Source organism: Streptomyces fulvoviolaceus, assembly GCF_000718165.1.
Lineage (GTDB): Bacteria > Actinomycetota > Actinomycetes > Streptomycetales > Streptomycetaceae > Streptomyces > Streptomyces fulvoviolaceus.
In genome coordinates this window covers 1-55464 of record NZ_JOEY01000049.1, presented here as the reverse complement: position 1 = coordinate 55464, position 55464 = coordinate 1, and the positions used below count along the sequence as shown (strand labels likewise).

The following is a 55464-nucleotide window of genomic DNA, read 5'->3' as shown; positions in this document are numbered from 1 at the left end:
GTTGCGGGTGTGGACGCCGAAGACGGAGGCGATGTTGACGATCGCGCCGCCGGACGGCTGGGTCCGCATCTGGCGGATCTCGGCCTGGAGGGCCAGGAACACTCCGGTGACGTTGATGCCGAGCTGGGTCTGCCAGTCCTCCTCGGAGAGGTCGGCCAGGGGGCCGCCGCCGCGGAAGACACCGGCGTTGTTGACCGCCACGTCGAGCGAGCCGAAGCGTTCGACGGCGGCGTCCACGACGGCCTGGATGTCGGCGGCGCGTGTGACGTCGGCGGTGACGGCCAGTGCCTTGCCGCCCGCCCGCTCGATCAGGGCCACCGTCTCGTCGAGCGGCTCCTGTCGCCGTCCGGCCACGACGACCTGGGCCCCCTCGGCGGCGAGCGCGAGGGCGACCGCCCGGCCTATGCCCGAGCCCGCGCCGGTGACGAGAGCGGTCCTGTCGGTGAAGCGAGTGCTGGTCATGATCTCCCCTGTAACTCTTGACCGATGCAGTTCTTGACCGATCGGTTCAGTATGGCGGCAAATAAAAAGAGCCGAGTGTCCTGCGCTCAGTCGAGCAACACCAGCGACTGTTCCGCCGCGTCCCGCACCCGCGCCGGGTCCGGCGATGCCTTGCCGACGACCCTGAGGCCCTGCAGCAGTACCAGCAGCATGCGGGCGAGGGTGAGCGGATCGCGGTCGGTGGACAGCTCGCCCTGGGCCTGTGCCCGCACCAGCGCCGAGTGCAGCACGGTCTCCAGGTGGTCCCAGTTCCGCTCGACCTGCCGCGCGGCGGCGGGGTCGTGCGGGGCGAGCTCGGTCGCCGTGTTGGTGATGAAACAGCCGTGCAGGCGCAGGGTTTCGGCGGTGGCCTCGTCCGCGTACCGGCGCACGAGTGCCCGTACGGCGGGCAGTACCGGTCCTGGCTGGGAGAGTTCCCCCAGAAGGTCCGGGAGTCGTTCCTGGTAGCGCTCCAGCGCCTTCAGGTAGAGCTCGTGCTTGTTGCCGAACGTCGCGTAGATGCTCGCGCGGCCGATGCCGAGGTGCTCGACGAGGTCGGACATCGACGTCGCCTCGTAGCCGCGCCGCCAGAACAGCTCCAGGGCTGCCTGCAGCGCGGCCTCCGGATCGAACTCCTTGCTCCTGGCCACGTACCGCAGCCTAGATTCAATGAGAACGATCAGTCAAGAAATCCGGACACAGGCCTACGAGGCCCGCACCTCGTACGTCGCGATGCTCACCGTCTCGTCGTCCAGGCACTGCCCGGACTCCAGGTCGAAGCGCTGCTTCAGCAGGGGCGAGGCGACGAACGGCCGGCCCTGCTGGGAGCCGATCAGGCCGCGGGAGAGGACCGCCGCACCGCCGAACGGGTCGCGGTTGTCGACGGCGTACAGCTTGCCGGCGCGGTCGCGGAACAGGGCGACCTGGCTTCCGTCGGGCAGCAGGGCCGCCACGCCCCGGCCGGGGAGCAGCCGGCTCAGGTCGCAGACCGTGAACCAGCCGTCGGCCAGCTGGAGTTGGACCTTCAGGTCGGTGGTCTCGGGTGCCAGGGTCATCGCTGGGCGCTTCCTTCCAGGACGTCTTCAGCGGGGCGCATGCCGATGGACAGCAGCGGCAGGTCGGGCTTGATCTGGTCGCGCTCGGGGACGAAGCCGACGACCGGGTCGGGGGTGTCCGGCGCGTTCACGAAGGACACGAACCGGGCGAGCTTCTCGGGGTCGTTGATGGTGGTCGCCCACTCGTCGGCGTAGTGCGCGACGTGGTCCGTCATCAGGGACTCCAGCTCCTCGCAGATGCCGAGGGAGTCCTCCACGACCACGTCACGGACGTGGTCCAGGCCGCCGGGGATCCGCTCCAGCCAGGTGGAGGTGCGCTCCAGGCGGTCGGCGGTGCGGATGTAGAACATCAGGAACCGGTCGATCAGCTTGATCAGTTCGGTGTCCGTGAGGTCCTGGGCCAGCAGGTCCGCGTGGCGCGGGGTGGCGCCGCCGTTGCCGCCGACGTAGAGGTTCCAGCCGGCCGCGGTGGCGATGATGCCGAAGTCCTTCGACTGGGCCTCCGCGCACTCGCGGGCGCAGCCCGACACCGCCGACTTGAGCTTGTGGGGCGACCGCAGGCCCCGGTAGCGCAGCTCCAGGTCGATCGCCATGCGGACCGAGTCCTGGACGCCGTAGCGGCACCAGGTCTGGCCGACGCAGGACTTCACCGTGCGCAGGGACTTGCCGTAGGCGTGGCCGGACTCGAAGCCCGCGTCCACCAACCGGGTCCAGATGAGGGGCAGTTGCTCGACGCGGGCGCCGAACATGTCGATCCGCTGGCCACCGGTGATCTTCGTGTAGAGGCCGAAGTCGCGGGCGATCTCGCCGATCACGATGAGGCCCTCGGGGGTGATCTCACCGCCGGGGATGCGCGGGACGACCGAGTACGAGCCGTTCTTCTGCAGGTTGGCCAGGAAGTGGTCGTTGGTGTCCTGCAGCGTGGCCTGCTCGCCGTCCAGGACGTAGCCGTCGGCGCCGATCGTCGGAGCGAGGGAGGCGATGATCGAGCCGACCGCCGGCTTGCAGATCTCGCAGCCGTCGCCGCCCCGGGCGCCGTCGCGGCCGTAGCGGTCCAGGAGGTCCTGGTAGGTGTTGATGCGCAGGGCGAGGACGATCTCGTAGAGCTCCTCGCGGGTCTGCGAGAAGCAGCCGCACAGGCCCTTGTCGACCTCGACGCCGGACGCCTCCAGTTCGGCGGTGACCAGCTGGCCGAGCACCTTGACGCAACTGCCGCACGTCGTACCGGCCTTGGTGCACTTCTTCACCTCGGGCACGGTGGTGCAGTTGTGCTCGGTGACCGCGCCGCGGATCGTGCCCTTGCGGACGTTGTTGCAGGAACAGATGATCGCGTCGTCCGGCAGCGCGGTCGGGCCGAGCTGGACGGACTCGCCGGCGCCGGCGGGCAGCACCAGCGACTCGGGCGAGACCGGCGGGACCGAACCGGTGAAGGCCTTCAGCGTGCCGTACGCCTCCGCGTCGCCGACCAGGATGCCGCCGAGCAGCGTGCCGTCGCGGCCGATGACCAGCTTCTTGTACAGGCCCGAGCGGGAGTCGGAGTAGACGACGTCGAGGCAGTCCTCGGCGGTGCCGTGCGCGTCGCCGAAGGACGCCACGTCCACGCCGAGGAGCTTGAGCTTGGTGGAGAGGTCGGCGCCGGTGAACGACAACTGCTCGGTCTCGTCGGCGGCGATCGTCGCGGCGGCCGTCTCGGCCTGCTCGTAACCGGGGGCCACCAGGCCGTACACCCGGCCGTCGGAGGCCAGCGCGCACTCGCCGATGGCGAAGACGTGCGGGTCGGCGACGGTACGGCACTGGTCGTCGACCGTGATGCCGCCGCGCTCGCCGACCGTCAGGCCGCAGTCGCGGGCCAGCTGGTCGCGGGGGCGGACACCGGCGCTGAACACCACCAGGTCGGTGGCGAGTTCGGAGCCGTCGGAGAGCTTCATGCCGGTTACGGCACCCTCGGAGTCGACCACGATCTCCTGCGTGCCCACACCGGTGTGCACGGACAGGCCCATCTCCTCGATGGTGCGCAGCAGCGCCGCGCCGCCGCCCTCGTCGACCTGCACCGGCATCAGGCGCGGCGCGAACTCGACGATGTGGCTGGTGAGTCCGAGGCCCTTCAGCGCGCCCGCGGCCTCGAGGCCCAGCAGACCGCCGCCGACCACTGCACCGGTCGTGCGGGTCTTCGCGTACTCCTCGATGGCGAGGAGGTCCTCGATCGTGCGGTAGACGAAGCAGCCCTCGGCGTCCTTGTTGGGGACCGGCGGGACGAAGGGGTACGAGCCGGTGGCGAGGACGAGAGTGTCGTACTCGAAGACCTGACCGGACCGGGCCGTGACCCTCTTCGCCTCGCGGTCGACCGTCTCGGCCGGGTCACCGACGTACAGCTCGATGCCGTGCTCCTCGATGAACGCCATGTCGGTCATCGAGAGGTCCTCGGGCGTCTTGCCCGAGAAGTACGAGGTGAGCGCTACCCGGTCGTACGCGGGACGCGGCTCCTCGCACAGCACCACCACACGGTGCGTGGCGGTCATGCCGCGCTCGGCGAGCGCTTCGAGGAAGCGCTGGCCGACCATGCCATGGCCGACGAGCACGATCGTGGGGGTGGCCCCCAGGGTGGCGGTCATGAGGAGCCTCCATCGTTGGTGAGCAGGTGGAGCAGGGGGCCGCCGTCAGTGGGGAGCGGCTCTGCTCCCTCCCAGGCGCGGGCGAGTGCGCCGACGGTGCCGAGTTCGCCGACGAGGACCCCGCCGACCAGGCGGTCGTCGCGGACGACGACCTTGCGGTAGGTGCCGCGGGTGGCGTCGGCGAGCTGCACGACGTCGTCCCCGGGGCGCGGCTCCGTCTCGCCGAAGGCGGCGAGGTCGAAGGCGCTCTGACCGGGCAGGGTGAGCCGGGTCAGTGAACGGGTGCCGGTGTAGCGGGCGTTCGCCCGACCGGCCAGCAACTCGGCGAGCACATCGGCCTGTTCGAGGGCCGGAGTGGCCAGCCCGTAGATGTTTCCGTCGTGCTGGGCGCAGTCGCCGATGGCGTGGATGTGCGGGTCGGACGTACGGAGTTCGTCGTCGACGATGATCCCCTTGCGTACGTCGAGGCCCGCGATCTGGGCGAGGCCCACACGCGGGTGGACCCCGCAGGCGAGGACCACGATGTCGGCGTCGAGGGCGTATCCGTCGGCCATCTCGACCGAGCGGACCTTGCCGTTGACGACGCGCACGTCACGGACGCGGCACTCGGTGTGGACCTCGACGCCGAGGTCCTTCAGGTGGCGCTTCACCAGCTTCGAGGCGCTCGGGTCGAGCTGGCGCTCCATGAGCCGCTCGGACTGCTGGGCGAGCACGACCTGGGCGCCGCGCTGGGCGAGCGCGCGGGCCGCGGAGACCCCGAGGAGCCCGCCGCCGATCACGACCGCCTTGGCCCCCGGCCGGACCGCCTCGGACAGGCCCAGGCAGTCGTCCATCGTGCGGAAGGCGTGGATGCCCTCGGGCAGCTCGTGGTCGGGGGTGAACAGGCCGCGCAGGGGCGGCAGCACCGGGTTGGAGCCGGTGGCCAGGACCAGCGTGTCGTATGCGATCTTCGAACCGTCCGCGCACTCGACGGTGCGTGCGCCGCGGTCGATGCCGGTGACCCGGGTGCGGGTCAGCTCGGCGGGCGTGGGCAGCGCGATCACGTCGGGCGTGTACCGTCCGGCCAGCACCTCGGCGAGCAGCACCCGGTTGTACGGGCGGTGCTCCTCCTCGCCGATCAGCGTCACGGACGTGCCGAGCTCGCCGAGTCGCCGGGCGAGACGGACGCCCGCGAGTCCGGCGCCGATCACCACCACACGCGTATTCGAGGTCATGTCTAGGAGCGTGCGGTGCCGGTGTTACCCGGCCGCATCACGTCTGTTTCTCGCGAGGAACGCTGCCCTCAGCGGCGGCCGGACATGGGTGTGAGGGTTCGGGGTGTGCGCAGGGGACGGACTGTGAGGTGATGCGGGTCGTGAAGCGGGGAAGGGGCCCCGGCCTCCCGTTTCGGCGCTGACGAAGGCCGACAGGTGCAGACTGCATCGTCTACGAGCGACGCACGTCACACCCCGCCCGCACGATCGATGGCTGGGGCAGGTATCCCGTCCCTTAGGGTCGCGATCATGCCCGACATATCGCTGACCATGATCGTCGTCCTGTGCCTCGCGGCCCTCGCGGCCGGCTGGATCGACGCCGTGGTCGGCGGCGGGGGTCTGCTCCTGCTCCCGGTGCTGCTGCTCGGCCTGCCCTCCAGTACCCCGGCCGCGTACGCGCTGGGCACCAACAAGGCGGTCGCCATCGTCGGCACCTCGGGCGCCGCGGTGACTTACGCCCGCAAGGCGACCGTCGACGTGCGGATGGCCGTACGCATCGGTCTCGCGGCCCTCGCGGGCTCCTCCGCCGGGGCCTTCTTCGCGGCCGGTATGAGTACGGACGTGCTGAAGCCCGTGATCATGGTGGTGCTCCTGGCCGTGGCCGCCTTCGTGATCCTGCGCCCCGCCTTCGGCACCGCCCCCGCGACCGGCCCGGTCACCCGCCGCCAGATCCTCGCCGCGATCGGCCTCGCGGGCCTCGGCATCGGCTTCTACGACGGTTTGATCGGCCCCGGCACCGGCACGTTCCTCGTCCTCGCCCTCACCGCCGTCCTCCACCTCGACCTGGTGACCGCCTCCGCCACCGCCAAGATCGTCAACTGCTGCACCAACGCGGGCGCGCTCGCCACCTTCGCCTGGCAGGGCACGGTGCTGTGGCAGCTGGCGGGGCTGATGGCGGTGTTCAACCTGGCGGGCGGCACGCTGGGCGCGCACACGGCACTGAAGAAGGGCAGCGAGTTCGTCCGGGTCGTGCTGCTGACGGTGGTGTTCGCGCTGGTGGCGAACCTGGCGTACGAGCAGTGGCTCGCGTGAAAACGAGTGGAGGGCCGCCAGGCGGCCTCTTAGTGTGACCCGCGTGACGACTCAGGTGATCGTGCTCAACGGCGGCTCCAGCTCCGGCAAGTCCGGGATCGTGCGGTGTCTGCAGGCGGTGTTGCCGGATCCGTGGCTGGCCTTCGGGGTCGATTCGCTGATCGAGGCGATGCCGGGGTCGGGCACGGGCATCGAGTTCGCCCCGGACGGCGGGGTGAACGTCGGCCCGGAGTTCATGGCCCTGGAGGCGGCGTGGGCGGCGGGGATCGCCGCGATGGTGCACGCCGGTGCCCGGGTGATCATCGACGACGTCTTCCTCGGCGGAGCGGCGACCCAGGAGCGCTGGCGCAAGGTCCTCGACGGACTGGACGTGCTCTGGGTCGGCGTCCGCTGCGAGGCCGCGGTGGCCGCCGGCCGCGAGATCGCCCGCGGCGACCGGGTGCGGGGGATGGCGGAGCAGCAGGCGGAGCCGGTCCACCAGGGTGTGGTCTACGACGTGGAGGTCGACACAGCGCGGGCGGAGTCGCTGGGGTGCGCGCGAACGATCGCCCAGAGGGTTGTCAGCGGCTCCCCGTGAGGTGCGCGAACACGACCACGTTCCCCTTGTAACCGGTCGACCGTGAGTAGCCCCCACCACACGTGATCACCCGCAGCTCGGGCCTTTTCGCGGCTCCGTACACCTTCTCGTCGGGGAAGCCCTTCGCGTCGTACACCTCGATCGCGTCGACGGTGAACACCGCGACGCTTCCGTCGCGCCGGTCCACCTCGATGGCCGCGCCCTTCTTCAGGGCGCCGAGGCCGTAGAAGACGGCGGGTCCGTCGGCGTTGTCGACATGGCCGGCGACGATCGCGGTGCCCGTCTCGCCGGGGGTGGTGCCGGCCTCGTACCAGCCGGCGAGGTTCGTCCGCTCGGCGGGCGGGACGTCGAGGCTGCCGGTGGGGGTGAGGCCGAGGCCCATCAGGGGGGCGTTCACGCGGATCGCCGGGATGCGGATGCGGTCGGGCGGGGAGGGCGGCAGCGCGGGCGCGGACCGCGGGTCGGTGTGGCCGTCGCCGTGGCCCGAGCGGGCCTGGGCCGCGGACGGCTGCGGCGGCGCGTGCGTCGCGGCGCCACTGCGCAGCAGCCAGGCGCCGCAGCACAGGGCGACCACGGTGACGGCCGCTATCGCGACGTTGCTGAACCTGCGCACTCGAGCCTCCTCGTCAACAGCCCTGGTCCCCCTCCGGGCCGCGAGGGGCGTCGGACCCGGAGGGGGAGGGGACATGCGGTACCGGCGGACGGACAGCGGAGGGTGTCCGTCAGATCCCGTCGCCTCTCGCCCGGCGATGCAGGAGCCAGGTACCGCCCGCGGCGGCGACGGCGAGAGCCGCCACGCCGGCCGCGGTCTGTACGGGGTCGGGGCCCAGTGCGCCGCCGACCCCCGTCTTCACACTTCCTCGGGGATACACCTGCTCACGGGCGGAGGCCAGCGTGACCACCAGGTCGCCCGTCACCCGCCGCCCGCCCTCCGTGCACGCCGCGGCGATCTCGTACGTCCCCTGCTGCGCGCTCGGCGGCACCCGGAACTGCCCGATCGCGTCGCCCTCGTGCGTGCTGGGCGCCAGCGTGAAGGCTCCGGCGCCGACCGCGCTGGCGTCGCCCGCCGCCGTACCGTCATCCCCGCACGCCGCCGTGTTCACGGTGACCTGCCCTCCCGGCACCACGGAGGACGGGTAGACCTCCAGGCCGCCCGCGGTCTCGACACCGGCTGTAGCGCCCCGGAGGTGATCCGCCAAATAAGAGGCGCCGCCGCCGTACGCCGGTGCCGTGGCGAGGCCCGCGGCGGCGACGGCGAGCGCGGTACCGGTCAGCAGACGGGCGGTACGTCGCATCGGTGCTCCTTCGAGCTTCGGTGGGGCTGCCCTTCCGAGGTAAGTGGCAGTGGCGCGAGAGCGCTTCCTGAGGGTGTGTCAGAAATGGGGTGAATGGGTGTCAGGTCGGCCCGCGAAGGGCCTGCCCGCCCGGCGTTTCAGCAGGTCATGGCCGTACGGCGGGCAGGTCGCGGAAGAGAACCCGAAGGGCGCAGGGTGCGCGTGTGAACGGGTGACCCGATGGCCGCGGTCGAGGCTTGACCTCAAGGAAGCTTGAGGTACGAGGCTGTGCCGCATGCAGATCTCAGTTGCCCCTCTTTCGGTTGCCCCTCTCCAGGTGACCCTCGTCGTCGGCAGCAACCGGCACGGCCGCTTCGGCCCCGTCGTCGCCGACTGGCTCCTCGACCGCCTGCGCGACCGCGACGACGTCGTCCCCGAGGTGGTGGACGTGGCCGACGCGGACCTGCCTACGACCTTCGCGCCGACCCCCGAGGCGACCGCCGCCCTCGCCTCGGTCACCCCGAAGCTCGCCACGGCCGACGCCTTCGTCGTCCTCACCCCCGAGTACAACCACTCCTTCCCGGCCGGCCTCAAGAACCTCATCGACTGGCACTTCACCGAATGGCAGGCCAAGCCGGTCGCCCTCGTCTCCTACGGCGGCCTCGCGGGCGGTCTGCGTGCCGCGGAGCACCTCCGGCAGGTCTTTGCCGAACTCCACGCGGTCACGGTCCGGGACACCGTCTCCTTCCACAACGCGGGCGGCTCCTTCGACGACGAGGGCCGCCTGAAGGACTCCGCCGGCCCGGACGCGGCGGCGAAGACGATGCTGGACCAGTTGGTGTGGTGGGGGAGGGCGCTGCGGGAGGCGAAGGAGCGGCGGCCGTACGGCGGTTGAGATCCTGTGGGTGTGTTCGGCGTGTTCGGCGTACCCTCCGTGGCCCTTCGTTGAGCCCGGAACGTGTCCGGACCGGATCGAGGTGTTCGACCTCAAGGGCGAGTCCACGCGGGCCCGCACGCCCGGCGCCCTCGAGTCACCTCCCGCGCCGTACGTGGAGACCTGTCTCCGGCGCGCCGGACTGGACGCAGCGTGTGCGGGAGGGCCGCGCCTTCCTGGTGAGCCGGGGCTGAACCGACGGCGTGTGACCGGCCCGAGTGCCGCCCCGCTCGGCGGTGCCGACAATTCGGCCAAGTCGGATCGCCGTGAGCCCGTTGTCCAAAAGTGCTGTCGAAATCGTTGACGATATTTTCAACTTCAGCCACGCTACCGGCACACTGAAAGGGGTGCCCCATGCGTTGGTCTCTTGTGGTGGTGGCGGTGATCGCGGCGGTCCTGGCGCCGACACCGGCACCGGCCGCCGGTGCGGGTTCGGCGTCGGCGCGTCCGGCGGTCACGGCGGAGGGGCTGGCGGACCTGCCCGCCGTGCGGCCCGTGATGGACTGCGCGGACGTGACGGGCCTCGACCTCGAGGGCGTGACCGACGCGCCGGTCACGATCAGTTCCGCGACGGTCGTGACGACGGGGGTCGCTCCGTACTGCGAGGTGCGCGGGACCATCGCCCCGGCCGACACCATCGTCATGCGCCTGCCGGTCGACGGCTGGACCCAGCGCTACGTCCAGACCGGCTGCGGCGGCCTGTGCGGCAGCGCCAACATCAACTACGGCCAGGCGTCGACCTGTCCGGTGGTCCAGGACGGCACGGTCGCGAGTGCCACGACGGACATGGGGCACCAGGGGCTCAACGACGGCTCGTGGGCGCTGAACAACCCGCAGGCGCAGATCGACTTCGCGTATCGGGGCGTGCACGTCACGTCCCAGGTCGCGAAGGCGGTCATCGGCAGGTTCTACGGCAAGAGCCCCGCCTACTCCTACTTCACCGGCTGCTCGGACGGCGGCCGTGAGGCGTTGATGGAGGCGCAGCGCTATCCGAACGACTTCGACGGCATCGCCGCCGGCGCGCCCGCCAACAACATGGTCGTCCAGAACACCTTCCACCACGCGTGGAACGTACTGACGAACAAGGACGCGGACGGCAACTACGTCCTCCTCGCGGACAAGTTGCCGCTCATCCATCAGGCCGTGCTGGACGCGTGTGACGCGTTGGACGGCCTGGAGGACGGTCTGCTCGACGATCCCCGCCAGTGCGACTTCGACCCGAAGACGCTGGTGTGCAAGCCGGATCAGTCCGGGCAGGACGCGTCGGCGTGTCTGACGGAGGCTCAGGCGGGTGTGGTCCAGCGGCTGCACGACGGTGCGACGGACGCGAAGGGCCGCAAGCTGGAGCTCGCGATCTCCCACGAGTGGGGCTCGGAGCTGGAGTGGACGCTCTTCGTCCCGAAGACACAGGGCCAGACGGTGTCCAGCGAGAACTTCGTGACGTCCTTCGCGCGCTATCTCGCCTACACGAACGCGCCGAACCCGGACTTCCAGCTCTCCGACCTGAAGTTCACGCTGGAGTCCTTCTGGAAGACGGTCCAGTCCTCCGGTTACCTCGCGGCGCTGGACCCCGACCTCAGTGCCTTCTCCGCGAGTGGCGGCAAGCTCCTGCTGTGGCACGGCTGGAACGACCAACACATCTCGCCGCAGGGGACGTTGGCGTACTACGACGCGCTGCGGAAGACGGTGGGCGCGAAGAAGGCCGACAGCTTCGCCAAGCTGTACCTCTTCCCGGGGGTGGCGCACTGCGGTGGCGGCGACGGCCCGAACACCTTCGACGTCCTGACGCCGGTGATGGCGTGGGCGGAGAGCGCGAGGAAGCCGGCCGAGATCGTCGCGGCCAATGCCGCCGCCGACGGCACGGTGACGCGTACGCGGCCGGTGTACCCGTACCCTCAGGTCGCCCGCTACGACGGCACGGGCAGCGTCGACGACGCGTCGAACTTCGTGGCGGTCACGCCGACGACCCGTCCGGACGCGGACGCCTACGACTGGGTCGGCAAGCGGCTGTTCTCCTCCGACTACCAGACCTGGTGCCGGGCCGTGGACGGCGAGCTGGTGTGCCGCCCGACGCGGACATGGCTGACCGCGCGGCGGAGCGCGGCGTAGACGCCCTGGTCAGGAGGGCGAGGAAGGCCGGCGTCGCACAGGAGCGCGCCGGCCTTCCGCAGTACGGAGCTGTCCGTGGGACGGTGTTTCCATGGCACGGTGTTTCCCATGGGCATGGAACAGCGCGTCACTCTGATCACGCTGGGCGTCTCCGATCCCGCGCGCGCCAAGGCCTTCTACGAGGCGTTGGGCTGGCGCGGACAGGAAGTCGCGGTGACGGTCTTCTTCCAGGCAGGCGGCCTGGGACTGGTCCTGTGGAGCCGGGACGAACTCGCGGCGGACTGCGGCCTGGAGCCGCCGGGCCCACCCGCACCAGGCGGCTTCGGCGGGATCGCCCTGGCACACAACGTCCGCTCCGAGGCGGAGGCCGACGCCCTCCTCGCCACGGTGGAGCGAGCCGGCGGCACGATCACCAAACCCGCCGCCGTCAATGCCGTCGGCTTCTACCAGGTTCATCGGCAGTGCTCCGCCGTTCACGGCGGAGGTGAAGCCGATCCGGTCGTAGTGGCGCGGAGCGCCGCAGTGTCTGGTCGTGGCAGCAGTCGGCACGGAGTACCGGGGCGACTTCCCAGCGGAGCCCGGGAACGCTTACGCGCCCGGGGGTGACAGACAACGCGCGCTCTCTGATCGAAGTCGAGCGGTACGTGGGCGTGAAGTGGTTGCTTATCGTGCCGGAATGACCTGTTTTCCGTAGTCGGATCATCGTATGCTACGGTCCCCGGCCATGGAGCAGCAGGGGCCCGAAGAAGGCCTGGTCAAGCGGCAGTTCGGGCATCGCGCCCGGCTGGCACTCGACCCTGCCCAGGCGGCCGTCCTGGACGCCCAGGCGCATGCGGCCCGTACCACCTGGAACCTGCTCCACGACTGGTGGCTGATGCTGCCGAAGGTGAAGCGGACCCTGGCGGCGGCCGATGCGGTGATCCGGCAGGGGCGGGCCGAGCTTGACTGGCTCGGGGTGCTGCCCGCGCAGGCCGCGCAGGCGGTCCTGAAGACCTATTTCCAGGCCTGGCGGAACTGCTGGGAAGGACGGGCGGGGCGCCGGAGTTCAAGGCCCGTTTCCGCACCCGGATGAGCATCGACATCCCCCAGGGCCGGGACCTGCACGTGGTGCGGGTCCACCGACGGTGGGGCATGGTCAACATCCCCAAACTCGGGAAGGTCCGGTTCCGCTGGACCCGGGCCCTCCCCGTCGGCAAGCACGCGGACAAGCACCACAGGATCACCGGGGCCAGGCTGGTCAAAGACGCCCTGGGCTGGCACATCGCCTTCCGTGTCACCACCGTGGCCCCGGCTCCTGCCGCGCATCCCGGCCTGGAGGTCGGCATCGACGCCGGGATCACAGTCCCGCTGGCCCTGTCCGACGGCGAGAGCGCCGACCACGGGCCCTGGCTCAGCAAGAGGGAAGAGGCCCGTCTGCTCCACTTCGAGCAGTGTGCCGCCCGCCGCAAGAGCCACCGGAAGAAGGGTGAGCGCACCAGCCGCCGCCTGCACAGGACGTACGACCAGATCGCTCGTATCCGCGCGACAGCCAAGCGCCGACGCGACGACTGGCAGCACAAAACCACCACCGCCCTCGCCGACACGTACGGCACGGTGGTGGTCGAAGCGCTGCAGATCACGAACATGGCCAAATCCGCGAAGGGCACCGTCGAGCAGCCGGGCAGGCAGGTCGCGCAGAAGGCCGGCCTGAACCGCTCCATCCTGGGCGAAGCCTGGGGACGCACCGTGGAGCTCCTGAGCTACAAACTCGCCCAGCGGGGCGGCGCCCTGGCCGAGGTGCCCGCCCCGGGCACGTCCCAGGAGTGCTCACGGTGTCACACGGTGACGCCGGGCAGCCGGAGGAACCAGGCCGAGTTCGTGTGCAACAACCCCGCGTGCGGCTGGGAAGGCAACGCCGATCTCAACGCCGCCCGCACCGTGCTTCACCGATACCGGACGGGCCATGCGCTCGTCCCGGCTGCCGGGAGGGCAGTCGTCAGGCGCGCTGGTCACGGTGTCAAACCCGCCACCGCAAGGTAGGCAGGAATCTCCCCCGTTCACGAGGGAGAGAGCTTCAATCCAGCGCGTTCACGGATCCGGACGGGCATGCGTGGGAGGTCGCGTACAGCCCCGGTTTCCCGCTGGCGGAGGACAGGACGGTCACGCTGCCCGATTTCGGCGTCTAGTACTCCGCTACTCCGTGAGCACTGTGGAAACCGCCCGTCGCCCCACCGCGTCGAGCACCGGATTCTTCCCGCCCCGGTAGTAGTGCACCGCGCTCACCCCGAAGCGCAGGGCCCATGCGCGCCCCCTGGCCCACGTGGCGACGTCGACCTCGGCGGCCTCGCGGAACAGCTCGCGGGTCCCGGCGCCGAACAAGCGTCCACGCGGGCAGCATGTCCGCCGCCGGATCCCCGACGCCGAGCCCGCCGAAGTCGATGACGGCGGTGAGACGGCCGTCCTCGGTCAGCAGGTTGCCGGGGAGGAGATCGGCGTGCAGCCAGACGGGTTCGCGGTCCCACTGGGGGAGTTGGAGGGCGTCCTGCCAGGCGGCTGTCGCCCGGTCCGCGTCCAGCGTGCCGTCGGCGCCCAGATCGAGGATCGCGGCGCGGATGTACGCGTCGTCACTGCCGACGTGCCCACCACGGAAGGAGGCGGGCCCGCCGGTGGCGTCGACGCGCCGCAGTGCGGCGACGAAGCGCCCCAACTCGACTGCGGCAGCCGCGAGTTCGGAGATCGGAGCGTCATAGGCGTTGTCACCGTCCAGCCACCGGTACACGCCCCACGGCAGGGCGTACCCCCGCCCGGGCTCCCCCTTGGCGACCGGTTCCGGTACGGCCAGTGGAAGATGCGGTGCCAGTCGAGGCAACCACCGCTGTTCGAAGCCCACTTGATGCGCACCACCGGGCAACCGAGGCAGCCGTACGACCATGTCCTCGCCCAGCCGGTACATCGCGTTGTCGGTCCCGGCGGAGTCGACCTTGCGGATCGGGAGGCCGGTCCACCGGGGGAACTGGTCCGAGATCAGCCCGCGGACGAGCGTCGCGTCGATGTCGAGCTCGTCGGCGTGCATCTTCGCGGTGGATGACATGGGGCTCCGTGAGTGAGGTGTGTCGGGAGGGGTGGTGGAGCGTATCGGGGCCCGCGTTGATGCTGCCACCGCTTTTCTGAGAAGGGTGGTCCGCAAGAATGCGTTTTCGTTCGACATGTCGAAGCGATCACGCTCATCCGTGTGCCATTATCAACCTCCGCTGATTGGCGGGGAGGTGGGTTATGGCGGGCTGGACCCAAGATCACAAGATCGCGATCTCGGTCGCGTTGATTGGTGCTGTTGCTGTGATTATTGGGGCGATCATCGCGGGGTTAATGCAGTTGGACAGCGGGCCCAAAGTCGAGCAGGAGATCGACGGGGGGAACGGCACTGTCTGCATCAACTCCAAGTGCTGAGCGACTGGGGCAAGGCCAATGCGTGCGTGGAAAAGAACGATGTGCGGTACCGCTCTCGCGTTTCTACCGGTACTGGTGACTTCTGGCTGCGGTGACACCAACATCAACCAGCACTCCAAGGGCCCAGCCAACGTGTGCATCGAAGCCGATTGTTCCGGCCCCGATGACGAAGGGGGCGAGGCGACCGAGCCTCCTCCGAGCCAGCCGGAGCCGAGTCCCCCTGTTTCGAGTGATGGTGGGGCGGATGGAGGGACGAGCGGGGACTCGAGCGGTGGTTCGGGCAGCGGGGGCAGAGACGGTTCCGTGGGAGGTGAAGCCGTCCCGACCAAGGTGACGCTTTCCGGTGGCAGCCTCCCGTACGGCATGAAGACTCGTGCTGACGGTTGTTGGGCTGAAAACTGCGCGTACTGGAGTAAAGACGACGTAATTGTTGGCGGCGAGACATTCAGTACAGGGTTCCTGGCCAAATGTGCAATAGATTGCGGGAATGATGAATCCGCTTACTTCGAGGTGAAGCTGGCTGGCAAGTATTCCCGTCTGGATGCGACCTTCGGGATCTCTGGTGAATCGACCAGTGATGACAAGACCGAGGCCCTGACGGTCCGGATCGTCAATCAGAGCGCGGGGAAGCAGTTGTACTCGCAAGTCCTTGAATACGGCAGGAGGTATCCCAAGAACCTCGACGTATCGGGGGTCGGGCTGCTGCACATCATATTCGAGGGCCCACTCCTCGGCACTCACGGAGCAGTCGGTACCCCTGTCGTCTACAAGTAGAGGACTACGGAAGGCCATGTCGGTGGTCGCTGACAGGATGCCCCGCATGACCTCACCCACCGCGGCCGACTACGGCTGGATACGTTCCCCGTCCTCGCTGTTCGCCTACGCCCTGGAGGTCGGCTACACCCTGACCCTGGTCCGGGGTGTCTCCCCGGCGCAACTGCTCAGGCTGGTGGCGGCCGAGCCGATGGGCGAGTGCCAGGGGCTGGGCGAACTCATCGGGGAACACGGGGAGTTCGCGGAAGCGTACGACGACTCCTTTCTCGCCGGAGCCTGCACCGTCCCGGGCGAAGGAGGCGACTGGACCCTCGCCCTGGACTTCGGAGGCGACCTGGGGATCCGGCCGCGCCTCATGGAGGCCCTCTCCGCCGGCACCCGTGCGGTCTCGCATTCGAGCAACGCCGGCAGGCCGATGCACTTCTTCCACCGGTACGAGAACGGGGAGTTGAGGACCACTTTCGAGTGGCCCGCATCCAGGACCGGCAGCACGCCGGACGAGCTGGACGCCGTGATGAGTGAGCTCGGCCTCGATGGAATGGCGGGGCATCACCATCGACCTCAGGGACGCGCACGGTGAGGGGATGTACGTCCAGGTCGGCAGGGATCAGTTCTGAGGCGGGACAGCAGAACGCGGACGGCCGCCCCGGCCCGAAAGCCGAGGCGGCCGTATCGAGCAGACCCGAAGGTCAGTTCACGTTGACCGCACTCCAGGCGGCCCCCACCGCGTTGTACTCCGTGCTCCCCGCGCCGTACAGATCCTTCGCCGCGTTCAGTGTCGCCGTCCGGGCCCCCGCGTAGTTCGTCGACGAGGTCATGTAGACCGTCAGCGCGCGGTACCAGATCGCGCCCAGCTTGTCCCGCCCGATCCCCGTCACCGTGGAGCCGTTGTACGTGGGCGAGTCGTAGCTGACGCCGTTGATGGTCTTCGCGCCGCTGCCCTCCGCCAGGAGATACGCGAAGTGGTTCGCGACGCCCGACGAGTAGTGGACGTCGAGGTCGCCGAGTGAACTGCTCCAGTAGTCCGCCGAGTTGCCGTCCTTCGACGGCTGGTCCATGTACCGCAGCGCGTCCCGCCCGAAGCCCGACCGCACGATCTTCTCGCCGATCAGGTAGTCACCCGCATCCGACGAGTTGCCCGCGTAGAACTCCACCAGCGTGCCGAAGATGTCCGACGTCGCCTCGTTCAGGCCACCCGACTCGCCCGAGTACGTCAGTGCCGCCGTCTTCGAGGTCACGCCGTGGGACATCTCGTGGCCGGCCACGTCCAGCGAGACCAACGGGCCGAGCTGCGTCCCGTCGCCGTCGCCGTACGTCATACAGAAGCAACTGTCGTCCCAGAAGGCGTTGTTGTAGCTGCTGCCGTAGTGGACGCGGTTGAAGGAGCCCTTGCCGTCGCCGGCGATGCCGCTGCGGCCGTGGACGTTCTTGTAGTAGTCCCAGGTGACGTCGGTGCCGTACTGGGCGTCGACCGCGGCGGTGGAGCGGTCCGAAGCGGCCCCCGTTCCCCAGTGGTTGTCGGCGTCCGTGAAGACGGTCGAGGGGGCGCGGCTGAGGCAGATGCCCAGGATGCACAGGTCGGTCTTGTTCGCCGCGTCGCCCGTGTACGTGCCGCCGCGCGTCGCGTCCGTCAGGTTGTACGTCGACCCCGACGGCGTCGTCTCCAGCGGGACCGTACCGCTGTACAGCGACTTGCCGTCGCCCGTCGCCGTCTCGATGCTGTCCCACGCGTCGATCTGCGTACCCGTGCCCGCATCGGTCAGCACCGTCCGCGCGACCGGGTTGCCGAGCGAGTCCTGCGCCACGGCGTTCGTCTGCCAGGCCAGCTTCGGCGCCCCGTGCAGGGCGTCAACGACCAGCTGTGGCTTGGCGGTTATCTTCTTCAGCGTCTCGCCGAGGTTGGCGGCGCGCAGCGCGTTCACCGCGAGGTCGGCGGCCTTCGGGGCGGACAGGGCCGGGGTGATGCTCGACAGGGATATCGCGCCCTTCGTCGCGCGGTCGGCGCTCTTGTACGTGCCGTCGGAGGCCAGGTGGACCACGAAGTCGCCGCCCAGCACGGGCAGTTGCTGGTACGTACGGTCGTAACGCACGTGCTGCGTGCCGTTCGCGTCCACCACGACGTCACGGACCTTCGTCCCCTCCGCGGAGGTGAGCCCGAGGGCTGCGGCCTGGTCGACGAGGACCGACGCCGCGTTCTCGAGCGCGGTGGCCCGGGTCGGCCGGTCGGCCGCGTCGGCGGCGGGGGAGAGCGCGGCGGCCAGCAGGGCGGCGGTGGTGGCGGCCACTCCGGCGGTGGCGAGGTGACGGGAGCGGGCTCCTCGGACGTACGGCCGTATCCGACTCATCGGTCTCCTCGAGAAGGCGCCAATGGGCGCGTGGGGGTGGCGCAGATGTTGACGAAGATTTAAGGGGCCATGACATGTCGTGTCCAGGGCGCCTCACGTGCAGGTGTGTGAGGGGAGAGAATCGTTTCTGTGACGCTGCCCTTCTTCGTCTACGGCACCCTTCGCCCCGGCGAGGTCAACCACGACCTGTTCCTCTCCGGCCGCACGAGCTCCGAGGAGCCCGCGCGGCTGCCGGGCGCGGTGCTGTACGACGGCCCCGGTTATCCGTATCTCGTCGAGGAGCCGGGTGGCGGCCCGGTGTTCGGGGAGCTCGTCACCGCTCGCCCCGAGACGTACGAGGACCTACTCGCCGCCCTCGATCACTTGGAGGAGTACGTCCCGGGCGACCCGCGCAACCTCTACGAGCGCGTCGCCCGCGAGGTCGTACGAGACGCCGACGGCAGGGCCGTGCAGGCCTGGGTGTACGTCGCAGCCCCAGCCGTAGCGGCAAGACTGCGCGCTCGCGGGAAGCGCATCGGAAGTGGCGACTGGCTGGTCCGCGGCTAGGATTTGCCCGACGGATCAGCCGGAGAGACGGTTCGGCAGCGCCCCGTTAAGGGGCGCGGGGAACTGCGCGACCAGCCACGACGGCGCCGCAGTCGGCCAACCACCTGTCGCGGCCCCGCGGCGGAGCCGCATATCGCCGCACCCAGCGGAGCGCGTCGCGTCCGTGTGGGCGACCACCCCGTGCGGCACCCCCATCCGGCGCATCGGGCCTGCCTACCCTCCCGCCATGAACGCCATGAACGACAGCGACATCACCAGAAGACGCGCGCTCGCGCTCAGCGGGGTGGCGGCCGGGGCGGCCGTGGGGCTGGGCGTCACCTCGTGCTCCTCCGACGACGACTCCGACATCCAGGCAGCGGCCTCCGGTTCGGCCTCCGCCTCCGGCACGGCCTCCGACATCTGCGTCCTCAACGGCAGCGTCACCGAAGGGCCGTACTACCTCGACGGCGCCCTGTTCCGGAAGAACATCACCGAGGGCAAGGAGGGCGTCCCCCTCATGGTGAAGCTGACCGTGCTGGACCAGACGGACGACTGCGAACCGGTCAAGGACGCCGCCGTCGAGATCTGGCACTGCGACGCCTGGGGCTACTACTCCGGCTACACCACCACCGGCCCCGGCGGTACCTCGGTCCCCGAGGAGAGCGAGGACACCAGCGGGGCGAACGACAAGACGTACCTGCGCGGCTACCAGACCACCAACGGCAACGGCGTCGTGGAGATCACGACGATCTACCCCGGCTGGTACACCCCGCGCACCACGCACATCCACGTCAAGGTGCACACCGGCGGCAAGAAGGCCGACGACACCTACGAGGGCGGCAAGGTCAACTGGACCGGCCAGCTCTTCTTCGACGACAAGTACGGCGACGAGGTCTACAAGACCGAGCCGTACAGCCAACACGTCGGCACCTGGACCAAGTTGGACGACGACATGGTCTACGCCGGCGGCGGCGCCAAGGACGGGCTCATGACCATCACCGGGTCCGTGGACAAGGGGTTCACGGGCACGCTGACGGTCGGCATCGACCCGGACAAGGAGAACACGGGCGCGGGGAGCGGAGACGGCGGAAGCCCGCCTCCCGGCGGCGGAAGCCAGCCACCCGAGCCGCCCACCGGACAGCCGAGCGGCTCACCGCCCGCGATGCCGTCGGGCGCTTCGCCTACGTAAGCCGCACCAGCACGACCGACGGCGCCGACGGCAGCGTCACCCGCAGTCCCGTCGGCCCGTCCCACTCCGCCGCCGCACCTGCGGTGGCGTGCAGGACCTCCACCCGTACGCTCTCGGTCCGCGCCAAGTGGCGTACGGGCAAGGTCAGTTCCGTCTCGCCGCCCCGCCGCCACACCGACAGATACGTCGCCCCCTCGACCGGAACCGGCCCCCGCAGCCCCAGCGCCAGCCACTCGTCCGTCCACCCCGGCAGCCCCAGCGGCCAGAAGGGCAGCGCGGTGCGCAGATCCTCGCGGATCACCTTGTACGTCGCCAACGCGTTCCGTACCAGGTCCAGTTGACGAGTCGTCATACGGTCCAGGTGCCCGGAGAGATGAATGCGGCCCAGCATCGCCGTACCGAGGGTGAAGGCGATCTCCGCGTCCGTGTACGACGGTTGCGGGTACGCCCACACCGCTCCCTGCTCCGGCGGGACCACCGTCGGAGCCGCCGCCGCGATCGGCGGGTAGCGGACGGGATCCTGCTGGTCGGAGGTCGACTGGAGCTGGGCGACCGACAGGGACGCGCCGTCCATGCGCATGCCGCCCGAGGCGCAGTTCTCGATCACCAGGTCCGGATGCCGGTCCAGGACGGACGACAGCCAGGACCGCCACGCCCGCGTGTGCTCCAGCAGCCCCGGCGCCGAGGTCGTGATGTTGTAGTCCAGCTTCAGATAGCCCACGCCCCAGTCGCCGACGATCCGGTCGACCGTCGCGTCCAGGTGCGCCCGGGCCGCCGGATGCGTCAAGTCCAGCTGGTGGCGGCCCTGTTCGGTGACCCGGCTGCCGTCGTCGTGGCGCAGGAAGGCAGCGGCCGGCAACACTGAGGCCATCTCACTGCGCACACCCACCACCTCCGGCTCCAGCCACAGCCCCGGCACCATCCCGCGCTCGCGGATCCGCCCCAGCACCTCTCCGAGGCCGAGCCCGCCCGGGAAGCGGCGCGTGGACGCCTCCCACGCACCCACGCTGTCCCACCAGCCGCCGTCCACCGTGTCGTCGTACCAGCCGGCGTCGACGCAGAAGTACTCCGCGCCCGCGTCCGCCGCCGCGTCGACGAGCGGCAGCAGCTTCTCGGTCGTGGGGTCGCCCATCAGGGTGTTCATGTAGTCGTTGAAGACGACCGGGAGGCGGTCGTGGTCCGGGTGCGGGTGGCGGACGCGCCGGCGGTACGACGTCAGCGCGGCCAGCGCTCCGTCGAAGCCGTCGCCGAGCGCGAGCGCCGCGTACTCGGAGGCGAACTCCTCGCCTGGTTCGAGCACTTGGAGCCAGCCGTGGTCGTCGTAGGTCGGACCACCGAGCCCGACGTACGTCCGCGAGGCCGGCGCCTCGCCCGCGTCCCACACCCAGCCCGCCGCCGACTCCACCTGCCACAGCCGGCAGCGCCCGTCCGTACGGTCGGTGAGCGCGCCCATCGCCAGGTGCCCGTCGGTCGGCCAGCTGCCCCGCCCGGTCAGCCGTAGCGCCGCACGCGCGTCGTGCTCGTGGACGTCCCGGCCGATGTCCGGGACGGAGTCCCGCAGCGGCTCGGTGTACCAACGGCACTCGGCGAGCCAGTCGTTGCGGGCCCGGTGCGCGTCGAGCACGTCGGGGGAGGGCAGGCCGCCGAGGAGGAGGCTGCCGACGGAGCGGACGGTCAGCGGTTCGGTGCCGTCGTTGCGCAGCCGGACACGGGAGCGCAGTACCGGGACCGCGTCGGGGGAGGAGTACTCGGCGAAGGCGGTCAACCCGCTGTCCGCGTCGTGCAGTTCGACCGCCAGGTGGTGCCACCCGTCGCCGTACGCCGCATGGTGTGCCCGGTACCGCAGGCGCGCCCCGAGCGCCGTACCCCGGAAGCGCGGACCGGACCAGCCGGTGCCCGCGCCCAGCAGGGTCACGTCGACCATCGGCAGCGCGACCGGCGGCGACTCCGGGTCATCGGGCCGGGCCACCCGCAGCAGTCGGGGCGCCTCACCGTCGAGGCCCAGGTCGAGGTCGAGAGTGAGGGCGGAGTGGCCCCAGCGGTAGCCGAACGTGTCGTCTGTCATCGCAGGCCAGCGTAGGCGAACCAGCCTGAGAGGCCTATGACTTCACCGCCTCCAACCGCACCGCGCACGCCTTGAACTCCGGCATCCGGGAGGTCGGGTCGAGGGCCGGGTTGGTCAGGGTGTTGGCGCGGCCCTCGCCGTGCCAGTGGAAGGGCATGAAGACGGTGTCGGGGCGGATCCCCAGCGTGATCCGGGCCGGTGCCACGGCCCGGCCCCGTCGGGAGACCACGGCCACCGGGTCGCCCTCGGCCGCGCCCAGCCGTTCCGCGAGGCGCGGGTGCAGCTCGACGAACGGTCCGGGTGCGGCGGCGTTCAGCTCGTCGACGCGCCGGGTCTGGGCGCCGGACTGGTACTGCGCCACCACCCGCCCGGTGGTGAGCAGGACGGGGTAGTCGTCGTCCGGCTCCTCGGCGATCGGCCGGTGCGAGACGGGTACGAAGCGGGCGCGGCCGTCCGCGGTGGCGAAACGGTCGAGGAAGAGGCGGGGGGTGCCGGGGTGGACCGCTCCCGCGTCCGAGTCGGCGGAGGGGCACGGCCAGAACACCCCGTTCTCCTCCGCCAGCCGCCGGTACGTGATCCCGGAGTAGTCCGCGGGCCCGCCCGCGCTCGCGCGCCGCAGCTCCTCGAAGACCTCCTCGGGATCGGTCGGGAAGCCCTTCTCCACACCCAGCCGGTCGGCCAGCTCGTGCATGACCTCCAGGTCGCTGCGGATGCCGTCCGGAGGCGTGATCGCCTGCTTCCGCAGCAGCACGCGCCCCTCCAGGTTGGTCGTCGTCCCCGTCTCCTCGGCCCACTGCGTCACCGGCAGTACGACATCCGCGAGCGCGGCAGTCTCCGACAGGACGACGTCACAAACGGCAAGGAAATCAAGGGACTTGATGCGCTCCTCGATGTGTGCGGCGTGCGGCGCCGACACCACCGGGTTCGAGCCCATCAGCAGCAGCGACTTGATGTCCGTGCCCAGCGCGTCGAGCAGCTCGTAGGCACTGCGCCCGGGACCGGGCAGCGAGTCGGGGTCCACGCCCCACACATCGGCCACATGGCGCCGCGCCGCCGGGTCGTCCAGCTTGCGGTAGCCGGGCAACTGGTCGGCCTTCTGGCCGTGTTCGCGTCCGCCCTGTCCGTTGCCCTGCCCGGTCAGACAGCCGTACCCGGAGAAGGGGCGTCCCGCCCGTCCCGTGGCCAGGCACAGGTTGATCCACGCGCCCACGGTGTCCGTGCCCTTGGACTGCTGCTCGGGCCCGCGTGCGGTGAGCACCATCGCGGCCTCGGGCTCGCAGAACATCCGTACGGCCTCGCGGAGTTCGGGCACGGACACGCCCGTGATCCGTTCCACGTATTCCGGCCAGTGGGCCATCGCCGCGGCCCGCGCGTCCTCCCAGCCGGCCGTGCGCTCACTGACGTACGCCTCGTCTGTGAGACCTTCCGCCACCACCAGGTGCAGCATTCCGAGCGCCAGCGCGAGGTCGGTGCCCGGGCGGGGTGCGAGGTGCAGGTCGGCGTGCTCGGCGGTCTTGGTGCGGCGCGGGTCGATGACGATCAGCGTGCCGCCGTTCTCCTTCAGCTCGTTGAAGAAACGCAGCGAGGGCGGCATCGTCTCCGCGAGGTTCGACCCGACGAGGATCACGCAGCCCGTCTTCGGGATGTCCTCCAGCGGGAACGGCAGACCCCGGTCCAGGCCGAACGCCTTCATGCCGCCGGCCGCCGCGGACGACATGCAGAAGCGGCCGTTGTAGTCGATCTGCGAGGTGCCGAGCACCACGCGCGCGAACTTGCCGAGGGTGTACGCCTTCTCGTTCGTCAGGCCGCCCCCGCCGAAGACCCCGCACGCGTCCGGACCATGCTCCGTGCGCGTGCGGGACAGCCCCTCGGCGATCCGGTCCAGTGCCTCGTCCCAGGATGCGGGCACGAGCGTGCCCTCGGAGCGCACCAACGGGGAGGTCAGCCGCACCCGGGACGAGAGCACCGCCGGCGCGGTACGGCCCTTGCCGCACAGCGCGCCCCGGTTCACCGGGAAATCCGCGCGCTCGGTCACCTCGACGGTCCCGTCCGGTGCGGGAGTCAGGTTCATCCCGCACTGCAGGGCGCAGTACGGGCAGTGCGTGGGCGTCACGGAGTTCGGCATGCTCCTCAGCGTGCTTCGGCCGTGTTACACGGAGGGCGGCTCTGTGTTACGCGCCCGGGGCGGGAGCCTCCCCGCTGCCGGGCGGACGCCGTGAGGCGCATACGACCCCGCTGGTCGAGGCGCACACCTGGCCACCTCAGAGTTGCCGCCGGCCGGTACGGAAGTTGCCCGTGTGGTGAAAGACGCCACATGTGGCTCATTCCGTTTCGTGGTTGGCCGATCACGCCTTGTTGAGAGTTGAAAAACCGGAACTACAGTCGAGCGCGGATCGATCCAGCTTGGCGCCAGGCAAACCGTCACTCGAAAAGCCAGCCAGGAGGTCCCCCCAGCATGCCTCTGCGCCACTTAGCCCCCCGCGATCAGCACCTCTTCCGGCAGTACGGCCACGGCCCCACCGTCCCCGTCCCGGACCCGCTCGTCCACCGCGCCGTCGAACGGCACGCAGCCGCCGCCCCCCACTCCGTCGCCGCCGAACACCAGGGCGGGACGATCACCTACGGCGAGCTGGACCGGTACGCGACCGCGCTCGCCGCCCGCCTGGTGAGAGAGGGCGTACGGCCCGGCGACCATGTCGGACTCTTCGTACGCCGTTCGATCCCGATGCTCGTGGGCCTGCTCGGCATCCTGAAGGCGGGCGCCGCCTATGTCCCCCAGGACATCGGCCTCGCGCCCCCGGCCCAGCTCGCCCACGTCGTCCGCACCGCCCGCACGCGCGTCGTCCTCACCGTCGCCGAACACGCCCACCGGGTGCCGCTGCCGCCCGGCCACCGGCTGATCACCCTCGACGAGCCCCAGCCGTACGAACCGGCGACCCCGCCCGTCCGGCGGATCAGCCCCGACGACGGCTGCTACGTCCTCTTCACCTCCGGCACCACCGGCCGGCCCAACGGTGTGAAGGTCACCCACCGCAACGTCGCGGGCATCCTCCTCACCGAACCCGGCGGCCTCGGCATCCGTCCCGGCGACCGCGTGGCCCAGCTCCTCAGCATCGCCTTCGACATGGCCGCCTGGGAGATCCTCGGCTGCCTCACCCACGGCGCCACCCTGGTCATCCGCGGCAAGGACATCGCGGCCGCGGCCCGTACGGCCGACGTGCTGATCGCCACGCCGACCGTCCTGTCCGGCATCGACCCCGCCGCCTGCCCGCACGTGCGCACGGTCGCCGTGGCCGGGGAGCCCTGCCCGCGCCCGCTCGCCGACCGCTGGGCCCGGCAGGCGGCCTTCTTCAACTGCTGCGGCCCGACGGAGACGACCATCGTGAACACGATGCGCCGCCACACCCCGGCCGCCGAGCTGCTGACCATCGGCCGCCCGACCCCCAACAACACGGTCTACGTCCTGGACGCCGACCGCCGTCCCCTCCCCATCGGCGAGGTGGGCGAGATGTGGGCGGGCGGCGACTGCGTCTCGGCGGGCTACCTGGGCAATGACCGGCTGAACGCCGAGCGCTACGCCCCCGACCCCTTCCTCGGCGGCGGCCGCCGTATGTTCCGCACCCGCGACCTCGGCCGCTGGACCCCCGACGGCGAACTGGAACACCTCGGCCGCACCGACGACCAGGTCAAGGTCCGCGGCTTCCGCGTCGAACTCGACTCGGTCTCGGCGGTCCTGGAATCGGTCGAGGGCTGCTCGCGCGCGGTGACGCTGAAGCGGGACGCGCGGACCCTGGTGTCGTTCGTCTGCCCGGCGGACGTCGACCCCGGCACAGCCCGGCGCGCGGTGGCGGACGCGCTGCCGTACTACTGCGTGCCCGAGAGTGTCATGCCCCTGCCATTCCTGCCCGAGACCGACCGCGGCAAGATCGACAAACAGGCGCTGCTGCGGATGGCCGAGGAGCGGACGGAGAGGACGGAGCGGACGGAGCGGACGGAGCGGACGGCTCTTCAGGCGGTGGCCGCCCGATGACCACGTCACTGGACCGGGAGGCCGTAGAACTCCCCCCGCTCACCTCGGCGGGCCGTCGCCTGATCAAGCACCCCCGCCTGATGCACTACAACCGCCTGGCGGCCCTGGTGTTCACGGCCAACCTGCTCTTTCTGTACGGCAGTTGGACCCCGTCGGTGCGCACGCTGGGCCACGCGGCCCTCGCCAACCTCGCCCTCGCCGTCGTCGTACGCCAGCAGTACGTGGTCAACCTCTTCTTCCGGCTGGCCACTTGGGCGCCGACGAACTGGCCGCTGAAGGTGCGCTGGACGCTGGGGAAGGTGTACCACTTCGGCGGACTGCACGTGGGCGGGGCGCTGGCGGGTTCACTCTGGTTCCTCGCGCTGGCGGTCGTGGTGACGGTCGACGGATCCAACCTGCCCTTGATCGCGGTCGGTTGGATCCTGATCGCCCTCCTCGTCGTCATCATCGCCACCGCCCTGCCCCCCTTCCGCTCCCGCCACCACGACCACTTCGAGAAGATCCACCGCTTCGGCGGCTGGACGGCGCTCGTCCTGTTCTGGACGCACACGCTGCTGTCGGCCCCGGGTCCGGCGGAAGTGACCGTCCTCGCGGGCGTCACCTTCAGCGTCGCCCTGCCCTGGCTGCGGCTGCGCAAGGTCGACGTACGCCTCGAACGCCCCTCCCCGCACGTCGTGCTGGCCCGCTTCGACCACGGCGAGACCCCCTTCGCGGGCTCCTCCACCGCGATCAGCCGCAGCCCGCTGAAGGAATGGCACTCCTTCGCCAACGTCCCCGCCCCCGGCGAGCCCGGCTTCCGCCTCACCATCTCCCGCGCCGGCGACTGGACCGGCTCCTTCATCGACGATCTGCCGTCCCGGGTGTGGGTGAAGGGCATCACCACGGCCGGGGTCGCCAACATCGAGACCCTGTTCAAGAAGGTGGTCTACGTCGCGACCGGCAGCGGCATCGGCCCCTGCCTGCCCCACCTGCTCGCCGCCGAGGTCCCCTCCCGCCTGGTCTGGGCGACCCGCGCCCCCCGCACCACCTACGGCGACGACCTCGTCGACGAGATCCTCGCCGTCCAGCCCCACGCCCTCGTCTGGGACACCTCCCAGCACGGCAAGCCCGACATGGTCCGCCTCGCCTACGAAGCCTACCGGGACTTCGGCGCCGAGGCGGTCATCTGCATCTCCAACAAGAAGCTGACCTGGCAGGTCGTGCACGGCCTGGAGCGACGGGGGATTCCGGCGTACGGGGCGATCTGGGACTCGTAACTCTCCGGCCTGGAAGGGAAGTCGATGAACACCATCAAGATCGAGCGCTACGGCCGTGTCGCGACCGTACGCCTGCACCGCCCGCACGTGCTCAACGCACTGAACGGCGAACTGCTCGCCGAACTCCTCGAATCCCTCCGCCCGTTGGACACGGACCCCGACGTCGGCTGCTTCGTGGTGACCGGTTCGGAGAAGGTCTTCGCGGCCGGCGCCGACATCAAGGAGATGTCCGCCAGGTCGGCCGTCGACATGGCCGCGGAGGACTACTTCGCGGCCTGGGAGGAGTTCGCGGACCTTCGCACCCCGAAGATCGCCGCCGTCAACGGGCATGCCCTGGGCGGCGGTTGCGAACTCGCGATGATGTGCGACCTCGTGATCGCGGGGGAGTCGGCGGTCTTCGGCCAGCCGGAGATCAAGCTGGGCGTGATCCCGGGCATCGGTGGCACCCAGCGGCTGACCCGCCTGGTGGGCCGGGCCAAGGCGATGGACCTGGTCCTCACCGGCCGCACGATGGACGCGAGGGAGGCGGAGGCCGCCGGTCTCGTCTCCCGGGTGGTGCCCGACGACCGGGTCCTCCCCGAGGCGTCGGAGGCGGCGGAGACGATCGCCTCGTACGGCCGCACGGCTGTCAGGGCGGCCCGCGAGTGCGTGAACCAGTCCCTCGAAACGGGCCTGCGCGACGGCATCCGCTTCGAACGACGCGTCTTCCACGCCCTGTTCGCCACCCACGACCAGAAGGAGGGCATGACCGCGTTCCTGGAGAAACGCGCGCCGCGCTTCACCGGGCGCTAGCGAGCGCGTTCGTCACCCCCGGTTCCCTCGGCCCGAGGAACCGGGGGTCGGGCTCGAACACCGCGTCCAGGGCGGCCTTGCCCGCCGCGAAGAGCTCGCGGGTGCCGCCGTAGTACCAGGTGACGTCGTGCTTGGCTTCGACTCCGATGCCGTACGACGTGACGCCCGCGGCCTGGCACAACGCGACCGCACGCCGGATGTGGAACCCCTGGCTGATCAGGACGGCCTGGTCGACGCCGAAGATCTTCTTCGCCCGGACGCAGGAGTCCCAGGTGTCGAAGCCGGCGTAGTCGCTGACGATCCGCCCGTCCGGGACTCCGTGCTTCGTCAGGTAGGTGCGCATCGCGTCCGGCTCGTCGTAGTCCTCGCGGCTGTTGTCGCCGGTGACGAGGAGGACCTCGACCCGGTTCTCGCGGTAGAGCTTCGCCGCCGCGTCCAGGCGGTGGGCGAGATACGGCGACGGCTCGCCGTCCCACAGGCCGGCCCCGAAGACGACCGCGACCTCGGTGCGCGGCACGTCCGCGGTCGTACGCAGCCGGTCGCCCGTCACGACGTACATCCAGGTCGCCGGAAGCAGGGCCAGCACACACCCCGCCATCACGGCCTGGACCAGCCTCCGCTGCCCGGTGCGGGTGCGCGGAATACGCAGTCTTCGCAGCCTTCGCAGTCTCACGGAGGGTCCTTCCTGGTCGGCCTTCGACAGTCAGGGACGTGATGTAAGCCCTTCCGGTTCACCGCCGACGCTGTGACCAGCTTCACTTCGGTGGTCGAAACCGCAGGTCACAGCACCTCACACACCCCATGCACCCCACCGTGAACCCTCGGAAAAGACCCGTCATTCCTGTGCAATGGGGTGGCAACCTCCCGCCGCCACCATCGGTCCATGACGGCGACGAGTAAGTCGGAAGCTCCTCGCGACGAGTCCAAGACGGTCCCCCTCGACAGTACGGCGCACCTCATGAACCGGATCAGCAGCCAGCTCGCCAGCCAGCTCAGCCTCGTGTCGCTCGACGGCCGACGGCGCGCGGCCCCGCCGGCGCTCGTCGTCGTGGCGCACGGCAGCCGCGACCCGCGCGCCCTGAGCACCGTACGCACGCTCCTGGACAAGGTTCGCGACCTGCGTCCGGGCCTGCCCGTGCACCTCGGCCACATCGAGCTGAACGAGCCCCTGCTGACCGACACGCTCGCCTCCCTCGGAGACAGCGAGGCGATCCTCGTCCCGCTGCTCCTGAGCCGCGGCTACCACGTCAAGCGCGACATTCCCGAGATGGCCGCCGCGACCCGGGTACGCGCACGCGTGGCCGCCCCGCTGGGCCCGCACCCCCTCCTGGTGGAGACCCTGTACTCCCGCCTGGTCGAGGCCGGCTGGCGCACCCGCATGGACGAGGCGACGCGCAGGCAGAGCGCGGTGGTCCTGGCGGCGGCGGGTTCCCGCGACCCGGCATCGAAGGTCGACACCGGCCGCACGGCCCACCTCCTCTCGGAACGCCTCGGCGTCCCGGTGGTCCCCGCCTACGCGACAACGGCAGCCCCGACGGTCCCGGACGCCATCCGCGCCCTGGCGGCGAGCGGCCGCACGAGGGTGGCCGTCGCCTCCTACTTCACCGCCCCCGGCCGCTTCGCCACGGAGTCCGCGGAGGCGGCCCCGTGGATCGCGTCGGCCCCCTTGGGCACGCACCCGGCGATGGCAAGCCTGATCCTGCACCGCTACGACCAGGCATTGGCGACACCGGCATCGGCAGAACCGGCACTGGCCTCGGCATAAGAGCCAGGGGTGACTGCAACTCCCTAGGGGCGCGGGGCTGTATCAATTTGCGGCTCCGCCGCGTGGGCGCGACCAGCCACATACGGCCCGCACCCGCCAAACCACAGAACCCGGCAGACACTCAGGCGCACCACAATTGTCAGCACCTGCCCGTACTGTCGAGACATGTCGTACGACCTGCCGTCAACCGAACGCTGGGCTCTCGAGCCAGACAAGCGCCCCGGCCGAACCGCCTTCCAACGCGACCGCGCCCGCATCCTCCACTCCTCCGCGCTCAGAAGGCTCGCCGGCAAAACCCAGGTCGTCACCCCAGGAACCCGCAGCCAGGCCTGGGACGCAAGCCCCCGCACCCGCCTCACCCACTCCCTGGAGTGCGCCCAGGTAGGCCGAGAACTCGGAGCCGCCCTGGGTTGCGACCCCGACCTGGTCGAAGCCGCCTGTCTCTCCCACGACCTCGGCCACCCCCCCTTCGGCCACAACGGCGAACAGGCCCTCAACGAATTCGCGGAGGACTGCGGCGGCTTCGAGGGCAACGCCCAGTCCCTGAGACTCCTCACCCGCATCGAACCCAAGCGGTTCACCCCTGAGGGCTCGGTAGGACTCAACCTCACCCGAGCCACCCTCGACGCCGCCACCAAGTACCCCTGGCCCCGCGGAGCGCACCCCACCGACCCCAAGTCCCAGAAATTCGGCGTCTACGAAGACGACCGCCCCGTCTTCGACTGGGTCCGCAAGGACGCCCCCGGCACCCGCACCACCTTCGAGGCCCAGGTCATGGACTGGTCCGACGACGTGGCGTACTCCGTGCACGACGTCGAGGACGGCCTGCACGCCGGTCACATCGACCCCAACTACCTGCACGCGGAACCGGAACGCCAGGCGGTGTTCGCGGTCGCCATCGGCCGGTACGTCCCCGCGGACACCGACCCCGCCGAACTCGCCGCCGCCCTCGACCGCCTCCAGGACCAGGAATGGTGGCCGCACGGCTATGACGGTTCGGCCGTCGCCCAGGCCCGCCTCAAGGACGCCACCAGCCAGCTCATCGGCCGCTTCTGCCTCTCCGCCGAGGGCGCCACGCGCGAGGCGTACGGCCGAGGGCGGCTGACGAGATACGCCGCCGAACTCGTCGTACCCCATGAGACGCGGCTGGAGTGCGCGGTCCTGAAGGCCGTCGCCGACCGGTACGTCATGCAGCGCGCCGAGCAGGAGCGGCTCCGGGCCGACCAGCGGATCGTGGTCGCGGAGCTGGCTGAGGTGCTCACCGTCCGCGCCCCGGACGGTCTCGAACCCCAGTTCCGCACGGAGTTCGACCAGGCTCCCGACGACCGCGCCCGCAAGCGGGTGATCGTCGACCAGATCGCCTCGCTCACCGACGCGTCAGCGCGTTCGCTGCACGCTCACCTGACGGGGAACCAGTGATCCCGACGAGACGCGAGTGACCTGAAACGAGCCCGAATGTGACCCTCCGTGGCCTGATCGGGCCACTCCCTCTTCCCCCATCACGCTCCGTGCGGGACGCTCCAATGAGGCGGCACCGTTACGAGGAGGCATCAAGTGGTCGACGCGGATCAGACTTTCGTCATCGTCGGAGGAGGTCTCGCCGGCGCGAAAGCGGCCGAGACCCTCCGCACGGAGGGCTTCACCGGCCGCGTGATACTGATCTGCGACGAACGCGACCACCCGTACGAGCGCCCGCCGCTCTCCAAGGGCTATCTGCTCGGCAAGGAGGAGCGCGACAGCGTCTTCGTGCACGAACCCGCCTGGTACGCGCGCAACGACATCGAGCTGCACCTCGGCGCGACCGTCGACGCCGTCGACCGCGAGGCCAAGACGGTCCGCTACGGCGAGGACGGCACCGTCGTGCGCTACGACAAGCTGCTCCTCGCGACCGGCGCCGAGCCCCGCCGTCTGGACATCCCGGGCACGGACCTCGCGGGCGTCCACCACCTGCGCCGCCTGGCCCACGCGGAGCGCCTCAAGGGCGTCCTGGCCGCCCTCGGCCGGGACAACGGCCACATCGTGATCGCCGGTGCCGGCTGGATCGGCCTGGAGGTCGCGGCGGCGGCCCGTGAGTACGGCGCCGAGGTCACCGTCGTCGAGCCCGAGCCGACCCCGCTGCACGGCGTCCTCGGCCCCGAGCTCGGCAACCTCTTCGCCGAGCTGCATCGCGAGCACGGCGTCCGCTTCCACTTCGGCGCGCGGCTGACCGAGATCGTCGGCCAGGACGGTGTGGTCCTGGCCGCCCGCACCGACGACGGCGAGGAGCACCCCGCGCACGACGTCCTCGCGGCGGTCGGCGCGGCCCCGCGCACCGCCCTCGCCGAGGCCGTGGGGCTGGAGCTGGCCGACCGTGCCCACGGCGGCGGTGTCGCGGTCGACGACCGGCTGCGCACCTCCGACCCCGACATCTACGCGGCCGGCGACGTCGCTTCCTTCCACCACGCCCTCTACGACACCCGGCTGCGCGTCGAGCACTGGGCCAACGCCCTCAACGGCGGTCCCGCGGCGGCCCGCGCGATGCTCGGCCGCGACCTCACCTACGACCGTGTGCCCTACTTCTTCTCCGACCAGTACGACATGGGGATGGAGTACAGCGGCTGGGCGCCCCCGGGGTCGTACGACGAAGTGGTGATCCGGGGGGACGCCGGAAAGCGTGAGTTCATCGCGTTCTGGGTGAAGCAGGGACGAGTGCTTGCCGGGATGAACGTGAACGTGTGGGACGTCACAGAGCCGATCCAGCAGTTGATTCGTACCAAGGCTCAGGTGGACACGGAGGCGCTTGCGGACCCGCACGTTCCGCTGGACAGTCTGGTCTCGTGACCCGACGAGGGCGATCGACTGTCACACCGCACCCGTAGAATTCACGCGTGGCAGGACGGATCAACGACGAGGACGTGAAGGCGGTACGGGACGCGGTCCCGATCGACGCCGTGGTGTCCGAGTACCTCCAGCTGCGCAACGCGGGCGGCGGGAACCTCAAAGGCCTGTGCCCGTTCCACGACGAGAAGTCGCCGTCCTTCCAGGTCAGCCCGAGCAAGGGACTCTTCCACTGCTTCGGCTGCCAGGAGGGCGGCGACACCATCACGTTCGTGATGAAGGTCGACCACCTCTCCTTCTCGGAGGTCGTCGAGCGCCTGGCCGCGCAGGCCGGCATCACGCTGCGGTACGAAGAGGGCGGGTACAACCCCTCCCACCAGCGCGGCGAGCGTATCCGCCTGGTCGAGGCACACAAGATCGCCGCCGACTGGTACGTCGAGCAGCTCGCCACCAGCCCCGAGGCCGACACCGGCCGTAAGTTCCTCGCCGAGCGCGGCTTCGACCAGTCCGCCGCCGAGCACTTCTCCGTCGGCTACAGCCCCCAGGGCTGGGACCACCTCACCCGCTTCCTCCGCGGCAAGGGCTTCACCGACAAGGAGCTCCTCCTCTCCGGCCTCTCCCAGGAGGGCCGCCGCGGCCCCATCGACCGCTTCCGCGGCCGCCTGATGTGGCCCATCCGCGACATCGGCGGCGAGGTCGTCGGCTTCGGCGCGCGCAAGCTCTACGAGGCGGACAACGGCCCGAAGTACCTCAACACGCCCGACACCGCGATCTACAAGAAGTCCCAGGTCCTCTACGGCATCGACCTCGCGAAGAAGGACATCGCCAAGGCCAGCCGCGCGGTGGTGGTGGAGGGCTACACCGACGTCATGGCCTGCCACCTGGCAGGAGTGACGACAGCGATCGCGACCTGCGGCACGGCCTTCGGCGGCGACCACATCAAGATCCTCCGCCGGCTGCTGATGGACAACGGCAGCGCACGCGTGATCTTCACCTTCGACGGCGACGCGGCCGGCCAGAAGGCGGCCCTGCGCGCCTTCGAGGACGACCAGAAGTTCGCCGCCGAGACGTACATCGCGATCGCCCCGGACAACATGGACCCGTGCGAGCTGCGCCTCGCCAAGGGCGACGAGGCGGTCGCCGACCTGGTCGAACCCCGCACTCCGCTCTTCGAGTTCGCGCTCCGCCAGATCGTCGTCCGCTACGACCTGGACACCCCCGCGGGCCGAGCTTCCGCTCTGGACGAAGCGGCCCCGATCGTCGCCCGCATCAAGAACAGCGGCGCCCAGCACGAGGTCGCCGTCCAGCTCGCCGGCATGCTCGGCATCCTCGACACGCAGTTCGTGGTCAAGCGGGTGGCCCAGCTGGCCCGTTGGGCGCGCGACCGGGGCGGCAAGGGACCGGCGCCGGCGCGGGGCCCGCAGCAGTACGACTCCGCTCCCCGCCCCGCGGTCTCCGGCCCGGCGCTCAACCTCCGCAACCCGGTGTACGCCACCGAACGCGAACTCCTCAAACTCGCCCTCCAGCGCCCCGAGTTGGTCTCCCCGGCCTTCGACGCGTACGGCATGGACGAGTTCACCGCCCCGCCGTACGCCGCCGTACGCCAGGCGATCATGGACGCGGGCGGCACGGAGTACGGCGTCCAGGACTCCCAGGACTACCTGGTCCGCGTCCGCGAGGCGGCCCCGGACGACACGGTCCGCGCGATGGTCACGGAACTGGCGGTCGAGGCGATCATGCGCCGCACGGTCGACGAGAACTACTCGGGCGAGCAGCTGGTCTGGGTCCGCCGCCGCGCCGTGGACCGCCGCATCCAGGAGATCCAGGGCACCCTGATGCGACTCGGCAGCCACGACGACCCGGCCCAGCTGGCCGCCGTACAGAACGAACTGTGGGTGCTGCAGCAGTACGGCCAGGCGCTGAGGGAGCAAGGCGCGGCGGCTCTCTGAGGGGATGGGGCCGGCGCAGCCGCCCCCAGGGGCGCGGGGCTGTATCGATATGCGGCTCCGCCGCGTGGGCGCGACCAGCCCCCACCGGCCCGCGGATTGGTCATCCCACTTCCAGCGGCGCAACTGGTTTCAAGCCCCGCAGGGCCGCGCACTCGTAAGGCAAAGTAACCACGCGGTCACGGACCGGACTCAAAAAGTCACCGCACGCCCCTCGTGGCGGCGATGTGTCGTACTCCACACTGGGTTCCGGTGCCTGAGTCCTCGGAGCGCGGCCGATCCGTCCCCAGCGGGTCCCAGTACCCCGCGGTTCCGCTCATCGCGTACGGGACGGACAGCGGCGAGGCCGTCGACTCCGCCCCCGAAGTACCGCTGCCGTCCACCTTGGCAGCGATCATCCTGGAGGTCGCCCCCGTGCAGACCCAGACCCTCTCAACCGACACCAGTACGGACGACACGGAGCCGGACGCCGAGACCGACGTCCTGGTCGCGGTGCCCCCGCAGAGCCGTGTCGTGCACCACCCCGAGGCCGAGCCGGAAGCCCCGGCCGAGCCCGTGGAACCGCCCGCCGAGGCGCTGGAGACCGCCGAGGCTCCCGAACGGGTGGAGCCACGGCGCGCTGCCCGCGCCGCCGACACCGGCGGTCCCTCCTCCGACCTGTTCCGCCAGTACCTGCGGGAGATCGGCCGGATCCCGCTGCTCACCGCGGCCGAGGAGGTCGAACTCGCCCGCCGGGTCGAGGCCGGCCTGTTCGCCGAGGAGAAGCTGAGCAACACCCCCGACGTGGAAAGCCAGTTGGCGCTCGACCTGGACAAGCTCGTGGTCATGGGGCGGATGGCCAAGCGCCGCCTCATCGAGGCGAACCTGCGGCTCGTCGTCTCCGTGGCCAAGCGGTACGTCGGCCGCGGCCTGACCATGCTCGACCTGGTCCAGGAAGGAAACCTGGGCCTCATCCGGGCCGTCGAGAAGTTCGACTACGCCCGCGGCTACAAGTTCTCCACGTACGCCACCTGGTGGATCCGCCAGGCCATGTCCCGGGCCCTCGCCGACCAGGCCCGGACTATCCGAGTCCCGGTCCACGTGGTCGAGTTGATCAACCGGGTCGTCCGCGTCCAGCGCCGCATGCTGCAGGAACGCGGCTACGAACCGACCCCCGAAGAGGTCGCCGCCCACCTCGACCTGGCGCCTGAGCGCGTCAGCGAGGTGCTGCGGCTGGCCCAGGAACCGGTGTCGTTGCACGCGCCGGTCGGCGAGGAGGACGACGTCGCTCTCGGCGACCTCATCGAGGACGGCGACGCGACATCGCCCGTCGAGTCGGCGGCTTTCCTGCTGCTCAGGGAGCATCTGGAGGCGGTGCTCTCCACTCTCGGCGAGCGCGAACGGAAGGTCGTCCAACTCCGCTACGGCCTGGCCGACGGCCGCCCCCGCACGCTGGAGGAGATCGGCCGCATCTTCGGCGTGACGCGGGAACGGATCCGCCAGATCGAGTCGAAGACCCTCAACAAGCTCCGCGATCACGCCTTCGCGGACCAGTTGAGGGGTTACTTGGACTGAGGCAGGAGGCTTCGCCGCTCGTCCTCAAACGCCGGACGGGCTGAAATCAGCCCCTTCGGCGTTTGAGGAGCGGGGGTTTGGGGGCGGAGCCCCCAAGGTCGGGACGGGAAGGGGCGGCGGGGGCGAAAACCGCTAATCCACCTCCGCCACCGCCTGCGCGAACTGTGCCTTGTACAGCCGCGCATACGCCCCGTTGGCCGCCAACAGGTCCGCGTGCGCGCCCTGTTCCACGATCGAGCCGTTCTCCATGACCAGGATCGTGTCCGCGTCCCGGATGGTCGACAGCCGGTGCGCGATCACGAACGACGTCCGCCCGTGGGCGAGCTTCGCCATCGCCTTCTGGATCAGCACCTCCGTCCGGGTGTCGACCGAAGACGTCGCCTCGTCGAGCACCAGGATCACCGGGTCGGACAGGAACGCCCGCGCGATGGTGATGAGCTGCTTCTCACCGGCGCTGACCCCGCTGCCCTCGTCGTCGATCACGGTGTCGTAGCCGTCGGGGAGCGTGCGGATGAAGCGGTCGGCGTGGGCCGCCCGCGCCGCCTCCTCGATCTCGCCCCCGGTGACCTCGCGCGACGCCCCGTACGCGATGTTCTCCGCGATCGTGCCCCCGAACAGCCAGGTGTCCTGGAGCACCATGCCGATGCCGGCCCGGAGTTCGTCCCGGGACATCCCCGCGATGTCGACGCCGTCGAGGGTGATACGCCCGCCGGAGACGTCGTAGAACCGCATGAGGAGGTTGACCAGCGTGGTCTTGCCGGCTCCCGTCGGGCCGACGATCGCGACTGTGTGGCCCGGTTCCACCTTCAGCGAGAGGTCCTCGATGAGCGGCTTCTCGGGGTCGTAGCGGAAGGACACGCCCTCCAGCGCGACCCGCCCGCGCAGTTCCTCGGGCCGCAGCGCCGGCACCGGATCCGCCTCCTGCTCCTCCGCGTCCAGGAGTTCGAAGATCCGCTCGGCCGAGGCGACGCCCGACTGCACGAGGTTCGCCATGGACGCGACCTGCGTCAACGGCATCGAGAACTGGCGGGAGTACTGGATGAAGGCCTGCACATCACCGATGGACAGGGAACCCGACGCGACGCGCAGGCCGCCGACCACCGCCACCAGCACGTAGTTGATGTTCGAGACGAACATCATCAGCGGCTGCATGACCCCGCTGTTGAACTGCGCCTTGAACCCGGCCTCGTACAGCGCGTCGTTCTGCTCGGCGAACTGCGCGGCAGACTCGTCCTGGCGGCCGAACACCTTCACCAGGTTGTGCCCGGTGTACATCTCCTCGATGTGGCCGTTCAGCTTGCCGGTGGAGCGCCACTGCTGCACGAAGTGCGGCTGCGACCGCTTGCCGATCCGGCGCGCCACATAGAACGACAGCGGCACGGTCACCAGCGCGACCAGCGCCAGCTGCCACGACACCCAGAACATCATCGCGAGCACACCGACGATGGTGAGCAGCGAGTTGATGAGCTGGCCCAGCGACTGCTGGAGGGTCTGCCCGATGTTGTCGATGTCGTTCGTCGCGCGGGACAGCACCTCGCCGCGCTGGCGCTTGTCGAAGTACGACAGCGGCAGCCGCGACAGCTTCGTCTGCACGTCCTCGCGCATCCGGAACATCGTGCGGTTGACGGCCCGGTTGACCAGGCGCGTCGCCACCGCCATCAGTAGACCGGCGACGAGGAACACCCCGAGCGCGAACAGCAGGACGTGTCCGACGGCGGTGAAGTCGATGCCCTCGCCGGGGGTGAAGTCGGTGCTCCGGAGCATGTCGGCGACCTGGGAGTCGCCCCCGGCGCGCATCGCCTCGAGGGCCTGTTCCTTGCTGGTCCCGGCCTCCATCTGCCGTCCGATGATGCCCGCGAAGACCAGGTCAGTGGCCTCGCCGAGGATCTTCGGTCCGACCACGTTGAGGCCGACGCTCAGGACCACGCAGAGCAGCATCGCGTAGAGGGTGAGCCGCTCCGGCTTGAACTGGGCGAGCAGCCGCCTGCCGGACACCTTGAAGTCCAGCGAGCGGTTCTCGGGACCGGTGCCGGCCATCATGCGCCCCATGGGCCCGGCCATCAGGCAGCCTCCGCTTCCGTCAGCTGGGAGAGCACGATCTCCCGATAGGTCTCGTTGTCGGCCATCAGCTCGCGGTGCGTGCCCGTGCCGACGACCCGGCCCTCGTCGAGGACGATGATCCGGTCGGCGTCGCGGATGGTGGCCACCCGCTGGGCGACGATCACGACGGTCGCCTCGGCGGTCTCCCGTCCGAGCGCCGCCCGCAGGGCCGCGTCGGTGGCGTAGTCGAGGGCGGAGAAGGAGTCGTCGAAGAGGTAGATCTCCGGCCGCTGCACGAGCGTACGGGCGATCGCGAGCCGCTGCCGCTGACCACCGGAGACGTTGGTGCCGCCCTGCGCGATGGGGGAGTCCAGGCCGTTCTCCAGCCCGCTCACGAAGCCCTTGGCCTGCGCCACCTCCAGCGCGTGCCACAGCTCCTCGTCGGTGGCGTCCGGATTGCCGTAGCGCAGGTTGGTCGCGACCGTGCCCGCGAAGAGGTACGGCTTCTGCGGCACGAGCCCGACGGTCTTGGCGAGGAGCACCGGATCGACGCTCGACACCTCCACCCCGTCGACGAGGACCTCGCCGTCGGTCGCGTCGAACAGCCGCGGCACCAGCCCCAGCAGCGTGGACTTGCCGCTGCCGGTCGAGCCGATCACGGCGGTCACCTCACCCGGCCGCGCGACCAGGTCGATCGCCTTGAGGACGGGCTCCTCGGCGCCCGGATAGCGGAACCCGGCCCCGCGGATCTCCAGATGCCCGTGCCGCCGCAGCTCCGTCACCGGACTGCTCGGCGGCACGACGCTCGACGACGTGTCGAGCACCTCCTGGATGCGCTCGGCGCAGATCTCAGCGCGCGGCACCATCATGAACATGAAGGTGGCCATCATCACGGACATGACGATCTGCATGAGGTAGGCGAGGAAGGCGGTCAGATCGCCGATCTGCATCCCGCCGCTGTCGATCCGATGGGCGCCGAACCACACCACCGCGATCGACGACAGGTTCACCACCGTCATGACGATGGGGAACATCAGCGCGAGCAGGTTGCCGGTCTTCAGCGCGATGTCGGTGAGGTCGGTGTTGGCCTTCCTGAAGCGCTGCATCTCGTACTCGTCCCGCACGAAGGCGCGGATGACCCGGTTGCCGGTGATCTGCTCGCGCAGCACCCGGTTCACGGTGTCCAGCTTCACCTGCATCGACCGGAACAGCGGCCGCAGCCGCCGCACGATCAGCGTCACGCAGATGCCCAGGGTCGGCACCACGGCGACCAGCACCCCGGACAGCGGCACGTCCAGGCCGAGCGCCAGCACGATGCCGCCCACGCACATGATCGGCGCCGACACCAGCAGCGTGAACGTCATCAGGGCCAGCATCTGGACCTGCTGCACGTCATTGGTCGTACGGGTGATCAGCGTGGGCGCCCCGAAGTGGCCCACCTCGCGCGCCGAGAAGGACTGCACCCGGTCGAAGACGGCCGCCCGGAGGTCCCGGCCGACCGCCGACGCGGTCTTGGCGCCGTAGTACACGGCACCGATGTTGCACACGACCTGGACCAGCGAGATGCCGATCATCAGGGCGCCGAAGGAGAGGATGTAACCGGTGTCACCCTTCACGACGCCGTTGTCGATGATGTGCGCGTTCAGTGTGGGCAGGTAGAGCGTGGCGCAGGTCTGCAGAAACTGCAGCAGCACCAGCAGACAGATGGGTTTCCGGTAGGGCCTGAGGTAGGTCCGCAGAAGTCGTATGAGCACGCTACGTCTCTCGGAGTCGGCGGTCGGGCGGGCTTGATGCCCGAGGCTCCTATCGTCGGACACTCCACCCGTGTTACCTCAACCGATTAAGCCGAGAGCAGTGTTCTTTGCCGCCTTATGGGCGGAACGCTCCAGGGTGTGTCTGCTCCCGCACCGAAACGAACTGCTGCCGCACCGCCTGCCCCACCGCCAGCTCCTCGCCCGGCTCGAGCACCTGAGCGGCCGCGCCCTGCCAGACCGGAGCGATGCGCGGGTCGAGTGTGCCCTGCGACACACCGAGCGCCCAGGCCGCCTGCCGGGCGGCCCCCAGCGCCGCGTAGTCCGCCGGCTGCGGTACGACGACCTGCGCCCCGAAGAGCGAGGGCGCCGAGGCCTGGACGGCGGACAACTCGGCGGCCGCGCCCAGCAGGAAGACCCGCCGCACCTCGACACCCCGGCCGCGCAGCACGTCGAGCGCGTCCGCGAGGCCGCACAGCATGCCCTCGAACGCGGCCCGCGCCAGATGCTCCGGCCGCATCGACTCCCGCCGCAGCCCCGCCAGCGTCCCGGCGGTGTGCGGAAGGCTCGGCGTCCGCTCACCCTCCAGATACGGCAGCAGTACGAGCCCGTGCGCCCCCGGCGTCGACTTCATCGCCAGCTCGGACAGACTCTCCAGATCGGCCAGCCCGAGCATCTCGGCGGCCCCGCGCAGGGTCCGTACGGCGTTCAGCGTGGTGACGACCGGCAGGTGCATGCCGGTCGCGTCGGCCAGCGAGGTGATCATCCCGGAGCTGTCGACGAGCGCCTCGGGATGGACGGCCATCACGGACCCGGAGGCGCCGAGCGACACGACGGCGTCGCCCAGCCCGATCCCGAGCCCGAAGGCGGCGGCCATCGTCTCCCCGGTCCCGGCGGAGATCAGCAGCCCCTCCGGCGTCGTACCGGCCGCGTCGGAGGGCCCGATCACCTCGGGCAGCATGACCTGGTGACCGAGCGCCAGCTCGACGAGATCGGTCCGGTAACCACCGCTGGCGGCGGACCAGTACCCGGTCCCGGAGGCCCCGCCCCGGTCGGTGGTACGGCGGACCGGGCGCCCCAGGAGCTGCCACACCAGCCAGTCGTGCGCCTGCAGGAGAACGGCCGTGCGCAGCGCGTTGTCCGGCTCGGTCTTGTTCAGCCAGCGCAGCTTGGTGATCGGCTGCGCGGCCTGCGGTACGCACCCCACCGCCTGCGCCCACGCCTCGCGCCCGCCGAGCGCGTCCACGAGATCGGCCGCGGCGACCTGCGCGCGCTTGTCACCGCCGACCATCGCGGGCCGCACGGTGTTGCCCTGCGAGTCCAGCGCCACGACCGCGTTCTGCTGGGCGGACACGCCGATGGCCTGCACACCTTCGAGCAGCCCGCCGCCGGCGGCCTCCCCGAGGGAGAGCAGCCAGGCCTGTGGATCGACGTCGGAGGGCCTTGAGCCGCCTTCGGCACCTTCGACCGGATGCGGCGCATAGCCCTGCTTGAGCACGGCGCCTGTGTCCGCGTCGCAGACGACGATGCGAGTGAAATCGGGCGAACTGTCCAGCCCGGCGACTATCCCCATGGCGAAAATTCTATGGGTCACGCGCCATGGGGGTGCGTGTGGACTATGTGTTGCTCGTGCCCCAGTCGTCCTCGGCCGTGCCGTTGGTGTTCCGGTCGCGCAGGGACCGGACCCGCTGGGCCACCGAGTCGGGGACCCGGTCACCCACCTTTTCACTCACCGTGTGGTACGCCTTGCCGGCGAACTGGCGGCCCTGCTGGGCGGCCGACTCCGCGGTGTTGCGGACGGCCGGGTTCTGGGCGACCTGGCGTGCGGACTTCTTCAGCTGCTCGTAGCGCTCGCGCCCGGCACGCGTGCCCAGCACGTAACCCAGAGCCAGTCCGGCGACGAACGTGAGCTTGTAGCGCATGGCGGCCACCCTCTCCTTGCGTAGGTCCCTGGTGCGGCGTCGGTGCCGGGGGGAACCGATTGGCGGAGCACCCCCCTGCTTGCGCTAATGTATGTGTCGCAGCGAACGCCCGCCCCCTGGCGAATACCCAAGGAGCTACGTTCGATGCAACGAGGCATTCCCCTGTAGCTCAATTGGCAGAGCAGCCGGCTGTTAACCGGCAGGTTACTGGTTCGAGTCCAGTCGGGGGAGCTTCGATCTTCCGTAGCTCAATTGGCAGAGCAGCCGGCTGTTAACCGGCAGGTTACTGGTTCGAGTCCAGTCGGGAGAGCCTGCTGAACGAGGACCCCGATGGGGTCCTTTTTCATGTGCGGAGGAACCGTGCAGGTCACGGCGTAGTCCTCAAGGGCATGCGAAGTCGACCATACGAGGCAGGAGATCGTATGAGCGGCTATGCTGCGGCAGACGGCGCGCATACCTGTACGCGACACGCCGCTATGGGGCGGTAGCTCAGCCGGTTAGAGCAGCGGACTCATAATCCGTCGGCCGTGGGTTCGAGTCCCACCCGCCCCACCAGTTATGCCCTCTGACCTGCGGAAACGTCACTTCAGTGGCCCTGATTGACGCCTCGGGTCCAACGGGGAAGAATCCGCTGCTCACAAGTACTGTTCGAGGTGCTCCGGCGGGCGCGCGGCTTCCCCTGGCAAGGAGCTGACCTGCGGCGATGCAAATCAGGCTCGGCCGCTGGAGGTTACGCAGCGGAGCCGAGACGCAAGATCCAGTGGACGCTCAGTGGACGCGACGAAATGAAGACGGGGCGTAGGGAGCGGAGCGGCTAGGTCGACGTGCCTCTTCAACCCTGCCTGCCGGGCCCGTCTCTGGCTGTTGCTCGGCTCGCCCGCCGTGGGTGTTGGAGCCTCCTGCCCCGCCAGCCGATGGGTTCATCCAAGGCGGCGCCTCGGTCGCAGAACGTTGTCGGCTACTGCTTGGTCTCGGCAGTCCGCCGCAGCAGGTGTGGCAGTTCGCCCCCTCGGCGAAGTGCACTGTGCAGCCGCTCTGTTCGTGGATGTCGGCGCCATGGTGTGCGTTGTATGTGCGGCGGAGGGCGCGAACGCGGAGGTCGGCCGGGGCGCAGGGGGGCGATCTCGTCTACGACGGCCCCGCATTCCCCGCTGTGGGAAGCCAGTTCCGCGCGTGCGGGCCAGGTTGAGCTGCCCTGAGTTCCCGCGGGAGGCCCTACCGTCTGAGGTCGATCGTGCGGACCGGCTGTCCTGTCGTCCGGGCGATGGTGTCGAAGTCGTGGTCGTAGTGGAGCAGGGTGAGGCCCGCCTCTTCGGCGGTGGCCGCCACGAGGAGGTCGACGGGGCCTGCGCTGCGGTGTTCGCCCTTGGCGGTGAGCTGTTCCTGGATCACTCGGGAGCGACGGTAGATGCCGTCGGGCATGGGACACCACACGTAGTGGGCGTCGAGTGCCGCCTTCAGCCGTGTGCGGTCCTCGGCCGAGCGGGCGGAGTAGAGGACTTCGAGTTCCGTGAGGTCGCAGATCGCGACGAGGCCGGCGCCGATTCTGTCGTCCCACTCGGTCGTGTTCTGGCCGAGCAGGACGCGGGCGAGGGCGGAGGTGTCGATGAGGTAGTCGGCGACGGTCACGGCCGGTACTGCGCCTTGTCCAGGAGGATGTCGATGTCCAGGGCGCCGTCGGCCACCAGTTGCCGGGCGTCTTCGAGTGCGCGCAGGCGCCGGTAGCGAGCGGTGACCTCGCGCAGGGCGGTGTTGATCGTGTCGCGCTTGGTGGTGGTGCCGAGTTCCTTGGCGGCTGCTTCCAGTGCCTCGTCGTCGAGGTCGATGACGGTGCGGCTCACGATGACCTCCTCATGCACACAGCGGCGTATATCAATATACATGATCGATTGTATATCGTTGGCCCGCACATCCTGGGCGGTCTGTCCTTGGGTGCTGGGCGAGGCTGACGGGCTCCAGCCTGGTACTGATCAACGGGCTCTATGCCCGGAACACGAGTTTAGATCCGTGCGTTCCGTGAACAGGTCAAAACTGCTGGACAAGAAGCCACTCCTATCCCGAGGAGACATCATGTCCAGCGCAACAGTCCTGACCCTCCCGGCCCCCGAGCGCAACTGCCCCGCATGGTGCGCGCAAGACCCGCACGCCGAGGCGACCGGCAGCCACGTCAGCGCCCCCATCCGGCTCGCGGCCCCGGAAGGAGCGAGCCCCGGTATCGAAGTACCGCTGTTGTCCGTGCAGATCGGGCTCGGCCACGACGAGGAGGCGCGTGGTGAACCGTCCCGGCTGTGGTTCTCGGCCGTCGACGGCACCGCCGAACTCGACAGCACCGCCCTGGGCTCGCTCATCGACGGCCTGGAGCACTTCGCGCTGAGCCTGCGCGGTCTGCGGCACCGCTACGACACCGTCATCCGGGGCGGTGTCACCGAGGCCATCGATCATTACCCGTCGGCCACCCATCCGCTTGAACTCGTCGCCCCCTGCCCGCCCTGGTGCCAGTACCGGGACGAACGGGAACACACCCCGAGCGGGCTCCTGGTAGACCACTTCCACGCCGCCCACACGCATGAGATGGAGCTGACGCTCCAGCCCGTGACGCGGGCCAAGGACGGCCCGGAGCCCGAAATCCTCGAACTCGGCCTGGCGCACATGGGGCACGCTCGGCAGCCTCAGATCGACCTCACCGTCGGCGGCGCCGAACGCTGGAAGTACGTCGCCCTCACCTTCGAGGAGGCGGACGAACTGCGGGCCAGGCTGAACGAGTTCATCGCGGACGGGCGTGAGTACGTACAGCCGGAGGCGGTTGCCTCGTCGCAGGAGCTGATCGACTACTGCGGTGTGCGGGTGGTCGAGTGCGAGTCGGCCCCGAAGGGGTTCTACGGGCACGCCGTCGGTGACACCCGCCAGGGCGGCCCGGTGTGGGTGACCGTTCCCAGGGACACCACCGGACCGCGCCTGGAGGAACACGTGACCTCTTTGCTCGCGGAACTCCACGAGAGGGAGCCGAAGCTGATCGCTCACGACGGAACCGAGGTCCGCCAGGCCGGACGGGCACCCGGTGTGCCGGTATGGCCGGAGGACCGGGCCGTGGCGTAGGACCGTCGGAGGGGCGGCAGGGGGCGGTCCGTACGCTCATCGAAGTGCCCGCACCCCTGTTGCTCCTCGCCGGTAGGAACTCCGCTCCGCGAGAGTTCCACTCTGCGATTCCTCTTGGATTGACCTGCTGTGACTCGTGAGGACTCGGCCGCTGTTGCGCCAGGGAAGCCTCGCGGGAGAGGGACCGCTTTTGGGCAACAGCTCACATAGGGCGATCCGGAGGCGCACCTGGATCAAGTCCGGGACTTGATCGTGCCCGCCTTTTCCCGCTTCTTGCTGCTGATTGCGTTCAGGTCACCTGAGGTCTTGGTGGAGGTCATCCCTAGTTGCGTCTGGTTGGCCGGAGCCCTCTGGAGGACCCGGCCAAGGAGGGCATCCCCAGTCGGGCGGCGTGTCGTTGGGCTCTGGGAGCGAGGAACATCGATGACATCCGGGCGCGCCGTCGGCGGGGCCGACGGGTGCGTCTGGCCGCTGAGCACCACGAAAGGAAGCTACGTGCTCACCCTGTTCACCAACCGGTTCCAGGCGTTCCAGCCTTCACAGGGGGTGCCAGTGCGCATCACCCTGGACGGTGTCCGCTTCAAGCTGCCCTACTCTCTCATCCACTCGGTGCGGGAGCTTGCGCCGCGTCGGGACGAGGAAGGCGGTCTGATGGCGGCCGATGCCGCAGGGGACATGCCGTTTGACGAGGTCCAGCGCCGGGCCGTTGAGGAGATCGTGGAGGCAGTCCGCAGCAGGAAGCACCGGCGGGCCGATGTCCTGCTGGAACAGTTCGTGGTGAGTGCCAATCTCACCGCGCTCGGCGCGTTGCGGACAGCGTTGCGGGAACTCGACCCGAACCGGGAGCCGTGAGGGATGTGAACAGACTGCTGCCCGGATCATCGGGGGCGGCCACGAGGTGCGAGGACGGCGCGGGCCCCCATATCGCCGCTTCACACTCACCGTCCTCACCACCCGCTCCGGGTGTGTCCGTCGCCGACCGTAGTCGGCAGAGGGGCGAGGACCCTGCCCGCAGCATGGACCGGGCCCGGACAGGACCGACACCATGCGATTCGGACGACCGCGGGCGGTGAGCCCGTGGGCAGCTCCAGAAGGGTCTTGAAGAGGCGGTCGCCGGCACGGTGCTGGGGTGAACGGCTCGTCGCATGTGGGTAGTTCGCATGCCGGCTCTTCATTGTTCGGTGCCCGCTCAGGGGCGGCATGTTCGGCCTGTGCTCTGATGTGGGCGGTGCGTTGGAGGATCGGTCGCGGGTGGTCAGACGATCAGGCCGTTGAGGGGTTCGGTGCCGTCGGTGAAGGTGCGGGCGAGGTCGGACAGGCGGCGGTTGTGGGCGCGGGCGTAGGCGCGCAGTGCGGAGAAGGCCTGTTCCATGTCGATGTCGAGGCGTTCGGCGAGTTTGCCCTTGGCTTGTTCGATCAGTACGCGGCTGATCAGTGCGGTCTGTAGCTGTTCGTTGAGGATCGTGCTGTGGTGGGTGGCGCGTTGTTGCACGAGGCTGATGGTGGCGACGTCGGCCAGGGCCTGGGCGACGAGTGTGCCTGCCGGGTCGAAGGGGCCGGCGTCGGAGCGGAAGAGGTTCAGGGCGCCGACGACTTCGTCCCGCAGGCGCATCGGCACGGCCTGGACTGCCGCGAACCCACCGTGGTGGGCTTGCGCGGCGAAGCGCGGCCAGCGGTGGATCTCTGTGGTCACGTCGGGGACGGAGATCAGCGCGCCGGTGCGGAAGCACTCCAGGCAGGGCCCTTCGTCGTTCTGGAGCTCGAAGAGCTCCAGCAGGCGCACCTGTTCGCCAGAGGCGGCCATTACCCGGAGTTCGCCGTTGCGGTCGGCGAGCAGTACCCCGACCGCACTCACCCCGAGCATGCCGACACAACGGTCGGTCAGCAGGCACAGGAAGTCCACCAGGTCGAAGTCGGCGACCAGGTTGTCGGCCAGTTCGACGAATGTCTTGGAAAGGAGCTGCTGGTCCATCGTGCGCACCTTCGCGTGGGGACTGGTTTGCGCCGGGGAAGGCGGGATGTGCCATCAGGTGTCATCGTTGCTCTGACCCTGGTTGCTGTGATCTTGGTTCGTGTCCGCAGGCCGGGCGTCAGGCTCTGGATCCCGGCCGACCAGCCTCCAGCCCGCCACAGGGCACCCCTGCCGCCTGCCGCTCATCCACTGGTCCTCACGTGCGTGCCTCATCCTGGTCCTGCGGCGGTCACTGAATCCGTGCATGGTGCGCGACGTCGCCCGGCTCCGCCGCCGTCCGCTCTCCGAGGGGAAGGACCAGGGCCCGCAGCACCGTAGGGCCCGGTGACCTGTAGACCACGCCGATGTCGCGCCATCCCCGTGACCGGAACCCGGCACAGGCCGCACGATGGGTCCGGTCCACCAAGGTCGCGCCGAGCAGAGCCCGGTGGTCGCCCAGCAACTGCTGCTGCAGAGTGTCGGCCAGGCCGTGGTGCCGCTCGGAGGGGCGGACCACGATCTCGCTGATGGCGAAGACCTGTCCGGACGTGGTGAGCTGCTCGACGTCTTGCGGGAGTGGTCCGCGCAGTCCGTTCCACCAGGAGCCGTCACGCGGCACGGGGAATCCGAACGCGCACCCCACCAAGTCCGGTGCCTGCGCGGTCAGCATGGCGAACCCCGGTCGCCAGGTGTCACGTGTGAGACGGCGCAGGAAGTCCTTCCGGCCGCGGTGTTCCCCACCGGGCGCTGTGGCGCAGGACTCTGCGTACAGGTCCGCCAGGTCCTCCCGCAGGCTCTCGGCCTGCCAGCGGTTGAGCCGGCGCAGGCTCAGAGGCGTCCTGCGGGTGGCGGGCCGCCGGTGGTCTGCGCGTTTCCGCGGTCGGCTCGGCCCGGGTGGGGCCGTCACAGCACACCGCCCGGGAGAGCAGTCATGGCCGGAGGGAGCCGGTGCGCGGCCTGGTGCATGGGAGAGGGCCACGGGGGCGGCCGGCTCCCGGCGAAGGCGTCCGGGAGGGCGAGGAAGAGGGATCCGGAGCCGGTGAGGGTGACGAGCCGTTCCAACGCCGGGCTGGGGTGGTGCAGTTGCAGGGATTTTCCGGCCGCGGTTGTGTGCAACAAGGCGTAGAGGAAGGCGTTGAGGCCGCTGCAGTCGCAGAAGGTCACGGCGGTGACATCGACGTCTATGGCGTGGATGCCGTCGCGCAGACACCGCTCCAGGGACGCGTGCACCAGGGGCGCCGAATCCAGGTCGATCTCACCGGCCAGGGTGACCAGCGCCCGGTTGCCGGTGTCGTGCCGGTAGACGCTCAGGGTGGGTGGGCTGCTCATGGGCGGGGTGCCTCGGTTCACGAGACCGTGCCGGGCTCCCGGTACGGTCGTACTGTCGTGCGGGCAGGTGAAGGGCCGAGCCGGCAGCCGGTGTTCCGGGGCATCGGACCCAGCCGGTTCCCTCGGGGATGCGCGGGGCGAGGGGACGAGTGATCCGCTCTCCACAGGCATGTGCGCCAAGTAGTGGTGGCCCGCCGGGGTCTGGGACGTCCGTACCCAGCGTAGTCGTGAGGACGGCCCCGCGGTCGGCCTGGGAGACGGGTACCACGATGTTTACACGGTGGTGATCGGGCGGCTCCGATGCCGTCCCGCCCTGCCCACTCGACATCTGCCGGCCAAGCGGTACGACCGCCTGGTCACGCCCTCTCCGCCCGGAGGCCACTGTCCGCGCAGTCGAGGGCGCCGCTAGGCTGCCCGGTGAGGCCCGAGCCCCCGGCAGCAGCTCAGTTGCTCTGCTCCAGGGAGGCGCGTGGTGCACGCAGGGCTCGACAGCAGCGATGTGCCACGCCCCGGTTCGGCGGCAGAGCATCGAGTGCACCGTGACGTGATTCTTCCGTCGGCCGGTGGCCGACCGTGGTGAGTGCCACCCCGAGATTGCCGACGGCATCCCTGGCCCGCCTTGCGGACCGGCTCCCCCTGGAGGCCCCGTGCGCGACCTGCGTACCCGCGAACTTCACGCCCAGCCACGCAAGGAGTCCCCTGTGACCGTTACCGCTCTCGCGCCCCCCGAGGCCACCCTCGGCGAGGAGTTCGGCAAGGAACTCGACCGGATCCGTTCCGACATCATCGCCGCGCGCGGTGCCGACGACGCGCGCTACATCCATGCCGTGATCGCCGCCCAGCGCGGTCTGGAGGCGGGCGGGCGGCTCGCGCTTGCCGTCTCGCTGTTCCCGCCCGCCTGGGCGGCGGGCACCGCCCTGCTCTCCCTTGCCAAGATCCTGGAGAACATGGAGCTGGGCCACAACATCCTGCACGGCCAGTGGGACTGGATGGGCGACCCGGCGATCCACTCCACGACCTGGGAGTGGGACTTCCTCACGCCCGCCGAGGCCTGGAAGCACACCCACAACCATCTGCACCACACCTGGACCAACGTCGTGGACCTCGACCGCGACCTGGGGTACGTCGTCTTCCGGATGAGCGCCGACCAGGCCTGGCGTCCGCGCCATCTCGCCCAGCCGTTCTACAACTTCGTGCTCGCGCCGCTCTTCGAGTGGGGTATCGCGCTGTACGACCTGGAACCCGATGCCGTCGCCGCCGGCCGCAAGCCGTGGCGTTCCTTCCTGGACGACGTGAGCGGGTTCCTCGCCAAGGCCACCCGCCAGCTCGCCAAGGATTATGTGGTCTTCCCGTTGCTCGCGGGCCCGTCCGCGCTGCCCTGTCTGCTCGGGAACCTCACCGCCAACACGGTGCGCAACCTGTGGACCCACACCATCATCTTCTGCGGCCATTTCCCCGGCGACGTCCAGACCTTCACCGAGGAGCACATCGAGGGCGAGACCCGCGGCGAGTGGTACCTGCGCCAGGTCCAGGGCTCCGCCAACATCGAGGGCGGCCCGCTCTTCCACGTCCTCAGCGGCAACCTCGGCCACCAGATCGAGCACCATGCCTTTCCGGACCTGCCCAGCAACCGCTACGCCGAGATCGCCCCGCAGGTACGCGAACTCTGCGAGCAGTACGACATCCCGTACGTCACCGGCCCGTTGTGGCGGCAGTACGGCTCCACCTGGGGACGCATCCTGCGCTTCGCCTTACCGACCGGCTGAGAGTCTGTGAACTGGCGCGGCATGCTCTGTCCGGCCGGGGACGGTTCCGCAGCCGTCGAGTAGCTTGCCAGGGCATGGCTGAGGAGAATTCCCGTACGCCGCGCGAGGAGACGACGTTGGAGCGGGCCGACCGCAACTACGGCGAGCTGCTCCAGGAGTTGAGGATCATCCAGACCGGGGTCCAGATCCTGTTCGCGTTTCTGCTGACGCTGGCCTTCACCGCCCGCTTCCCCATACTCGATACGGCACAGCGCACCATGTACATCACCACGCTGCTGCTCGCGGTGCTCGCGGCGGCCCTGTTCACGGCGCCGGCCGCCTTGCACCGCACGCTGTTTCAGAGTGGGGCCAAGCCCGAGATCGTCATGATCTCCTCGCTGCTGGCGGGGGCGGGTATGGGCGTCCTGATGCTGGCCCTCACCGGGTGCGTGCTGCTCGTCGTCGACGTGGTGCTCGGCCGGGTCGAGGGGGTGATCGCGGGGAGTACGACGCTGCTGGTGTGCGGCGGCCTGTGGGGGGTGCTGCCGCAGTTCGTCAGGCGGCACGCCGCACGGTCCGAGGCCCGGGCTGTCTCGGAGCCGCCGGCCGGATCGGGCTGAGTGCTTCAGCAGCACACAGCCGCCGGGGTTGACCGGTGTGGTGAACCACACCGGTCAACCCCGGCGGCTGTGCTTCCTGCGGGGAGGACGGTGTTTACCGGCCGGCGGACGCCGACATGTGCAGCAGCCGTTCGGTGATCTCCCGGTACTGCCGCAGCGCGACCCGTAGTTCCTCGGTCTGTGCCTCGGCATCCTGGCCCTGCCAGCCCGATCGCAGGACGCGCCGCTGCTCCGTGAGGGTGTTCGTGAAGTGGGTGGCGACTTCGTCGAAGACACTGTCGGCTTCCTCCACGGCCTGGCGCGGGCTGTCGACGAAGGTGTTCAGGGCCTGTTGGAGGCGCAGTGTGAGCTTGTCGTGTTCGCCCTGCGGGAGCAGTTCCGCGACCGGCTTGCGATCGAGGCTGGGGCGGTCGGGGGTGGTGGCGGGTTCACGCGGTGTGTGAGCGGGTTGGGCGGGAGGTGTCTGAGGGGCCCGCTGGGTCTGCGGTGCCTGCGGGGTGCGCTGCGGAGCGGGATCCGTGCCTCCGGGCTGGGGTTGCCGTGCGGGTTCGGCGTTGTGCGACATCAGGTGCTGCTTCCCTTCGCGGGGCGTCGGTTCAGCGCCCACGGCCAGTGGCCGTTGCCGTCGGGGGACGGCGGGCGGTGCCGGTCGAAGTCGCCGGCCTGTTCGGTGACCAGCGTCTCGAAGAGGCTCCGGGCCCCGATCATGGCCTCCCGCATTTCCTCGGTGTCGCCCTGGCCGTGCGCTGCCGTGTGCACGCTGCGGTAGCCGTGGACATGGGCGGCGTGGTGGACGGAAAGGGCGGCGAGTTGCTCCTCGAACTGCTCGCCGTCGGGGAAGCCGCGGTCCCTCGCCAGGCTGGCAAGGAGTGCGTCGGCCGCGGCGACGGCCTTCTGCGGTGATTCGACGAACTGTTCCTGGACGTCGGCCCACTGAGCCCTGTACTGCGCCCGGTCCTCGGGCGACAACGGCTGCTCCTGGAGGGCGCCGTGCTGCTTGACGCGCTCGCCGAGCTCCCGCTCGGCCGCCTTGGTGTCGCCGTCGTGGTCGGTGACGGCACGGTCGTACTCGGGTCCGAATCGGTGCTTCAGCCCGCGCCCGCCGCCATCCCGGATGCGTCCACGTCCGATGACGAGGACGGTGACCGCCGCGATGACGATCACGGCGATGATCACGATGGTGAGCATGGCGGCCTTCTCTGGCTCTCGGCTCCTAGGTTGTTCGGCTTCATTGCCGTTCCCGTCACTTCCTGTGGGCTGATTCCGCGTCGGCCTGCCAGGTGGTGTCCACGCGACGTGGGCACCACCCGGGGCGTTTGTGGTCAGGGCCTGAAGGCGTCCTTGGCCTTGTCGCCGGACTGCTTCAGGTTTCCGGAGACCCGGTCGGTCCTGCCCTCACGCTGCAGTCGCCTGTTGCGGGTGCTCCGGCCGATGCGTTCGGTGACCCGGCCCTTGAACGCCTGGGTCTTGTGCTTGATCGTCTGTCCGACGCTCATGGCCGGCCTCCTGTTTGTCTGCTGAAGTGGGGACTACCTGCGGCTGAACCGGCGCCCTCCACCGCCGCGCCCGCGCATCGCGAAGCCGGCTATCCAGACGACCAGCAGTACAGCGGCGACCCACCAGAGCATCTGCATGGTGAAGCCGAACCCGAACACCACCAGGATCAGCAGAAGGAGAAGAATCCACATCATTGCCGGGCCTCCAGATCGCGGAAAGTTTCTGAGTTCCGCGGGGTCCGGGCGAAGCGGGGGAGGTGGAATGCTGCCGCCGAACAATCCGGAGTGGCATAGCCCTACGCCGTGCTGTCAGTCAACGCCCGACGACTTCCCCTGTCAACGCGGTGTCTACACGGGGGAGTTCTGCGAGCTGGGCCGGGGTCGTTGGGGTGAACGGAGCCTCGGCGGGAGCTTCGACCGGCTCGGCCGGCGGCCCGGGCAGGACGTGGTCCTCCCACCAGGACAGGCCCATCACGGTGGCGAGCAGGACGAAGGGGGTCGAAGCCGTAAGGATCAGGGCGTACATGTGTACCGCCTGCAGTGGTATGCGTGCGACGCGGCGGGCGGCGGATCGTTGCCCGTCTGGGGCGCATCAAGGTCGCGCAGGGACAGCGTGGCGACGGCGGGTGCGGCCCGTTGGGGGCGGGTGCGGTTCCGGCACTGATGCGCGAGGTGCACCCTCGAAGGAGCGCGAGAAGTGATCGACGCTGCCGGGGGCTCGGGCCGTACCGTGCACGCTAGCCCTCACCGCACTCCCTGGGCAGACGGCAAGCGGCCATGTGTTCCGGTTGGCTGACCGTTACATGGGGCGCTATCCGCAACCTCTGGGCAGAGCTACGCTGTTCGAACTGGCCCCGGCCCCCGGCAGTGATGTCTTGTTTCCGCTCCGGGGAGGCCCGCTGTGTTCGTTCTGCTTCTCATCGTCGCCCTGATCTTGTTCGGCTTCGGGTTCCTCAACCCCCTCTGGTGGCTGGCCGCGGCGGTGTTGGTCTTCGGTTCCACTCGCTACGGCTCGCGATCGCGGTGGAGGTCGGGGCCGCGGCGGCGGTTCCGGTTTCGGGGAGTACCGGGACTACGTGAACTGCCGGGAGCGTCAGGACCGCTGGGACCGTCGCTACAGCCGTCAGCACTGGGCGCGCTGGAGGCGCGAGGACCGTCGGGACCATGAACGTCGCGGGTGGCCGATGAAGTTGCCCGGTATCCAGAGTTCCGGTGTGGCTTCAGCCGCTCCGGGCGCGCGGACATCGTGGAGAGGTTGATGCCATGCACCGCACAGTCATGGTTCCGAGGAGTTGGTGGGATCTGAGGGCCGAGGCCTCGGTGGAGGACCCGGCGGGTCAGGATGTCGTGGCGCTGCGCGCCGAGATCGATCAGCTGCGGCGGGCGCTGACCGGCCGTCCGATCATCGATCAGGCCTGCGGCATGGTGATGGTCCTGGCCCCCTGCCGCCGTGAGCCGGCCAGGAACCTGCTGGTGGACATGGCACGGCAGTGCAACGCCAAACTTCCGGAGGTGGCCGCGGCCGTGGTCGCCGCCTGGGAGGGTGAGCCGCTCCCGCGGCTGATGCAGCGGGCGCTGCGGCACGCACTGCGGCGGCTTTACGCGGAAGACCGGGGGTGCAACTCACCACTGACAGAGGAGCCTTCCGGAAGGGGAATGCCATGATTCACACAGCCGATGTCCGCGAATGGCGTGGCCGTGACGTCGTCGACAGCGCAGGTCACAAGATCGGTGTGCTGGAGGCGGTCTATGTGGACACCACCACCGACGAGCCGGCCATGGCCACGGTACGGACCGGGCTGCCCACCCGGCACCGTCTGCTCTTCGTCCCCATCGAGGACGCCATCGTCGGCCCGGGCTGTCTCAAGATCGACTATGTCAGGGCGCTGGTGAAACAGGCTCCGTCGATCGGTACCGACGACGTGCTGCCCGCCGACCAGGAGGAAGCGATCTCAAGCACTACGGACTGGCCTACAAGCCCGGTGCGGCCGGCGAGAGGCAACTGGCGCGCCGCTGACCGCTCATGAACACGATGACTCCGTTGTGAGGGCTGTGTTGTGAGGTACGTACCATGCACCAGCTGACCACGCCCCGTGAAAACAGCGTCTGTTGACGGCTGTGCCCTCGGCAGACGATGCGGCTCTGCTGGCCGAGGTCGTCGAACTACGCGCCAAGAACGAGCAGTTGGAGCAGGCGCTGGCCAGCCGTGCGGTGATCGACCAGGCGCGTGGCATGGTGATGGTCCTGGCGCCGTGTTCCCGCGAGCAGTCCTGGGGCCTGCTGGTGGACGTGTCGCAGCACTGCAACGTCAAACTCCGCGACGTGGCTGCGGCCCTGGTCGCCACCACCAAGGGCCAGGAGCTCCCCGAGGGGATACGGCGCGAGTGGCGTCGCGCGTTGCGGCGCCTTCACGCGCTGGAGCGGCGGTGACGCTCTCACGTTCACGGCTGTCAAAGTCTTCAGGGGCTGCGGACAGCTCATCTCTGCCGGCACGGCTGTGTCGTGTGTTCCGCGGTTCGCCGGCCGGGCGGGGATGGCGGCTGAGCCGAGAGATCGAACTGGGGCCGAGGTCGCTGGGCTTCGCGGCGCTCGGATTTCTCACGCTGGTCCCCCTGTTGATCGTCGTCTCCGCGACCGATCCGGAGCACGGGCAGGGGTTCGCGCAGTGGCTGGGGGACGGGCTTGGTGTGTCGAGGGCGGCCAGGGACGAGATCGGGCAGCTGTTCGCCCGGCCGGGCCAGGTACTGGAGACCACGACCGCTTTCGGTCTTGCCGCGCTCGCCGTCTTCGGGCTGACCTTCGGGGCGGCGGTACAGCTGGGCTACGAGAAGGTCTGGGAGCTGCCCCCGGCGCGCTGGTATGCCAGATGGCGGCAGGTGCTGTGGCTCGCCGTGCTCCTCGGATCCCTGTACCTGACCGCCACCACCACGCTGTGGCGCCATTCGCCGGCCGGCACGCTGGCCGCGACACTGAGCGCCGTCCTGTTCTTCTGGTGGTCGCAGCGGATGCTGCTCGGCGGGCGGATCGCCTGGAGCGCCCTGCTGCCAGGCGCCATGGCAACGGCGCTCGGGCTGCTCGGTCTTCGGGTCTTCTCCCGTCTCGTCTTCTCCCCGCTGATCGCCTCCAGTGCCGTCACCTACGGCCCCTTCGGAACCGTCCTGGTCGTCCAGTCCTGGCTGGTCGGTGTGGGCGTCGTCGTCTACGGCGGTGCACTGGTGGGCCGCCTGCTGCACGAGGAACTCCCCCGCGTGGCACAGGCCCTGAAACAGCGGGCCCGGCGACACCGGTCCTGAGGTCCGGACAACCGCGCGGAGTAGCCCAGGCGCCGACAGCGGGCCCGGGCCGGGAGTGGCCAGTGCTGTGCCGGTGACGACCCTGACGTTGGCCGACAGCTCAGCCGGTTCCGCTCCGGCCGTCGCTCGTCGACCGCTCGCATCAAGTGCCCGGCCCCGGGCACTCAGGAACGGTGGACGCGTACCGCGCGCCCACACCACGAGGAGGACATCGTGACGTCGTCCAGCACACAAGGGCGCGGCCAGGCCGTGAAGTCCGCGGCCCGTTCCACCCAGAACGAGACGCTGTCTGCCGCGGGGCGGGCGGGCTTTGTCGCACGGGGTGTGGTGTACGTCCTCATCGGCGCCCTTGCCCTGCAGATCGCCCTCAGCAGCGGCGGCGAATCGGCCGACCGGCAGGGCGCGCTGGCC

At 69.8% G+C, this 55464-nt stretch carries 51 protein-coding genes, 3 tRNA genes and 4 pseudogenes (1 of these 58 only partly in view); 32 read left to right on the top strand and 26 right to left on the bottom strand.

The window, feature by feature from the left end; translation table 11 throughout:
* From IG08_RS0141220 to IG08_RS0141200, 5 genes are all read right to left on the bottom strand, one after another.
* Positions 1-462, bottom strand: partial view of an SDR family NAD(P)-dependent oxidoreductase gene (locus IG08_RS0141220; protein WP_030615581.1) — the 5' portion only. It extends 306 nt beyond the left edge of the window; the window shows 462 of its 768 coding nt (coding positions 1-462); it begins with the start codon at positions 460-462; its stop codon lies beyond the left edge, outside the window.
* Positions 463-548: 86 nt separating this feature from the next.
* A complete protein-coding gene (locus IG08_RS0141215; protein ID WP_030615578.1) occupies positions 549-1130 on the bottom strand; it encodes a TetR/AcrR family transcriptional regulator in 582 nt (193 codons plus the stop codon).
* 54 nt (positions 1131-1184) lie between these two features.
* A complete protein-coding gene (gene nirD, locus IG08_RS0141210) occupies positions 1185-1535 on the bottom strand; it encodes a nitrite reductase small subunit NirD (protein ID WP_030615575.1) in 351 nt (116 codons plus the stop codon).
* Complete coding sequence (gene nirB / locus IG08_RS0141205) at positions 1532-4147, bottom strand: nitrite reductase large subunit NirB (RefSeq protein WP_030615573.1); 2616 nt, start codon at positions 4145-4147, stop codon at positions 1532-1534. Before nirB ends, nirD begins: the two co-directional genes overlap by 4 nt.
* A complete protein-coding gene (locus IG08_RS0141200; RefSeq protein WP_030615570.1) occupies positions 4144-5361 on the bottom strand; it encodes an NAD(P)/FAD-dependent oxidoreductase in 1218 nt (405 codons plus the stop codon). Before IG08_RS0141200 ends, nirB begins: the two co-directional genes overlap by 4 nt.
* 288 nt (positions 5362-5649) lie before the next feature.
* Between IG08_RS0141200 and IG08_RS0141195 the strand changes: the two genes are divergently transcribed.
* Together IG08_RS0141195 and cpt are read left to right on the top strand one after the other, a co-directional pair.
* On the top strand, positions 5650-6432 hold the full coding sequence (locus IG08_RS0141195; RefSeq protein ID WP_030615567.1) for a sulfite exporter TauE/SafE family protein: 783 nt from the start codon (positions 5650-5652) through the stop codon (positions 6430-6432).
* Positions 6433-6475: 43 nt separating this feature from the next.
* Positions 6476-7009, top strand: coding sequence for a chloramphenicol phosphotransferase CPT (gene cpt, locus IG08_RS0141190; RefSeq protein ID WP_030615563.1), 534 nt, complete (start codon positions 6476-6478; stop codon positions 7007-7009).
* Here the strand turns inward: cpt and IG08_RS0141185 are convergent.
* Positions 6993-7622: a class F sortase gene (locus tag IG08_RS0141185; RefSeq protein WP_030615560.1), complete on the bottom strand. Its 630-nt coding sequence runs from the start codon at positions 7620-7622 to the stop codon at positions 6993-6995. The genes cpt and IG08_RS0141185 overlap by 17 nt on opposite strands.
* A gap of 109 nt (positions 7623-7731) precedes the next feature.
* The gene (locus IG08_RS0141180; protein WP_030615558.1) at positions 7732-8304 is read right to left on the bottom strand and encodes a hypothetical protein; all 573 of its coding nucleotides are present in this window, start codon (positions 8302-8304) and stop codon (positions 7732-7734) included.
* Between the two features lie 274 nt (positions 8305-8578).
* On the opposite strand from IG08_RS0141180, the gene IG08_RS0141175 reads away from it, so the two are divergent.
* From IG08_RS0141175 to IG08_RS61790, 5 genes and pseudogenes are all read left to right on the top strand, one after another.
* Positions 8579-9178 (top strand): NADPH-dependent FMN reductase, encoded by a 600-nt coding sequence (locus IG08_RS0141175; RefSeq protein ID WP_030615556.1) that lies wholly within the window; start codon positions 8579-8581, stop codon positions 9176-9178.
* 393 nt (positions 9179-9571) lie between these two features.
* A complete protein-coding gene (locus tag IG08_RS0141170; protein WP_052425071.1) occupies positions 9572-11326 on the top strand; it encodes a tannase/feruloyl esterase family alpha/beta hydrolase in 1755 nt (584 codons plus the stop codon).
* A 114-nt stretch (positions 11327-11440) separates the two neighbouring features.
* Positions 11441-11932 (top strand): VOC family protein, encoded by a 492-nt coding sequence (locus IG08_RS0141165; protein ID WP_234343096.1) that lies wholly within the window; start codon positions 11441-11443, stop codon positions 11930-11932.
* Positions 11933-12140: 208 nt separating this feature from the next.
* Positions 12141-13345: pseudogene (locus tag IG08_RS54905) on the top strand (RNA-guided endonuclease InsQ/TnpB family protein).
* A 38-nt stretch (positions 13346-13383) separates the two neighbouring features.
* Positions 13384-13491: pseudogene (locus tag IG08_RS61790) on the top strand (VOC family protein); the annotation flags it as partial.
* Between the two features lie 7 nt (positions 13492-13498).
* Here IG08_RS61790 and IG08_RS54900 read toward each other — a convergent pair.
* A pseudogene (locus IG08_RS54900) lies at positions 13499-14396 on the bottom strand (aminoglycoside phosphotransferase family protein).
* 182 nt (positions 14397-14578) lie between these two features.
* Here IG08_RS54900 and IG08_RS60335 point away from each other — a divergent pair.
* From IG08_RS60335 to IG08_RS0141140, 3 genes are all read left to right on the top strand, one after another.
* Positions 14579-14752: a hypothetical protein gene (locus IG08_RS60335; RefSeq protein ID WP_158812328.1), complete on the top strand. Its 174-nt coding sequence runs from the start codon at positions 14579-14581 to the stop codon at positions 14750-14752.
* Positions 14753-15055: 303 nt separating this feature from the next.
* Positions 15056-15526, top strand: a complete 471-nt coding sequence (locus IG08_RS60330) for a hypothetical protein (RefSeq protein ID WP_158812327.1) — start codon at positions 15056-15058, stop codon at positions 15524-15526.
* A gap of 46 nt (positions 15527-15572) precedes the next feature.
* Positions 15573-16106, top strand: a complete 534-nt coding sequence (locus IG08_RS0141140) for a DUF6461 domain-containing protein (protein WP_234343093.1) — start codon at positions 15573-15575, stop codon at positions 16104-16106.
* Positions 16107-16215: 109 nt separating this feature from the next.
* Here the strand turns inward: IG08_RS0141140 and IG08_RS0141135 are convergent, their stop codons facing one another.
* A complete protein-coding gene (locus tag IG08_RS0141135) occupies positions 16216-17871 on the bottom strand; it encodes a M4 family metallopeptidase (protein ID WP_030615544.1) in 1656 nt (551 codons plus the stop codon).
* Positions 17872-18000: 129 nt separating this feature from the next.
* Between IG08_RS0141135 and IG08_RS0141130 the strand changes: the two genes are divergently transcribed.
* Both IG08_RS0141130 and IG08_RS0141125 read left to right on the top strand, forming a co-directional pair.
* Positions 18001-18417 (top strand): gamma-glutamylcyclotransferase family protein, encoded by a 417-nt coding sequence (locus tag IG08_RS0141130; protein WP_030615542.1) that lies wholly within the window; start codon positions 18001-18003, stop codon positions 18415-18417.
* 226 nt (positions 18418-18643) lie between these two features.
* The gene (locus tag IG08_RS0141125) at positions 18644-19585 is read left to right on the top strand and encodes an intradiol ring-cleavage dioxygenase (protein WP_476713219.1); all 942 of its coding nucleotides are present in this window, start codon (positions 18644-18646) and stop codon (positions 19583-19585) included.
* On the opposite strand, the gene IG08_RS0141120 is transcribed toward IG08_RS0141125, so the two are convergent.
* Together IG08_RS0141120 and IG08_RS0141115 are read right to left on the bottom strand one after the other, a co-directional pair.
* Positions 19578-21650 (bottom strand): alpha-galactosidase, encoded by a 2073-nt coding sequence (locus IG08_RS0141120; protein WP_030615536.1) that lies wholly within the window; start codon positions 21648-21650, stop codon positions 19578-19580. The two genes, IG08_RS0141125 and IG08_RS0141120, sit on opposite strands and share 8 nt — an antisense overlap.
* Positions 21651-21684: 34 nt before the next feature.
* Entirely contained in the window at positions 21685-23775 is a 2091-nt protein-coding gene (locus IG08_RS0141115; protein WP_030615533.1) for a molybdopterin oxidoreductase family protein, read from the bottom strand.
* A gap of 330 nt (positions 23776-24105) precedes the next feature.
* Between IG08_RS0141115 and IG08_RS0141110 the strand changes: the two genes are divergently transcribed.
* The 3 genes from IG08_RS0141110 to IG08_RS0141100 are packed head-to-tail and all read left to right on the top strand — an operon-like array spanning position 24106 to position 27728.
* Positions 24106-25680 carry an amino acid adenylation domain-containing protein gene (locus IG08_RS0141110; protein WP_052425070.1) on the top strand — a complete coding sequence of 525 codons (1575 nt, stop codon included), beginning with the start codon at positions 24106-24108 and terminating at the stop codon, positions 25678-25680.
* Positions 25677-26936: a ferredoxin reductase domain-containing protein gene (locus tag IG08_RS0141105; protein ID WP_030615527.1), complete on the top strand. Its 1260-nt coding sequence runs from the start codon at positions 25677-25679 to the stop codon at positions 26934-26936. Before IG08_RS0141110 ends, IG08_RS0141105 begins: the two co-directional genes overlap by 4 nt.
* Before the next feature lie 24 nt (positions 26937-26960).
* A complete protein-coding gene (locus IG08_RS0141100; RefSeq protein WP_030615524.1) occupies positions 26961-27728 on the top strand; it encodes an enoyl-CoA hydratase-related protein in 768 nt (255 codons plus the stop codon).
* On the opposite strand, the gene IG08_RS0141095 is transcribed toward IG08_RS0141100, so the two are convergent.
* Positions 27715-28401, bottom strand: coding sequence for a SanA/YdcF family protein (locus IG08_RS0141095; RefSeq protein WP_030615522.1), 687 nt, complete (start codon positions 28399-28401; stop codon positions 27715-27717). The genes IG08_RS0141100 and IG08_RS0141095 overlap by 14 nt on opposite strands.
* A 210-nt stretch (positions 28402-28611) precedes the next feature.
* On the opposite strand from IG08_RS0141095, the gene IG08_RS0141090 reads away from it, so the two are divergent.
* From IG08_RS0141090 to IG08_RS0141070, 5 genes are all read left to right on the top strand, one after another.
* Positions 28612-29493, top strand: coding sequence for a sirohydrochlorin chelatase (locus IG08_RS0141090; RefSeq protein ID WP_030615519.1), 882 nt, complete (start codon positions 28612-28614; stop codon positions 29491-29493).
* A gap of 165 nt (positions 29494-29658) precedes the next feature.
* Positions 29659-30912: a deoxyguanosinetriphosphate triphosphohydrolase gene (locus IG08_RS0141085; protein WP_030615516.1), complete on the top strand. Its 1254-nt coding sequence runs from the start codon at positions 29659-29661 to the stop codon at positions 30910-30912.
* Between the two features lie 135 nt (positions 30913-31047).
* Complete coding sequence (locus IG08_RS0141080; protein WP_030615514.1) at positions 31048-32313, top strand: NAD(P)/FAD-dependent oxidoreductase; 1266 nt, start codon at positions 31048-31050, stop codon at positions 32311-32313.
* A gap of 47 nt (positions 32314-32360) precedes the next feature.
* Positions 32361-34259 (top strand): DNA primase, encoded by a 1899-nt coding sequence (dnaG, locus tag IG08_RS0141075; protein ID WP_030615510.1) that lies wholly within the window; start codon positions 32361-32363, stop codon positions 34257-34259.
* A 249-nt stretch (positions 34260-34508) separates the two neighbouring features.
* Positions 34509-35810, top strand: a complete 1302-nt coding sequence (locus IG08_RS0141070; RefSeq protein ID WP_030615507.1) for an RNA polymerase sigma factor — start codon at positions 34509-34511, stop codon at positions 35808-35810.
* Between the two features lie 132 nt (positions 35811-35942).
* Here IG08_RS0141070 and IG08_RS0141065 read toward each other — a convergent pair whose 3' ends face one another.
* From IG08_RS0141065 to IG08_RS0141050, 4 genes are all read right to left on the bottom strand, one after another.
* On the bottom strand, positions 35943-37871 hold the full coding sequence (locus IG08_RS0141065) for an ABC transporter ATP-binding protein (protein ID WP_030615505.1): 1929 nt from the start codon (positions 37869-37871) through the stop codon (positions 35943-35945).
* Positions 37871-39604: an ABC transporter ATP-binding protein gene (locus IG08_RS0141060; protein ID WP_030615500.1), complete on the bottom strand. Its 1734-nt coding sequence runs from the start codon at positions 39602-39604 to the stop codon at positions 37871-37873. The genes IG08_RS0141065 and IG08_RS0141060 overlap by 1 nt, the downstream gene beginning before the upstream one ends.
* Positions 39605-39719: 115 nt before the next feature.
* Positions 39720-41174, bottom strand: a complete 1455-nt coding sequence (locus IG08_RS0141055) for an FGGY family carbohydrate kinase (protein WP_030615498.1) — start codon at positions 41172-41174, stop codon at positions 39720-39722.
* Positions 41175-41217: 43 nt separating this feature from the next.
* Positions 41218-41523 carry a hypothetical protein gene (locus IG08_RS0141050; RefSeq protein WP_030615497.1) on the bottom strand — a complete coding sequence of 102 codons (306 nt, stop codon included), beginning with the start codon at positions 41521-41523 and terminating at the stop codon, positions 41218-41220.
* Positions 41524-41681: 158 nt separating this feature from the next.
* Here IG08_RS0141050 and IG08_RS0141045 point away from each other — a divergent pair.
* The 3 genes from IG08_RS0141045 (at position 41682) to IG08_RS0141035 (ending at position 42078) form a co-directional block, all read left to right on the top strand.
* A tRNA-Asn gene (locus tag IG08_RS0141045) sits at positions 41682-41754 on the top strand.
* Between the two features lie 6 nt (positions 41755-41760).
* Positions 41761-41833: transfer RNA gene (locus tag IG08_RS0141040), tRNA-Asn, on the top strand.
* A gap of 168 nt (positions 41834-42001) precedes the next feature.
* A tRNA-Ile gene (locus IG08_RS0141035) sits at positions 42002-42078 on the top strand.
* Positions 42079-42738: 660 nt separating this feature from the next.
* Here IG08_RS0141035 and IG08_RS0141030 read toward each other — a convergent pair.
* A complete protein-coding gene (locus IG08_RS0141030; RefSeq protein WP_030615496.1) occupies positions 42739-43152 on the bottom strand; it encodes a PIN domain nuclease in 414 nt (137 codons plus the stop codon).
* A complete protein-coding gene (locus IG08_RS0141025; protein WP_030615495.1) occupies positions 43149-43364 on the bottom strand; it encodes a type II toxin-antitoxin system VapB family antitoxin in 216 nt (71 codons plus the stop codon). Before IG08_RS0141025 ends, IG08_RS0141030 begins: the two co-directional genes overlap by 4 nt.
* 229 nt (positions 43365-43593) lie before the next feature.
* Between IG08_RS0141025 and IG08_RS0141020 the strand changes: the two genes are divergently transcribed.
* Complete coding sequence (locus tag IG08_RS0141020) at positions 43594-44619, top strand: DUF6907 domain-containing protein (RefSeq protein ID WP_030615492.1); 1026 nt, start codon at positions 43594-43596, stop codon at positions 44617-44619.
* Positions 44620-45114: 495 nt separating this feature from the next.
* A complete protein-coding gene (locus IG08_RS0141015) occupies positions 45115-45471 on the top strand; it encodes a ferredoxin reductase domain-containing protein (protein ID WP_158812326.1) in 357 nt (118 codons plus the stop codon).
* A 403-nt stretch (positions 45472-45874) separates the two neighbouring features.
* On the opposite strand, the gene IG08_RS0141010 is transcribed toward IG08_RS0141015, so the two are convergent.
* The 3 genes from IG08_RS0141010 to IG08_RS54895 form a co-directional block, all read right to left on the bottom strand.
* Positions 45875-46591, bottom strand: a complete 717-nt coding sequence (locus IG08_RS0141010) for a GAF and ANTAR domain-containing protein (protein WP_030615485.1) — start codon at positions 46589-46591, stop codon at positions 45875-45877.
* 229 nt (positions 46592-46820) lie between these two features.
* Positions 46821-47477 carry a hypothetical protein gene (locus IG08_RS61785; RefSeq protein ID WP_234343092.1) on the bottom strand — a complete coding sequence of 219 codons (657 nt, stop codon included), beginning with the start codon at positions 47475-47477 and terminating at the stop codon, positions 46821-46823.
* A complete protein-coding gene (locus IG08_RS54895; protein ID WP_043456444.1) occupies positions 47474-47899 on the bottom strand; it encodes an STAS domain-containing protein in 426 nt (141 codons plus the stop codon). The genes IG08_RS61785 and IG08_RS54895 overlap by 4 nt, the downstream gene beginning before the upstream one ends.
* Before the next feature lie 701 nt (positions 47900-48600).
* On the opposite strand from IG08_RS54895, the gene IG08_RS0140995 reads away from it, so the two are divergent.
* Complete coding sequence (locus tag IG08_RS0140995; protein ID WP_030615478.1) at positions 48601-49665, top strand: fatty acid desaturase family protein; 1065 nt, start codon at positions 48601-48603, stop codon at positions 49663-49665.
* Positions 49666-49739: 74 nt separating this feature from the next.
* Positions 49740-50264, top strand: coding sequence for a DUF6328 family protein (locus IG08_RS0140990; RefSeq protein WP_052425069.1), 525 nt, complete (start codon positions 49740-49742; stop codon positions 50262-50264).
* A 94-nt stretch (positions 50265-50358) separates the two neighbouring features.
* Here IG08_RS0140990 and IG08_RS59475 read toward each other — a convergent pair whose 3' ends face one another.
* The 5 genes from IG08_RS59475 to IG08_RS0140965 all read right to left on the bottom strand — a co-directional run bounded on the left by IG08_RS59475 (position 50359) and on the right by IG08_RS0140965 (position 52286).
* Entirely contained in the window at positions 50359-50829 is a 471-nt protein-coding gene (locus IG08_RS59475; protein WP_106981120.1) for a hypothetical protein, read from the bottom strand.
* Positions 50829-51452, bottom strand: coding sequence for a hypothetical protein (locus tag IG08_RS0140980; protein WP_030615468.1), 624 nt, complete (start codon positions 51450-51452; stop codon positions 50829-50831). Before IG08_RS0140980 ends, IG08_RS59475 begins: the two co-directional genes overlap by 1 nt.
* Positions 51453-51586: 134 nt before the next feature.
* Positions 51587-51760 carry a CsbD family protein gene (locus IG08_RS57870; protein WP_078655934.1) on the bottom strand — a complete coding sequence of 58 codons (174 nt, stop codon included), beginning with the start codon at positions 51758-51760 and terminating at the stop codon, positions 51587-51589.
* A gap of 33 nt (positions 51761-51793) precedes the next feature.
* Entirely contained in the window at positions 51794-51955 is a 162-nt protein-coding gene (locus tag IG08_RS0140970; RefSeq protein ID WP_030615466.1) for a hypothetical protein, read from the bottom strand.
* Positions 51956-52073: 118 nt separating this feature from the next.
* Positions 52074-52286 (bottom strand): hypothetical protein, encoded by a 213-nt coding sequence (locus tag IG08_RS0140965; protein WP_030615462.1) that lies wholly within the window; start codon positions 52284-52286, stop codon positions 52074-52076.
* A gap of 737 nt (positions 52287-53023) precedes the next feature.
* Here IG08_RS0140965 and IG08_RS0140960 point away from each other — a divergent pair.
* The 5 genes and pseudogenes from IG08_RS0140960 to IG08_RS0140940 form a co-directional block, all read left to right on the top strand.
* Positions 53024-53425 (top strand): ANTAR domain-containing protein, encoded by a 402-nt coding sequence (locus IG08_RS0140960; RefSeq protein WP_078655933.1) that lies wholly within the window; start codon positions 53024-53026, stop codon positions 53423-53425.
* Positions 53422-53777: pseudogene (locus IG08_RS54890) on the top strand (PRC-barrel domain-containing protein). The gene IG08_RS0140960 and the pseudogene IG08_RS54890 overlap by 4 nt, the downstream one beginning before the upstream one ends.
* A 101-nt stretch (positions 53778-53878) precedes the next feature.
* Positions 53879-54190 (top strand): ANTAR domain-containing protein, encoded by a 312-nt coding sequence (locus tag IG08_RS0140950; RefSeq protein ID WP_234343091.1) that lies wholly within the window; start codon positions 53879-53881, stop codon positions 54188-54190.
* Positions 54191-54264: 74 nt separating this feature from the next.
* Positions 54265-55053, top strand: coding sequence for a YihY/virulence factor BrkB family protein (locus IG08_RS0140945; protein ID WP_234343090.1), 789 nt, complete (start codon positions 54265-54267; stop codon positions 55051-55053).
* A gap of 213 nt (positions 55054-55266) precedes the next feature.
* A partial coding sequence (locus IG08_RS0140940; protein WP_030615451.1) for a DUF1206 domain-containing protein occupies positions 55267-55464 on the top strand: 198 nt, incomplete at its 3' end.

What these genes read in the sequence shown, in the direction of transcription:
- nirD (WP_030615575.1), bottom strand. Translation starts at nt 1,535, where the DNA reads ATGACCCTGGCACCCGAGACCACCGACCTGAAGGTCCAACTCCAGCTG.
- nirB (WP_030615573.1), bottom strand. Translation starts at nt 4,147, where the DNA reads ATGACCGCCACCCTGGGGGCCACCCCCACGATCGTGCTCGTCGGCCAT.
- IG08_RS0141200 (WP_030615570.1), bottom strand. Translation starts at nt 5,361, where the DNA reads ATGACCTCGAATACGCGTGTGGTGGTGATCGGCGCCGGACTCGCGGGC.
- IG08_RS0141195 (WP_030615567.1), top strand. Translation starts at nt 5,650, where the DNA reads ATGCCCGACATATCGCTGACCATGATCGTCGTCCTGTGCCTCGCGGCC.
- IG08_RS0141180 (WP_030615558.1), bottom strand. Translation starts at nt 8,304, where the DNA reads ATGCGACGTACCGCCCGTCTGCTGACCGGTACCGCGCTCGCCGTCGCC.
- IG08_RS0141175 (WP_030615556.1), top strand. Translation starts at nt 8,579, where the DNA reads ATGCAGATCTCAGTTGCCCCTCTTTCGGTTGCCCCTCTCCAGGTGACC.
- IG08_RS0141170 (WP_052425071.1), top strand. Translation starts at nt 9,572, where the DNA reads ATGCGTTGGTCTCTTGTGGTGGTGGCGGTGATCGCGGCGGTCCTGGCG.
- IG08_RS0141165 (WP_234343096.1), top strand. Translation starts at nt 11,441, where the DNA reads ATGGAACAGCGCGTCACTCTGATCACGCTGGGCGTCTCCGATCCCGCG.
- IG08_RS60335 (WP_158812328.1), top strand. Translation starts at nt 14,579, where the DNA reads ATGGCGGGCTGGACCCAAGATCACAAGATCGCGATCTCGGTCGCGTTG.
- IG08_RS0141140 (WP_234343093.1), top strand. Translation starts at nt 15,573, where the DNA reads ATGACCTCACCCACCGCGGCCGACTACGGCTGGATACGTTCCCCGTCC.
- IG08_RS0141135 (WP_030615544.1), bottom strand. Translation starts at nt 17,871, where the DNA reads ATGAGTCGGATACGGCCGTACGTCCGAGGAGCCCGCTCCCGTCACCTC.
- IG08_RS0141125 (WP_476713219.1), top strand. Translation starts at nt 18,644, where the DNA reads ATGAACGCCATGAACGACAGCGACATCACCAGAAGACGCGCGCTCGCG.
- IG08_RS0141120 (WP_030615536.1), bottom strand. Translation starts at nt 21,650, where the DNA reads ATGACAGACGACACGTTCGGCTACCGCTGGGGCCACTCCGCCCTCACT.
- IG08_RS0141115 (WP_030615533.1), bottom strand. Translation starts at nt 23,775, where the DNA reads ATGCCGAACTCCGTGACGCCCACGCACTGCCCGTACTGCGCCCTGCAG.
- IG08_RS0141110 (WP_052425070.1), top strand. Translation starts at nt 24,106, where the DNA reads ATGCCTCTGCGCCACTTAGCCCCCCGCGATCAGCACCTCTTCCGGCAG.
- IG08_RS0141105 (WP_030615527.1), top strand. Translation starts at nt 25,677, where the DNA reads ATGACCACGTCACTGGACCGGGAGGCCGTAGAACTCCCCCCGCTCACC.
- IG08_RS0141100 (WP_030615524.1), top strand. Translation starts at nt 26,961, where the DNA reads ATGAACACCATCAAGATCGAGCGCTACGGCCGTGTCGCGACCGTACGC.
- IG08_RS0141090 (WP_030615519.1), top strand. Translation starts at nt 28,612, where the DNA reads ATGACGGCGACGAGTAAGTCGGAAGCTCCTCGCGACGAGTCCAAGACG.
- IG08_RS0141085 (WP_030615516.1), top strand. Translation starts at nt 29,659, where the DNA reads ATGTCGTACGACCTGCCGTCAACCGAACGCTGGGCTCTCGAGCCAGAC.
- IG08_RS0141065 (WP_030615505.1), bottom strand. Translation starts at nt 37,871, where the DNA reads ATGGCCGGGCCCATGGGGCGCATGATGGCCGGCACCGGTCCCGAGAAC.
- IG08_RS0141055 (WP_030615498.1), bottom strand. Translation starts at nt 41,174, where the DNA reads ATGGGGATAGTCGCCGGGCTGGACAGTTCGCCCGATTTCACTCGCATC.
- IG08_RS0141050 (WP_030615497.1), bottom strand. Translation starts at nt 41,523, where the DNA reads ATGCGCTACAAGCTCACGTTCGTCGCCGGACTGGCTCTGGGTTACGTG.
- IG08_RS0141020 (WP_030615492.1), top strand. Translation starts at nt 43,594, where the DNA reads ATGTCCAGCGCAACAGTCCTGACCCTCCCGGCCCCCGAGCGCAACTGC.
- IG08_RS0141010 (WP_030615485.1), bottom strand. Translation starts at nt 46,591, where the DNA reads ATGGACCAGCAGCTCCTTTCCAAGACATTCGTCGAACTGGCCGACAAC.
- IG08_RS54895 (WP_043456444.1), bottom strand. Translation starts at nt 47,899, where the DNA reads ATGAGCAGCCCACCCACCCTGAGCGTCTACCGGCACGACACCGGCAAC.
- IG08_RS0140990 (WP_052425069.1), top strand. Translation starts at nt 49,740, where the DNA reads ATGGCTGAGGAGAATTCCCGTACGCCGCGCGAGGAGACGACGTTGGAG.
- IG08_RS59475 (WP_106981120.1), bottom strand. Translation starts at nt 50,829, where the DNA reads ATGTCGCACAACGCCGAACCCGCACGGCAACCCCAGCCCGGAGGCACG.
- IG08_RS0140980 (WP_030615468.1), bottom strand. Translation starts at nt 51,452, where the DNA reads ATGCTCACCATCGTGATCATCGCCGTGATCGTCATCGCGGCGGTCACC.
- IG08_RS57870 (WP_078655934.1), bottom strand. Translation starts at nt 51,760, where the DNA reads ATGAGCGTCGGACAGACGATCAAGCACAAGACCCAGGCGTTCAAGGGC.
- IG08_RS0140970 (WP_030615466.1), bottom strand. Translation starts at nt 51,955, where the DNA reads ATGATGTGGATTCTTCTCCTTCTGCTGATCCTGGTGGTGTTCGGGTTC.
- IG08_RS0140965 (WP_030615462.1), bottom strand. Translation starts at nt 52,286, where the DNA reads ATGTACGCCCTGATCCTTACGGCTTCGACCCCCTTCGTCCTGCTCGCC.
- IG08_RS0140960 (WP_078655933.1), top strand. Translation starts at nt 53,024, where the DNA reads ATGCACCGCACAGTCATGGTTCCGAGGAGTTGGTGGGATCTGAGGGCC.